Genomic DNA, 56,662 nt, shown 5'->3' on the forward strand with positions numbered 1-56,662 from the left:
GCCACACCACACGACGCGCCTGCCGTGCCAGACCCATGGCGAAGGGAATTTTCTGCAGATCATCCGACATCAGAATCACATCGGCTGTCTCAATGGCCACGTCGGTACCCGCACCTCCCATTGCAATCCCCAGGTCTGCCACAGCCAGAGAGGGCGCGTCATTGACTCCGTCACCTACCATGGCCACCAAGCCGTAGGTCTCGCGGAGTTCGCGCAAAACACGTACCTTATCCTGGGGCAGCAGGTTAGCATAATACGCATCCACGCCTGTGTAGGCAGCAATGCGCGCCGCTACACGCTCGTTATCTCCCGTCAGCATGACCACGCGTTCAATTCCCACCCGCTTAAGTGCCTGAACGATGTGGGTAGCTTCAGGTCGCAGGGCATCCGCAACGGTTAGCAGACCTGCAAAATACCCCCGTCTTGCCTTGGGACCGTCTAGTGCCTCCACATACGCCAATATTACGGTTTGGCCTTCATCTTCCAGTTGCCGAATCTGTGTCTGCAATGAATCGGGGAGGGGAAGATTGTGCTCAGCGAATAAGCGCGTGTTTCCAATCCGCCAGCGGCGCCCACTCACTTGCGCCTCAATTCCGCGCCCCGGATAGGCTCGAAACTCCAGCGCACTGGGAAGAGATAAGCCACGCTCCTGAGCAGCGCGCACGATGGCTGCCCCAATCGGATGCTCAGAACGCGCTTCTACGGCAGCCACCTGCTGCAAGAGAGTGGCTTCATCCAGGTCGGCCAGTGGATAAACGCCAGTTAATTGAGGCACTCCCAAGGTCAACGTACCGGTTTTATCAAAGGCTACCACCTTGAGAGCGGCAGCTTTCTCAAGATGCACCCCGCCTTTGAAGAGCACCCCATTGCGCGCCCCATTGGCAATGGCCGAAAGAATGCTGGCAGGGGTCGAAATGACCAACGCGCACGGAGAGGCCACCACCAACCATGTCATCGCACGGTAAAAGGTGGGGTAAAAGGGCTGCCCCAACACAAAATAGGGAACAATGATAAGCAAAACTGCCATTCCCAGGACAAAAAAGGCATAGTACCGTTCAAAAGTATCCAGCATACGCTGGGTTTTCGCCTTGTTGGCCTGGGCCTCCTCTACCATTTGAACGATCCGCGCCAGGGTCGTGTCTTTGGCCAGGCGCGTCACCCGCACCTCCAGACTGCCGTTCCCATTGACAGTGCCCGCAAAGACCGCATCGCCTACTTGTTTACTCACCGGCATGGATTCTCCGGTGATCGTGGCCTGATTAACCTCGGACGTTCCACTGATCACTTCACCATCAATTGGAAAACGCTCCCCCGGTCGCACGATAACGATATCCCCCGGAATTAACCTTTCCACAGGCACCGTCACCAGACGCGACCCGCGCCGCACCGTGGCTACCTTGGGGCGCAGATCAAGCAATTTTTCAATGGCCTTGCGACTCCGATCCATAGCATAGGCTTGCAGCGTGTTGGAAAGCGAGAACAAGAAGAGTAGCACTGCCCCTTCAGCCGGTGAACCAATAATCGCCGCCCCCAGTGCTGCCAAGATCATTAGTAGATCCACATTGAGGATTTTCTCACGCAAGGCTTCTAGGCTAGCAAGCAACCCAAACCAGCCGCCGGTAAGATAGGCCAACGCAAACAATCCTGCACCTATCATCGGCGGCGCCCCCCAACGTTCCAACAGCAACGCCGTTAGCGTGAAGAGGGCTGTGAGAACCGTGAAAAGAATCTGTATCTTTTGCTCATCAAACCGAGGGAGGGCGGGTGACGCTGCACTTGTCGGATGCGCTGGAATCTCTTCTACTTCAGCCACGGGCTGGGTGGTTTGCATCCCTCTTATTTGGAGCACGTCTCCCTGAAAGGTCACCCGCGAGGGATCTAGGGCTAATGCCTGCCCTAGTTGCAGAGCACAAATTGCACAGGCAACGCCCCCCATTTCACGGCGGGCAGCACACTCCATAGTTCGGCCAGCGGCCATCTTGCCAGCTTCGTTTACAAGCAAGAGAGCATGCGCAGGTGAGATAATTTCGGGATCATATACCAGACGCAATTGCCCCTCAGCGTAATCGTATTGAACGGCTTTAACCCCGGCGTATCCCCTGAGGACGTCAGCAAAGACATCGGTGCAACGTGAGCCTGAAGCCGGAAGAGAAGAGAAGGATCGTTCAGGCGTTGTTTCCACGGTCGTCATGGTCAGATCTCCTCCGTGCCATGGGTGTCTTCTGTTGACATTCAGGACAGAGACCGTAATACAGCACACGCGCCCCCAGGACGCGGTACCCCGAAGCAGCGCTGATTTCCTCATCTAGGAACTGCACATACTGGCTGGGAAAATCTACGATTTTATGACAGGAAACACAGGCCAAATTGATGTGAGGTTCCGTATCGGCATCGTAATGGGCCATTCCATCCCCCGCATTCCCCAGCACGTTCACCGCGCCCAACCGCACCAGCACTTCCAGGGTGTTGTACACTGTGGCCAGGCTCAGAGAAGGAAACCGTGACTTAAGAGTTTCATAAATCATCGTAGCCGTAGGGTGCTCATGGCTGGTCGCTAACAACTCACAAATAGCCTGTCGTTGTGGTGTAATTCGCAAGCCTGCCTTACGCAAGGAATCAAGAAGGATGGCTGTTTCTACCATTTTATTCTATGTCTCCTGTAATCATTCTAATATTAGATTGATTATAAACTTGTATTCATTATAAACAAAGTTAGTTGCTTGTCAACCCCTTAACCTCCCTTTGCGCCGCCAAGTACACGATCATGCTAAAATGAGTTAAATTTAGAACGTCAAAGGAGGTTTCAGATGATCAAACATAACTCTTCATGGGTTCTCTCTTTGCTCCTTGTCATCCTTTTATTACCCGCTCTGGCCTGTGGCCTACCCAGCCAGGCCGCGCCAACGCCCACCCCACAAGCAAAGATCCTTTTTCAGGATGACTTCTCCGATCCCAATAGTGGATGGGATCGCCGCCAAGATGACGACGGGGTTACTGACTACACCGGCGATGGGGCCTATCGCATTCGTGTGGATACCCCCAACTTGGAGGTATGGGCAAATCCGGGACAAAACTTCACAGATGTACGGATTGAGGTGGATGCCACCAAAGTTGCTGGACCCGATGATAATGATTTTGGCCTCCTCTGCCGGTATGTAGACACGCAGAATTTCTACTTCTTCCTCATCAGCAGTGATGGTTACTTTGGCATCGGCAAAAAGGTAAATGGTGAAGCGCAGGTGCTCGGCGCCAAGAACCTGGAGCCCCACACTGCCATTCGACAAGGAACTACTACGAATCACATACAGGCGGATTGCGTGGGCAATGCCTTGAGTCTCTATGTCAACGGCACCCTGTTGCGCACGGTCAAGGATGATACCTTTCAAGAGGGTGATGTCGGCCTGACGGCGGGCACTTATGACGAAGCCGGTGTTGAGATCCTTTTCGATAATTTTGTAGTCTACGCACCCTAATCAGGCTGTCCTTTACCCCCAAACCCTTTCGATTCACCCCCTATTGCGAATAGGGGGTATCTTTTTTAAGACCCCCTACTGAACGTGAGTTTCTCCGATAATCCTCGACACTTTGCCCACGCTATAAGGTATCTTCTTTCTCAAAGCCCCCATACTGAATTGTAAGAGGAGATGGCGCATGAGATAGAAAACAATGGCAATTTCTTCCCCAACGCCTTTGCGCTGCTTGAACCTGCTGATGAATCGGGTGGCGGAGTTTGCTCTCCTGATAGCCCGTAGCCTAACCACCCGCAATTGGATGGTGCGTTCTATTGAACGCCAAATCCATGAACAATTCGATAATGCCTCAGCGGTTATAATTAGAATAGAGATGCGGAAGGGGATGTGTAGCCTCACCCCCGTAATAAGATCGGCTTGCGGCTAAAGTCTCGTTCTACCCTGCCTGCATCGAAGGGAGAGGGGCCATGATCTGTGTGTGGACAGTCCTTGTTGGCTATCTGATCGGCTCGCTTTCCGCCGCCATTCCTATCAGCCGCTGGTGGAGTGGACAGGATATCCGCACCTTAGGAGATGCCAACGCTGGCACCGCCAATGTTGCGCGCCATCTCGGTCTCAAGCCAGCAGCTCTGGTGGCTATAGTAGATATCGCCAAAGGTGGGATTGCCATTCTGACTGCGCGGGCGTTTTCGGCACCCGAAGCCTGTGTTGTAATGGCGGGTGTGGCGGCAGTGCTGGGACATCGCTTTCCAATCTACTTTCGCTTTCGCGGGGGGCGCGGGCTGGCCACAACGCTAGGCGCCTTGCTGGCTCTGGTTCCGCGTCAAATGCTGATGACCCTCCCGCTCTACGGCATGATTTACCTGGGAAGTCGGGGAAGCGGCATTTTGGCAACCCTACTGGCTTTCCCCGTGTTGATGCTGCTCATTTACTGGGATGGCTACGATGCCTGGATCGTCACTGCACCTCTCATTCTGGCTTTCACCACCGCTGCATGTTCCCTGCCTGAAGTTTTGGCCCGTTGGCAAAAGACACGGGATGCCCGGCGTTTGCTTTATGATCTCCTTCACCCCCGGGTGACTGCAATCCCTGAGGTGACCACCGTGGTCATGACAGATAGCGTGGCCTCGTTACCCCCTGAATTGTGCCAGCGTGAAGGCATTCGCCTGCTCCCTATGGCTGTGATCCTGCCCCAGGGCGTAGTGCGGGATGGCGTGGATATTGATACTCACGAGTACTACCGGCGCTTGCGTAGCGACGGGCTTTTGCCCAAAACTTCGGCCCCTGCGCCGGGCGAATACTTGCAGGCCATCCGTCAATTTGTTACTCCCCATCAGGTAGCGCTGATTCTGACACCGCCCGCAGAACTGACCCAATGCTTCTTCAGTGCCAGCCTGGCTGCGCAAATGGCCGCCGAAGAAGGGCTACAAGCCCGTGTGGTAGATACCCGTCTAGCGGGGCCGGCGCAGGGGCTACTGGCACTGGCCGCGGCGCGTTTGGCGGCGAGCGGCGCCAGTGCCGAGCAAATCATTGAGGCACTTCCAGCATTAATCCCCCGCATTGGAATTGTAGGGGTACTAGACACACTTAGCTTCGTCGCTCAGAGCGGACGCGTTAGCGTTGTTAATTCGCTTGTGGAGTCCGCTTTGCGCCTCTACCCCGTTCTTTCACTTTATCAGGGTCATATCCGCCTGGAAGGCGTTGAACGCACGCGCCGAAAAGCCATTGAGCGCATGATTGAATGGTTACAAAAGCATCTGAGTGGAAAGATCACCGCGCTCATCTGCTTCCACGCTGACGCTCCCGATGAAGGTCAAGCGCTTTATCAACGCTTGGTGGAGTTGCTCCGGCCACGCGAACATTACCTGACCGAACTCACCCCCGTGATCGGTGCTCATGCCGGGCCGGGTGTAGTGGGTGCCGCCTGGTGGCAAAGCGACGAATGAATCAGATTCACGCTCATTTTATGGTACAAGCACACTTCTTGTGGCATACTCTGGGTGAAAATTCTGCCCCGCAGGTCATCTCCCATGTTTGAGTGGAAGCCTATTTATAGCATCGGTGTAGCACAATACGATGAACAACACAAGCGCCTGTTTACCATTGCTCAGACACTTTATGATGCCATGAGCGCAGGCCAGGGGCGAGTGGTGTTGAATGAAATTTTTGATGAACTAATCGACTATACTCGCACCCATTTTGCTTCGGAAGAAGCGCTCATGACGCGCTATGCCTACCCCGATTACGAAACCCACCGTTTGCAGCACGAAGACTTAACCCGACAAGTCGTCGAACTGCGCGATAAATACCGCAATGGACAAATCGCTCTTTCCATCACCGTGATGAACTTCCTCAAAGACTGGTTGCGCAATCACATTTACGAGAGCGACAAACGTTACGGCCAATTCCTCAATCAAAAAGGCGTGCGCTAAGAACCGCACGCCTTTCTATGTTTCGCTTGATTCAATTTGCCGGATAAAGATCAGAGCGTATTCCCCCGCTCGCGCTCTAGTAGCAGATGGGTCGCGCGCGTATTCTCCTCCACCGCAATCAAGAGATCTAAAACCTCCCCCGCCCCGTAGAGGAAAACGGCACTAATCACACCCCAAAGGAGTACCCACAAGCCGCTAAGCACTCCCAGACCACGCATCATAAAGCGCCAATCCCCTGGCCCCAACATGCGCGCGGCGCCCCCTACAAACATAGCCACCGTTGCAATTAATGCGCCGAAAAACACAATGACGCCCAACACTTTGAAGATAATGCCGATAACACGTAAAGCCCCAAAGCGTTTCTCCATGGGTTATGCACCTCCGTTTCTAAGGATAGACAGACTTCTAAGGAGTAACTATAATCCTTATTGCCACGGTTTGCCAAGAGTCTCAATGCACGTTTTCTACTCTGATCACTGTCCCTTTCCACTACCCGCAGGGCATCGCTTTCCGGCGGAGAAATACCGCCTCCTGCGCGAAGCCCTGCTGCAGCAGGGGGTGCTCACATCCCTTGAACTTCACCCAGCGGATCCCATCCCTCTTGAAGTGCTTGCCTTGGCGCACACGCGCACCTATATCCAGGCCGTTCTGGATGGGTATCTCTCTCCTCAAATCGAACGTCAGATTGGACTGCCGTGGAGCCCAGAACTGGCCTGGCGCTCCCTCTTGAGCGTAGGCGGCACCTGGCAAGCCGCCCAGGTGGCCTTGCAAGAAGGCATCGGCGGCAACCTGGCAGGCGGGACACATCATGCCTTGGCGGACCAAGGAATGGGCTTCTGTGTTTTCAACGACGTGGCGGTAACCGCGCTGGCGCTGCTTGAGGCCGGGTGGGTGCAACGGGTGGCCGTAGTGGATTTAGATGTACACCAAGGCAACGGCACCGCTGCTATCCTGGCAGGCCGCCCTGAAATTTTCACCCTCAGCCTACATGGCGAGAAAAACTACCCATTCCGCAAAATCCCTTCCACGCTCGACATTGGCTTGCCCGACCACTGCGATGATGAAACCTATCTGACCGCCCTACGAGAGGCGCTGGACACCGTTCTGGCCTTCCATCCCCAGATGGTGCTTTACCTTGCCGGTGCCGATCCCTTAGCAGCTGACCGCCTGGGACGTTTGGACCTGAGCCACGCAGGTCTGGAACAACGCGATCGCATGGTACTGGAGGCCTGTGCCGCTTATGGCATCCCCGTGACTCTGGTCATGGCCGGCGGTTACGCCAAACCGATTGATCTCACGGTAGCCGCTCATCTGCAGACCTATGTACTGGCACGCGAAATCATAGGGAACTAAGATTCATCCCAAGGACCGCAGCGTAGGACGCCGAAACGCCACCAATCCACTAAAAATCAACGACACAAAAGCGCCCCCTCCAATGGCTAGCGGGGCTCCCAACCAATCTGCCATCAAGCCGGCCTGCAAGCCGCCGATACGCATCATGCCCTGAACGGTCATCGAATATACGGCCATGACGCGTCCTCGAAAGGCATCCGGGGTATGTAATTGTAATAGCGTGTTCGCCAGCGCATTTTGCAACACAAAGAACCACCCCACCAGAAACATCAACCCTAGGGAGAGTAAGAACGAACGTGAAAACGAAAAGGCGATCAGTGTTGCTGGGAACCCCAAACTACCCAATGTCAACCATGCCCCGTGTCGTGTACGGGAAGGGAAAGACGATACCGTCAACGCCGCCAACACCGCACCCACCCCAACCGCAGTTAGAAGCAGCCCCAGCGGAAGCGCCTCAGGAGCGCGACACGAAAATGCCTCCAGAGGTCCTTCGCACAACGCTGCCACCACCGGACGCGCATCATTTAACAAGATATCCTGCGCAAATACCGGCATTAAGGTGGAATAGGGCATAGAAAGCAAAGCACTTAGAGCCACCAGGGCAATAAGAAGACGTGGGATCTCCTGCCCAAGGGCAAAACGTAGCCCCTGCCATAGATACGTCCCATCCTGGCCGTCCGTTGGGTCCACATGATGATGAGACAAATTGCGCATGGCAAGCAGACTAGCGATAACGGCCAGAAAAGTCAGCGCGTTGATGAAGAAAGCTACAGCCTCGCCAGCCGTTGCCACCACTCCCCCGGCCAGCGCTGGTCCCACAGCCCGCGCCAGGTTGAACATAGCGGAATTTAGGCCAATGGCATTGGTTAAGTCCTCTTTACCTTCCACCAGTTCAACCGTCATGGCCTGACGTGCGGGCATATCCACCGCATTGGCAGCTCCAAGGATAAAAGCGAGCGCATAGACATGTCCAATCCGCACCTGACCGCTCCAGGTCAACCCGGCCAGCGCAAACGCCTGGATCATCATCACCACCTGCGCCATCAATACCACGCGGCGTTTTGGCCAGCGATCCGCAACGGCCCCTCCCCAAAAAGAAAATGGCACCAGAGGGATGAGTGCCATAAAATTGACCATTCCTAACGCAGTTGCCGAGCCGGTTAAGCGATAGACCAACACCTGCTGAGCCACCGATTGCATCCAGGTGCCGATCAGGGAAACAGACTGACCCACGAACCAAAGCCGGTAATTCCGGTGATGTAGAGCGCGGAAAGTTCGATTCAAAAACCACCGCATATGATAGGCCTTTGCAAAGCCGTGATGGACATGGTGGTTCCCATATTGACGATTGAGTCTTTGCTCCCTCAGCGCACCCGGCGCTTCCACTCCTCCTTGAGTTGCAACTGGCGCGGACTCTCCCCAGAGGGAAGGGCTAGAAAGTCGTTCATCAGGCGGTTGAACTTACTGCTATCATCTAGCATCGGAAAGTGTCCCGCATCCTCAAAGTAAATCAGGTGCATGTTTTCAGGCATGCGGCTCACCTGCTCGGCAGAAGCTGGTTCGACTAAGGGATCATCCAGGCCATAGACCAGCAAGCAGGGCAGATCAAACGCTTGCCACAAGGTCACCAGATTTAACTCTCGCAGATCGTCCAGCGAGGCTAGTACAGCCTGAGGATCGGTTTTAATGGCATCCGTCAGCACTGGTTCCGTGAGCGGTGAACCACTGAGTAACCCATGAGCCAAATCGTCGGGGCTGGTGGTGCGCAGACGACTACTCACCTGCTCACGTCCCAGAGGCAGGCTCACTGCCATTAACCGATCTACCGCTTCGGGGTAGCGGGTAGCAAAACGCAACCCGACCAGAGCACCGAGCCCGTGTCCAATAAGGGCTATTCTGAGAATGCCAATTTTCTCCATAAAAGCGGCCAATAGGGCCACTTGATCATCCAGCCGATAGCGTCGATTCTTGGCCGTATCGCCAAACCCCCACAGATCTAGCGCATAAGCACGATAATTTAGCGAAATGGCCTGCATCATAGGAATCCAGTAGCGCCACGAACCCACCCAGCCATGCAAAAAGATGACCGGGCGTCCCCTTCCCAGCACTTCATAATGAACGATAGTTTCTTCCAGTAAAATCGCGCTCATGGTTCAGACGCTGAGTGGTGCTTCTCTAAAAGTTCACGCACACGCCGAGTAAGTTCATCCGGCGCAAACGGCTTGAGCAAATACTCAGTGGCTCCCGCCGCTAAACCGGCCTGGATTTCGGATTCCTGTCCCTTGGCCGAGAGAAAAACGACCGGAATATGCTTCAAGTCAGGGTTGGCTTTAAGAGTCTGGCAAGCCTGATAACCATCCATGCGCGGCATGCGCACATCCATCAGAATCAGCGCGGGGCGAATCTGTGCAGCCACTTGAACCGCCTCCTCGCCGTTACTCACCGTCGTGACTTCATAACCGGCAAAACGCAGGGTAAAAGCAATCAACTCACGGATATCACGTTCATCTTCAGCGACCAGAATATGAGCCATGGACCTCCTCAGCGCTCCGCAATGGGTAATGTGAATGAGAAAATGCTTCCTTCGCCAGGTACACCACTGCTCTTGAACCAGATACGCCCGCCCTGCATTTCCACCAGGATCTTGGCTAATGCCAAACCAAGCCCTGTGCCAGCCTTTGCCATTACCAGGGGATTGTTTCCACGATAAAAGCGCTCAAAAATGCGCGGCTGATCTTCCAAAGGAATGCCGATTCCAGTATCCTGGACATCCACTTGTACTTCACCCTCACCTGAGGAGTGCACGCTCAGGATGATACGCCCCTGATCGGGCGTGTAATGATAACTGTTCGAGAGCAGACTATCCACAATTTGCCGTACGCGCTCACGATCCCCATAAACCAGTGGCAGATCCGGCGCAAGTTCAAGCCGAAATTCCAAACGGCGAGCCTCCTCCCGTGCTCGCTCCTCCAGGCTCTTCATCCCCTCACGCGCCACTTCGGTCAGATCAAACGCCACGCGATTGAGTTCTACCCGCCCAGCCTCAATGCGAGAGACATCCAGCAGGTCGTTCACCAGGCGAATCAGGCGCTCCGCATTGTCCTTAACAATGCGTAGAAAACGTTGTTGGGGTTCGGTGATGGTGCCAGCAGCGCCCATCAGCATCACATCTACATACCCCTTGATCGCCGTGAGAGGAGTCCGCAATTCATGACTAACGTTCGCCAGGAATTCCGATTTCAAACGATCCACCTGCACCTGATAGGTCACATCGCGGAAAATAGAGACTGTGCCCAGGAAGTGATCGCGCCAGAAGACCGGGGCGACGTGAATGGCTACAACCCGCTGATCGTCCAGTACCATCTGACCAGCAAAGGTCTCACTGGCATCCATGGCCTCGGCCTGCTCCGACCAGCGTTGAATGGCCTGCACCCAGGCATGCCCGGCCTCGCCAAAGAGACCGCTGAAACGCTCCAGGGATTGATTGAGCACCCAATCGGCCTGCAAACCCAGGATTCGCTCTGCCGAGGCGTTGAACAAGGTAATACGGAGATCCGCATCTGTTACCATGACTCCCTCGGCAACCGCCTCAAGAATAGCCCGTGAACGACTGGCTTCAATTTGTTGCTCGCGTAACATCTGCCCCAGGCTCTCGGATTGATCGCGGATTAACCCAAAGAGCTCGGCGTTACTTAAGGTAATGCTCATCTGACGGGCAATGGCCTGAGACAGATTAACATGCATAGGCCCAAAGTGCCCCGGCTGGCGATGAATCAGCATCAACGATCCCAGAACCTCTTCCCCCAGAATCAGCGGCACCGCCAGAATCGTCCCCACACCAAGGGCCAACAGACCTTTTGTCTCTTCGCCCGCGTCATGCGCAACCGCCTCAACCATCATCGGAACACGTTGTGCCATGACGCGGCGATGAAGCGGCGTAGTCGCCTCGATCAGTGCCTTATCCTCTACCCCAAAGCCGGCAACAACGCGCAGATAACCCTCTCCCTTGGCCAAACGCACCAGACTGGCCTCCACATCGAGTGCCTGATTGAGTGCCTCCAGCGCACGCGTCAGCACCTGATGAAGATCCAGGCTGGCCGAAAGTTCCATGATCACCCGCAGGAGCGTTTGCGTCTCCAGGTTGGCCTGACGCAATTCAGCCGTGCGCAAGGCCACGCGCTGCTCCAGATCTTCTTTGAGAGCATGCGTTTCAGCATATAAACGTGCATTCTGAAGTGCCGTAGCCGCCTGGTTACAAATCGTGCGGGCCAGTTCAATCTCGGCCGGCGCCAGACGATGCTCATTAGCGTAAGCCAGTGTTACCCATCCCTGCACAGCTTGTGCGCTGGCCAGTGGAACTAGCAAAAGTGAGCGCATCGTCATCAGAAATGGCCAGGCTCGAAGTAGCGGAGCCACCTCGGCTTCGCTATGGAGATCACCCGCAATGTAAACGCCCCGTGTTACCTGCAAACGTTCCAGGAGGGGGAAATCCGATATCACTTGGGGTAGGCTCGCCTCTGCACCCGGCAAAACCTGCGCCAACTTGACTGTACCTTCCTCCCAAGTCAGCAAGGCCACGGCATCGCTCTTCAGGGCGTCTTGCAAGCGCTGCAAAGTCAGATCCAGGATGTGCTGGGCATCCAGCGAAGCCCCCAGTTCATTGGACAAGCTATACAGCAGGGCCAAGCGCTCCGAACGTTGATCAAGTTCAACAGCCCGTTGCTGACTATCTTCCAGCAGACGTGCTTTCTCTAACGCCAGGGCTGCCTGGCTGGCAAACGTAGCCACCACCTGCACATCCTCTGAGGTATAATACCCTGCTTCGGTTTTCTCCAGTGCCAGCACCCCGATTAAGTCCGTCTGGACTATTAGCGGTACTCCTAACCAGCATAAGCGCTCCGGCTCTAAAAAGGTGGGAAAACGCTCATCCTCGCGAACATCTGCAACCAGGATGGGCTGCCCGTGCTCCCGCATCGTCTGAAAGAGACGGCTGTCCTCCAGGCGCACCTCCAGGCCAACGCGCTGATCGTTATCAGCAAACCCCTGCGCGGCGATTAGACGCAGCGCTTCTCCTTCGCGCAACCAGAGCACGGCAGTATCAAACGGAACGATTTCGCCTAATGTTTGCATCAACACTGAGAGAACTTCCTCTCGCGTCAGGCTCGCTGCCAGACGCGCCGAAGCCCGGGTGAGGGCTTGCAATTTTTCCAAACGTTGTCCGGCTGCCTGGAACAAGCGAGCGTTCTCTAGGGCTAGCACCGTCTGCTGGGCCAGTGAATGAGCCAAGGTCTGATGCTCAAGGCTGAAGATACCGGTTTGGTTGAAGTTCTCAACCACCATTACCCCTAGGACTCGTTCACTCCCTCCCAAAGGTACAGCCAGCGCTGCTAATGGTAGCCGTCCCTGCTGCGCGCGGCGATAGTGAAGCAAATCCTCACCCACCAAACCATAGTCTTGCAAGAAGTTAACTTCGGCAACACATATCGCCTGCCCCTGGTGAAAGACCCGTGCCAGAAGGGAGCGCGCCTCCGGATCCACAGCAAAGTGGGTCGCTGCCAAAGATGCCTCATCGAAATATCCCTGTGCTGCACGTGGCACCAGCCTCCCCCGGCGTGGGTCGAGAAGAGCGACCCAAGCCGCTTCTGCCTCTGGAATGACCTCAAGTGCGGTTTCACACAGAGCACGCAATAAATCTGCCTCGCTCAGACTCCCCAACTTGCGGCTGTATTCTAGTAGCAGGTTGACCTCTCGCAGGCGGCGACGCGTTGCCTCCAACAACTCCAGATTTTGCAGACTGGTACTGATCTGGTGCGCGAGTTGAGTATAGAAAGCGAGATCTTCGGCCTCAAATGGGGGTAAGGGGTGATCCACCAGGATCAGGACCCCAACCCGCCGTCCCGCATCGCGCTCAAACACCAACGCCATGAACGCTTGGGCCTCCCAGACCTGCAAAAGGGGATTGTCCAGCCAAGTGAGTGCCTCTCGAAGATCGGCCACCGCTAGAGGCGTTCCCTCATTCAGAGCCTGTAGCAAGGGATTACGTTGTCCCAGCAAGGCTTGCGGACTGAGATCAGCCGGATGTACACCGATGACTTCAAGCAGGCGAGGCCCTTGCGGACTTTGCTCAGCGATAAGCGCCGCCCGCCCTCCTAACCGCTCCAGCCATTGCGTAGCTACGCTCCGCAACACTCCCATGACATCCTGCTGTTGCGAGGCCTGTTCTACAATAGCAAAGCCCTCACGTACGCGTTGCCAACGCAAGGCTTCACGTTGTTGCTTCGTCTCACTCTGCAGGGCCTCCAGTTGGGCCAAGCGCTGCTGTAAAGACTGCAGATGGCGGTGTCGGGCAATCGCCAAGGCAGCTTGAGCCGCAAAAAGCCCCAAGGCATCTAGAGTAGCCCGATCCGGACGGCGACCATCGCTCGGATCATCCACGCTAATCAGCCCAAGGGGCTGTCCAGAAGCATCGTAAAGGGGAGCCAGTAACAGATCATCGGGATGCCAGAGATCACCCTCAGTGGGTAATTCATCCTCCGACCGTAACACATTGACAGTGTGCAGGGACTCCGGCAATACAGGCGTGCGATCTGCCGGGATATAGTAAAGAGAATCCAACCGAAATTCGGGTAGCAATAATGCTTCTAGCGCTGCCCAGGGCAATGAACGCTGACGCAATTCTTCCCATTGTTCCGGCGTCAGGCCGCGGCTGACAGTCCGGAGCAGATGCTTAGTTTGTGGATCATACACACTGATTAGCACGGCCCGGAACGGGGTTGCCTGAGTAATCGCGCGGGCAATCGCTGCCAACGCCTCCTCAAGGGATTGATCGGGCCACAGAAAGGACGAAACCCGATAAAGTTCGGCAAACGTTTCGAGTTGCCGGCGTACCAGTTCACTGCGCTGAACCTGTTCCTCATATTGCAAAGCATTACCCAGCACCACACCGGCCTGCGCTGCCAGGGACTGCACAATTTCGATAACCGTTGATCCAAAGTGATTGGGGCGATTTGCATGCAGGTGAAGCAGTCCGGCCGGATATTGGCGGTAGAAAATGGGCACTATCAAAAGTGAACCCACCCCTTCGTGAACTACAGCCGCAAGATCTGCAGACACTTCAACTACATTTGCTGGCACACCGTTCTGTAGCACTTGTTGCTCCAGCGCCCCCAATTCGGCAGGCATCGGTTCGCCTAACACCAGCTGCACCGGCCACGTTCCAGTTTGGGATATATGCTGTAAATCGAAGAGCAACAAACTGCCGCACTCTGCACGAGTGATACGCAGTGCCTCCTCATACACGATTTGCATCAAGTGTTCAAGATCGAGGGAAGTGCTCAGTTCACGCGTGATCCGATTGAGTGCCGTCAATTGCTCCAACCGCTGACGCAAAGTTTCATCCGTCTGGGCAGCCAGGGAAGCCTGCTCGACCACTCCAGCTAGTTGTCCGGCGGCGGTGAATACCAATTGCAGATCAGCATGATCAAATTGGTCACTACGCCGACTACCCACCCAAATCTCGCCAATTCCCTCATTCCGTACCACCAGAGGCACTACGATGACCGATTCCACCCCCCAGGCCTGCCGTAATTGCTGGTAGAAAGGAATCAGCGTGGTCTCCAGAGATAATTGACCGCTGCGTAGGGCGTCCTGCCCACCTGTGACGGTAAAAGGAAACTGAGGATCATCCACCAGCAAACGCGGAGCAAAGTTGCCTCCCTGCACCGTCTCCCCAAAATAGGAGGGATAATGAAGTTCGAGAGCGGTGCGACTAGAGTTCAGTAGAAAAATAGCCGCACAATCGGCATGGAGAAGGCGCACCAATTCCTGCAATGAATATTTCAGAATCTCATCCAGCGTGGCCGCCGAACTAGCCAGACTGGCGATACGACGCAAGGCTTCTGCCCGCTGGGCACGTTGCCGGGTTTGCTGCACTAGGGTTGCGTTCTCAATAATCGGCGCTGCTTGATTAGCGATAATCATTAGCAGGCGAATTTCGTCCTGCGTGAACACACCACCGTTGACGCGATTGGAAACCTGCATATAACCCAACACCCGCCCAACCGAAGCCAGCGGCACCAGCACTGTCTCGCGCAGGCCGGCCGCAACCGCCAGGTTATGCAGGCCCAGTTCACGCCAGCGCGCGTCCTCGGCTGCATTTTCGGTGATCAGCACATCCTGTTCAAGTAGCGCCCGTTCCAGAGGAGAATTTGCCCCGACTGGCACCCGATACATTTCCAAAAACTCAGGAGGCAACCCAATGAACGGTGCTTGGGCTTCCAACCGGCGCGTATTCTCATTAAAGATAAGAAATCCCAGGACATTGACCTGGAGCAATGGCAATATGCTGTTGATCAGGCGGTCGTAAAGTTCACGTGGATCGCGCACTGAACTGAACGCCTGTGCAAGTTGAGCCAGGCCGGCTAGCTCTATGGCCCGCCTTTGCTCTTGGCGATAAAGCAGCGCATGATGGATAGCAATAGCGGCCTGGCCGGAAATCAAGCGCAGGAGTTCAAGATCAGAGGCCTGAAAGTGATCGGCTGTCAGCGAACCAAGTTCCAGCGTCCCGATCAATTCCTTGCCGACCACCAGCGGCACCCCCATATATGAGCGCAGGGGATACGTCTGCCGGTCAAGAGCCTGATGTAAGTCCGAACGCTCTTCCACGCGTGAAAGCAATAGAGGGCGCCGGGTACGCGCCAGATAGCCCGAGTAACCTTCGTCCAGCGCATATCCCCGTGGCACACGCTCCAGACGATGCCCTGCCAAGCGCCGATAGGGCCATAGCACCCCGGCCTCAGCATCCCAAATCGTCACCTCCCAGATATCCGCAGGTAACAAACGCTCCAGGCTATCCAGTACGGCCTGAAGGGTTTCGTTGAGGTCCAGACTGGCGGCTATGGCCTGAGTGAGTTGCAAGAGTGTTTGCAATGTTTGGGCCGGCAAAGCCGCCTCGCGGGCCAGTTCGCCGGTCAGATTGGCTTCGCGCAACCAGAGCACACGGTACGCCTGGCCATCCAAAGGCGCCGGAAACACGCGCGCCTCCACTGTGCGCCCTCCCAGAGTTAACAAATCCTGTCCTCCACTAGCACATAGGCTCAAGAAAAGCTCAGAGGGACGCACTTTGCGCGCCAACGCCTCCAGATTGGCAGAGGCCTCCGCCGAGAGTTCAAATAGTTCGCGTGCGCGCTCACTCAGCCAGATCACTCGTCCACCTGGATGAATGACGAGAACGGCCTCGGAATAGGCAGCTCCTTTTTCCTGCGCAAACACGGGGAATCCAGGTGCGTGGGATCGGGGGATCTTATGCAACAACCGGCGTGCCGCCATCCAGGCCACACCGCCTAGGAGGATGAAGAGCAAACCCCACAACAACGGCGCAAGCGACATAACTCGCCCAACCGCCTACTCAGCGGCAAGCAACGCATCACGACGACGCTCTTCAGCCGCGACTTCCGTGATCTCGCGAATATCTGTAAAAGGTTGCATGGTTGGGGTCACATACCCAATCGCCAGGCTCATAAACGGTGTTTTGACCATGTCTCCACCGCGCCCCGGCGCCAGAATGTAACCCTGCTGACGATCAATAAAATTGTAGTGACTGAGGACGGCCTCGGCAAAACGCTGCTTCAAGCGCTCCTTCAGGCGCGGCGCGGCTTGACTAGTGGTGAAGATGACGAAATTATCCCCACCCGCATGCCCAATAAAATCGGTAGGCGAACCCACCTCGTCCACAATCTCGCTCAGCAGCATGGCGGTAAACCGTACCACATCGTTCGCCGCAATCAAACCGTAAACATCGCGGAAAGCATCAAAATAATTAATCCGGATATCCATGAAAGCCCAATCTGATTGGCGGATGACCTTGCGCAGTTGATCCTCAATCAAACGCCCGGATGGCAGACCCGACTGGGGATCGGTCAGGCTCTCACGTTCGGCTCGCGCCAGGGCATTCTGAACGCGCAATTTAAGTTCTTCAATATCAAAGGGCTTGGTAATATAATCATCGGCCCCCAGTTCTAAGCCTTTGAGTTTATCACTACGCTCATCCTTTTGGGTCAGAAAGAGAATGGGAATGTGGCTAGTGCGGGTGTTGGTACGCAAGGCACGGCATACTTCATATCCGTCAATATCTGGCAGCATGATATCCAGCACCAGCAAGTGAGGCAGTCCCTGGCGGGTCTTTTCGAGTGCCTCGCTCCCGCGCATGGCTACCTCCACCTCATACCCCTGGCTCTTGAAAAACAATCGGAGCATGTTGGCAATATCCACGTCATCTTCCACAATCAGCAATCGGGCCTTGCTCATTCCGCCTCCTTATTCGGTGCATGCTCCCAGTCACGAGTGCGCCGTGGATCACGATTCCCACCTGCCCTCCGCAGCGCCTGAACCGGTTGCTTAAATCTTATGTGAAAGATGATATTCTGACAATAGCCAGCCCGCCGTTTTGCGCCGAATTTGAGTTTACAAAATGGTAAGCCCCCTTATGTTATAATGCTCATCACCCCGTAATCTCCTATCATTATGTGGCCTTGTTCTTGCAACTCGAGAGGTAAGTGATGCTGTCATCCGCAGGTGGCCCAATCCAAGGACTCAGGGGGGTGGCTCTAATTGTCTTTTTGCTCGGCGTTTTCCTGGCCGCACCGCTCGCACAACCCACACCTTCTCAAGCGCAAAGCGCCAGTGCCACTGCGCGCTTGTTTCTGCCTCTGGTGTACCGCGATTATCAACCCATACCGTTGTATGCCACGAGTTACTATATCCAAGATGAAGCACCCGCGCGCCTGTATGATCTGGGCTGTGCTTTGGGCATGCGTGACCGCCAGACTCCTGGTGCGCAAGACAGCCTGGTCGTGCTGAATTTTGGTCAGGGCTGGTTTAAGAATGGCAACCTCTCCCAACCTGGAGCCGGTGCGTTTAGCCCTTATTGGCACTACATCCCTATCAGCGCCATCGAAGCCGCGGTCCAATCTTATATTCAAGGGTACTGGGCCTGCAGTGCCGAGGATCAGGCATCGCAAGTTATGGTCGCGATCGGAACAAACAATTATGGCAGTTATGGCTCGAACACCACCAATCAGGACACACGGCGTACTTATGCTTATGCCCACGGCAAAGCCTGGGCACAAATGATTGTACGCCTTTGGCGGTGGGTGCGGACCAACGGCTACAACCGCCAAGTCAGCGTGGCAGGCGCCATTGATATCGAATGGGATGCCCAGGTGACGGGTTGGAATACCCCTTATGTGACCTACGGGTGGGTCAACGGGTTCAACGACTGGGACAATAATCAAGCCATTTACTACAACTTTGGCGCCTGTGTGGGTTGTCCAACCAGCGTCAAACCGGACTGGGTCTATTCCCGAAGCAACCCTTGGACGCAATTCGATGTTTATTACGTCTCCTACGGCGCCCCTCCCGCCTGGCCACTGCCAGAAATTTACGCTACTAGCGGTGTCAATGCCCGCCAATGGCAAGCCATCAGCCGTTACGGCGCTCTTTATTTGGGCCGGCCGATGGAGTTCGCCGGCGTGATGACCCAATACCAGGCCTGCCAACAACGCGGTGGTTGCAGCGGAATTAATAACACCCCCGAAGCCGGTTGGACGCAACTTCGCAATGCGCTGAACGCCGAGGCGCTTACTTACCAGCCGTTCCTGCGCTGGATCACCGATATTCGCTGGCAGATTCGGTAGACCTTAACGTGGCCTGGGGCTAAACAGCAATAAAAATTGCGTAAAATCCAACTAATTAAGGGTTGCACCCGCGGTTAAATTCACTATAATAAAAGCATGCGGGGAGTCTCACGCCACGTTTCCGCCTTGATCATTCTGCTCTGCCTGACTGTATTCATCCGCAGTGGGTATGCCCAGACCCCTACACCCACTTCTGAGTACCTCAACGGACATGAGGTACGGGGAGCGTTTCTGGAGCAATATCGTAGTGTGGCAGATCCCCTGCGCTTGTACGGATATCCCATAACCGGTGAATTCCAGACGCTCACCGAACACGGGTGGGTAACCGTGCAGTACTTCCAGCGCGCACGCTTCGACCTGATTACCGACCCCAGTGGGCGCGAGCGGATCGAGGTTGCTAAGCTGGGCAGCCTGCTCTACCCAGGCCCCGGACCACTGGCCCCTGTCCCTACCGACCCGCTGGCATGCCGCCGTTTTGAGAACGGCAAGTCTGTCTGCTACGCCTTCCGCCAATTCTATGAAGCCAATGACGGAGAGCGCAACTTCGGCCTGCCCATCTCAGATCTGGAGATTGCCGAACGGCGTTATGTGCAGTATTTTGAGCGAGCACGCTTCGAGTGGTGGCCAGAGAACCCACCGGGTGAGCGCGTGGTGCTGACAGACTTGGGCAAGCGCCATTTTGACCTAGTCGTGCGTGACCCTGAACTGACTCGTCCTCAGATACCCCCCAACGCTATCATCGCTCAAATTGTTCCTCAAGCCCAAGCCTTTGTCGCGCAGGCTCTCATCCCATCGGGTGATCAACAAACCTTGTATGTGATCGTGCGCGACCAATACGGTCGTCCCATTCCCAACGCCAGCGTCTCGGTTACATTGCTTGGGCCGGAAGGGGTGCGCCTTACCTATCGTGCGACCGAGACGAACACCGACGGAATCACTTGGCTGTCCTTCTTTGCCGGACGCTTTGCCCCCCAAACGGTCATTACCCTAAAAGTTAAAGTGCAGGTGCTGGGTCAGGAAACTGAAACCCAGACTTGGTACCGTATCTGGTATTGAATAAAATTGGGATATGCAAAATCCCCACCCACCGTTATGTGGCCAATGGGTGGGGATCGCGGCTCTTTGCCTCAATCGTTCAGTCGACAGCAACCTCAGCACGGATATCCGCAGCGCGTGCATGGGCCTCCAACCCCTCGGCGCGGGCCAGAGAGGCTGAGAGGCGCCCTACCTGCCGAGCCGTCTGTGGATCTAGGGCCACCAGGCTGACCAAGCGCACAAAATCCCACACGTTTAGCGGCGAAGCAAACCGCGCTGACCCACCCGTTGGCATAACATGGCTGGGACCGGCAGCATAATCGCCTAAAACCTCGTAAGAGTGTTCGCCCACAAAAATACCGCCCGCCGATTCAATCTTCTCAATCCAGCGCCAGGGATCGGCTACCACTAAGTTCAGGTGTTCCGGTGCATAGGCGTTAGAAAGTGCAATGGCTTCCTCCAAATCCCGGGTCAGCACAATTCCCGAGCGCTCAACCAGCGAGAGCGCCAAGACCTCGCGGCGCGGCAAGGTTTCCGCCTGCCGGGCTACCGTCTCCTGCACTTGGTGAGCCAAAATGGCGCTGGGGGTTAACAGAATGGCTGCCGCCAGCACATCGTGTTCTGCTTGGGCCAGCAGATCCGCTGCTACCCAATCTGGTCGAGCCGTTTCATCCGCGATGATCACCGTCTCGGTTGGGCCAGCCAATCCGTCAATGCCCACCACCCCATACACCTGCTGCTTAGCCAACGTCACAAATAGATTGCCCGGGCCCACGATTTTATCCACGCGGGGGATGCTCTCTGTGCCATATGCCAGTGCCGCAATCGCCTGCGCCCCACCCAGAACATAAACTTCGTTCACGCCCGCGATGGCCGCCGCAGCCAGGATCACATCCGCCGGGTAGCCACCCTCGCGCTGGGGGGGTGTCACCAGCGCAATCTCGCGCACACCGGCTACCCGGGCAGGAATCGCACTCATCAATACCGTTGAGGGCAAGGGTGCCGAACCCCCTGGCACATAAATCCCCACCCGGCGAATAGGACGCACCAACTGCCCAAGCGTGCCACCCAAGTCTTGAGTAATCCACGAAGTCAGGGGCTGGCGTCGGTGAAAGGCCTCAATGCGGTTGGCCGCCTCCTGAAGGGCGTGGCGAAGACTTGCGGGCAGGCGCTCGAGAGCTGCTTGCAGCGCTTCTGGGGGAAGCCGGAAGGTTTCGGCAGACCATCCATCCAACCGTTGGCTCCACTGGCGCAGTGCGGCGTCCCCATCGTCTCGCACCTCGGCAAGGATACGGGCCACTGCCTGCGCCGGGGTTAGCGGCTCTCCAAAAAGCGCCTGAATGCGTTCCTTGACAACTGGGGGAACGGTTTGCATATCTGGGGGCTGCCGGTGTAAAAGGGTCCGGCACGCCGAATTGGGATCATAAATTCGCAGGTTCATAGGTCCTCCAGTCAGGATAATAAAAAAACCCCGCGGGTTGCGGGGGCTAAGAACTGGATTGATCTTATCAGCCGTTCAGAGAATGCTTAGCACCGCCACCCGCGACTTACGGGCCAGTTCATGATGAGCATGATGGCAATGAAAGAGCATCCTGAACAGCATGGCTGCAAGTCTAGCACAGTCAATCCCGAACGTCAAGTTTTTGCTTACCCTGCGGTAAAATTCAGGCAGACTCACACCTTAAGCTTAGGAGAAAAGCATGCAAATCGAGATTGCTCATGCTGTCACTGAGGAAATCGTGGAAGCGTTTGCCCGTCTTATCCCCCAACTTTCCAGTTCCAGCCTGCCCCCCACGCATGAGGAACTGCAAGAGATGGTCAATTCCGATGCCAGTATCCTCTTTCTGGCACGTGACGATGAGGGACGGATTGTGGGCACCCTGACTCTGGTCGTCTTTCGCATCCCTACCGGGCGCCGTGCCTGGATTGAGGATGTGGTGGTGGATGAAGCGGCACGCGGGCGCGGCATTGGCGAAGCCCTGACACGCGCCGCCCTGGAGCATGCGGCTCGGCTAGGAGTCAAAACGGTAGATCTGACCTCACGCCCTTCGCGTGAAGCCGCCAACCGCCTTTACCAAAAAATTGGTTTTGTACGCCGCGAGACTAACCTGTACCGTTACACGCTCTGAGAGCCGTGCCTCACTCGCGAGCAGTGATTTTCCCAATGTAGCGAAATTGACCTGGTTCACGCGCTCCGGCTTCCGCTAATACAACCGAAAGTGCCTGAACCGGCAGAATCTCCACCAACGGCAAGGCGGCTTCCGGTACTGCTGGTAAGGGCAACCAAGGCAATCCCTCCGCGGGAGTAGGGCTGAGCCAGGTTACCTGCCCGCCGTAGTCTTGAATCTCCAGACCGAGCGCGCGATTCAACGCGTAGGTGACCTGTGAACCCCCAAACAACCACACTCCAATGCCCGGCTCAACAATCTCTAGCGGGCCGTGCCGAAACTGTGCCGCCCCCATCCCCTCCGCGGGGAACTTGGCGGCTTCCTTGAGCACTAGCGCCCCTTCCTGAGCGCTGGCGAGGGAAGGCCCACGCCCCAAGAGAAAGAGACGGTTCAATCGCCCCACCTGATCACGCAGCCCCGCCAAGTGCTGTGGCCAGGCTTTCAGGTAGGCTTCCATGGCCGCCTGTCCTTGCCAGAGGATCTCCTTCCAGGCCGAGAGGGATTCACCCAATAACGCTGCAGCCGCCAGTAGGGTCACCGCCAGAGTGTTAATATAGGTGCGGGTAGAAACTGTATGCTCAGTTCCCGCATGGAGGGGTAGAATGATATCAGCAGCGCGCGCCAGAGTACTGGATGGATGGTTGGTGACGCCGATCAGTAGCCCGGCGCGATGCGTAGCCAAACGCTCCAGAAGGCGGTGAACCTCTGCGCTTTCTCCCGACTGGGAGATCACCCAAAGCAAGGTGCGCGAACTCACTTGAGGCAACCCATAATGCAGCAATTCCGCCGTATCCCACAAAGCGACTGGCAGGCCCAGTCCACATAATTTCAACCAGGCCGGGTAAGCCCCGTAATAGGATGCCCCCATGCCGGTTAGAATCACCCGGTCGTAGTTACCCGCCTTGACAAAACGCGCTACCACCTCCAGGGACTGGGGATCAAATCCCTCCAGAGCATCCCTGAGGCTCTCTGCCTGCGCAAGAATATCGTCAATATACGGCACCGGCATTTGCGTCTCATCCTCCCTTGATAAGTTTTAAAGCCGCATAGGCCGCGCCCACAGCGCCTGCTTGAACGCCTAGGCGGGCTACCTCCAGTTGTACTGCGTCAAGCGGAACCACCACACTATGCCGTTTAATCATGGAGTGAAGGTAAGGGGCAAAAACAGGGTAAGCCCGCATTACTCCACCTCCTAGGATCACCACATCCGGAAGAAAGGCGATAAGCAAGTTCACCAGTCCCAATGCCAGGTAAGCGGCGGTTTCTTGGACCACCCGCTGAGCCAGTGCATCCCCCGCCTGGGCAGCCATTACGACAACCCGCGCATCAATTGATTCCAAGCGTCCTCCGGCCAGATCCAACATGATGGTTGGGGCCCCCTGGGCCAGGGCTTGAGCGCGCCGGGCAATCGCAGGACCGGCTGCTAGGCTCTCCCAGCAACCGCGCGCGCCGCAGTAGCACGGCGGGCCGTTCATATCCAGAACGAGATGTCCCGCTTCAGGGTGCGCACCCCCTACTCCACGGTACACCTCACCCCGGTAGATAAAGGCGCTTCCGATCCCTGTGCCCACTGTCACCATAAGCACGCGCTCACGATCACGTCCTGCCCCCACCCAGGCTTCCCCCAACGCCGCCGCGTCGGCATCGTTCTCCAAGGCAACCGGCACACCAAACCGCTCACGCAGGGGTTGCACAATTGGCACATCCTCCCAGGTCGGCAGCGTGTACGGATTCTGGATGCTCCCCCGCTGGCGATCAATGGGCCCGGTGGCTCCCATGCCAATTCCCATAAGAGCCCCACCCCTCGTTTCGGCCAACACCTGCTCGATTAACCCACTGATGCGTTGTAACCCGGCTTGCGGGCCACGCGAGGCTTCGATAGGGGCTTCTGCCCAGGCCAGCACCTCACCCTGGCGGCTTACTGCCCCCACACGCACATTGGTCCCTCCTAGATCAATACCGATCAACACGCTCGGGCTCATCCTTTGATTGCTCCCGCCGATAACCCGCTGACAATGTAGCGCTGGAACACCAGAGCGAGCAGAACAGGCGGCAGGGCGGCCAACACCCCACCCGTCATCATCGCGGTGATATCCACCGCGTAACGCCCAGTGAATTCTGCGATTGCCACCGGCACCGTTTTGGCAGCAATGGTACTGGTAAAGATTAGGGCAAAGAAAAACTCATCCCATGCGAGCAAAAAAGTGAACAAGGCGGTCGAAACAATCCCAGGCGCGGCAACCGGAAGCACGACCCGAAAGAGTGTCCCCAGGCGCGAACTGCCATCAATGAGCGCCGCATCCTCCAGCTCCCGCGGCACACTTTCAAAGAAAGTACTCAACATCCAGATGGCAAAAGGAAGCGCAAAAGACAGATAGGTAATAATAAGCACAATGGGTTTGTTGAGTAAGGCCAGGCGAGCCGCAATGATGTACAAAGGCACTACTAATGAAATCTCAGGCACCATGCGTACCCCCAAAATGCCCATGAACAGCGCGTTGCGGAACGGCAACCGCAAGCGTGCCAGCGCATACCCTGCCAGCGATCCGGTCACCAGGCAGATCAGCGTGGTTGAGCCGGCCACAATGAACGAGTTACGCAAGGTCACGCTGAAGGTTCGCGCGACCTCAGAAACGGCGGTCCCTGGGATCAGGATATCGCGATAGTTCTTGAGCGTGGGGTGCTCGGGAATCCAATGTGGCGGCACTGCTAGCAGTTCCGCCCGGGTAGAAATCGAGGAAAGCACCAGCCAGGCAATTGGCGCGTAAATGAAGAGCAAGACCGGTAGCATAAGTCCCAGCATGAGCAAGGTTGATAAATGACGTCGCCAGCGCTTCATCCTTGCACCTCCGGGCGGTAGAGCAAACGGACATACGCCAGCGCCATGAACAGGGTGAAGAGCGTGATGAGAAATGAGAGCGCTGCGCCGCTGCCCAGGCGACCATAGGAGAAGGATTCTAGGTAGGTAAGATAAGAGATAGTGACCGTGCCGAACGCCGGTCCCCCTTGGGTGATCACATAGATAATATCAAACACGCGGAATGCCTCTACCGTGCGGATGACCAGCGCCACCAGGATGGCCGGGCGGAGCAGCGGCAAGCGGATGAACCAGAAACGTTGCCAGGCATTTGCGCCATCTACTGCCGCCGCCTCATCCAGTTCCAGTGGCAGGGTAGCCAGGGCGGCCTGCAGGATCAACGCAATAAAGGGAACACTGTGCCAGATATCCGCCACAATAACTAGGTTGAGCGCGCGCATGGGTTCGGTGAGCCAGGGACGATATCTCTCAATCAGCCCCAGGCTATACAGCAGGCCGTTCAAGGCCCCATAATCCGCATTGTAAATCCAGCGCCACAGGGCGCCATTGACAATGGTGGGGACCGCCCAAGGAATGATCAGGCTGGTGCGCAAGAAAGCCCAGCCCGGCGGACGGGCGTGAATGAGTAGGGCAATCCCCAGCCCCAGCAGTAATTCCGCTCCCACTGAAACCACCGTAAAATAAAGGGTGCGCCAGATGGCCTGCCAGAATTGGGCACTGCGTAGAAACACCAGATAATTGCTTACCCCCACAAAATTCTGCGGCGACGGGTTAGAGAGTGGCGTATCGGTGAAACTCAGCACAAATGTGAATAGGATTGGGAATAAAGTGATGCCGAAGATGAGCACCACCGCTGGCAAGAGGAACAGCACCCCCTCGCGAATCTCAAATTGTAAGAGTGAAACCGTCTTAGGTGGGCGCACCGTGGCTTGAGCCATGGCAGACACACATCCTCATAAACCTGGCAGGGGGATTACCCCCTGCCAGGCCAGACTAGGTATAGACTTTTACTTGGATTGCAGTTCGATCCATTTAGCGGCAGCATCATTGAGGGCCTGTGCCGGCGTCTTCTGCTTGGTTAGGGCTTCCTGAAGGGCCAACTGGAGTGCCTTAGAACCCTCCAGATAATACGGCACCTTGGGACGCACGTGCGCATAGGGGAATTGTTCCTTGAACATCGGTACCGTCACCGGCGTGGCCGGGTTGAGCGCCTTTAGGGCTTCCAGCGCTTCGCCCTCGTAATTGGCGCTCCAGATCGGCAATAAGTGCGCCGCGTAGCGCTTCTGCACATCCTCGCTGGTCAGGTATTTGACGTATTCCCAAGCCGCCTCACGATTGGGTGACTTATCCACCACCGAGAAGCCCATCGAACCATTGATGGTCGCACTCTTCAACCCTTGCTTGGCCATGGATTCGAACACCGGTACCAGGCTCATCTTAACCTGACCCACTACCTGCGATTCTTGCTCGTTCAATGCGGCCAAGTCATACATGTAGAGCCAGTTGAGCGCAAAGGCGGCCTTCCCTTGGGAAAAGACATTGCGCACATCCTCTTCTACATAGGATACCGAGGCTGGATTGGAGATACCTTCGTCAATGGTTTTCACCATCCACTCCAAGACCTGAACGCCTTTCTCATCATTGAACGCCGGTTTGCCCTGCTCATCCACAAAACGGCCCCCGTTGCCATACAGCAAAGCCACAAAATCGCAGATGGCGGCTTCGGCTTGCGCCCATGACCAGGCAATGGGGTATTCTACCAACCCCTTCTCCTTGATCACACGCGCCTGCTCAACCAGCTCTTCCCAGGTAGCAGGCGGGCGATCAAAGCCGGCCTCTTTGAGGATTTTCTCGTTGTAGTAGAAGTACTTGGCATCCAATAGCCAGGGCATGCCGTAGATGCGCCCATTGACTGTTGTGATATCCCAGGCCGCGCCAAACACTTTCTCTTTGGTCTGAGCATCAATCTTATCGGTCACATCCCACAGATAACCCGCCTTGGCAAATTCGGCATACCAGATATCATCCACCAGGATCACGTCGTACGAAGGCGGGGTTGTGGCCATAGCGGTGACGATCTTGTCGTGCAAGGCGTCGTAGGAAACGTACTCGATTTCTACCTTGATATTGGGATTCTTCTCGTTGAACTCAGCCACAATGGCATTCATTTCTTCGGGCGTTGGACCAGCCTGCTGCATGGCCAACACCTTGACCACCTTTGGGCCAGCAGGCGCCTGCCCCCCACAACCAGCCAGCAGCACGGCTATCAGCACTATGAACACCAGCAAACGGCTTACGCTACGCATGGAACACCTCCTGGAACTGAAGTTTGAATTGGGTTAGCGAGTGGAGCACAGGATTAGCGTTCAATTACCAATGTACTGGCGACCCACATAGAAAGTGAAACGCTTTCCACAGTAGATGGATTTCACAAACTCAATCACTTCGAAACGCTCGGTGTAGGTCTGACGGTAAGCCGTCAGCACGGGCTCGCCAATTTTCATCCCTAAATGATGGGCAACCTCTGGCGAAGCCGCACTGGCCTCAATTTCTGCCTCTGCCCAGGTGGGGAAAATGCGATAATGCTCACGCAACACGGCATACAGCGAGGCAGTATTGAAATCAAAGCGATCCAAATCGGGGCATAACCGCACCGGAAGATAGGCAATTTCAAAGGCGACAGGCTGGTCGTTTGCCAGTCGCACCCGCTGAAGACAGTATACCGGTTCGCCCACTTCTACATTGAGGCGCTGCGCCACCCCCTCGTCCGCTGGTAGACGCGTGAATTCCACGACTTTTGAACTCGGCGTTAGACCGCGCGCGCGAATGTCATCGCTGAAAGAACGAAAGCCTGAAATCTCACGGATACGCGCTTGCGCCACAAAAGTACCTTTCCCTTGACGCGAATAGATGATCCCTTGCTGGCTCAAATCCTTGAGCGCGCGCCGGATGGTGATGCGGCTAACCCCAAAACGACGCGAAAGTTCAGGCTCCGATGGCAAACGGTCACCTGGTTTCAACCGGCCCTGATGAATCTCCTCAAGAATTTGCTGCTCGATCTGGTAATAAAGGGGAGTAAAGGGTTGCGGATGCGGAATGACCATCATCGCCCTCGACTTAAGAATCTTATAATCATTATAACAACATAACAAGTGAATGACAACACCCAGGCGCCGGCTTTTTGCCCACCGAAAGGTCTGAAAAAAGATATCCCCAACAGAATGCTACTTACTCGTGAAACTCCTCCACCTGGTAGGTAAACACCTCCAATGGCTTGGTGCGCCACAAGTTGCGCGGAGCCCCCATCTTCAGGCACAAGTTATCCAAAAAGCGCGCCGGCTCGGGGAGTTTCTCCCACACTTGAGGCAGAAAAGTGGCCCGCCGGAATCCGTCCCGAATAACCACCCCATCTACGCCTGGGCGCAGTTTGCGCAAGAGATCCTCCGGACTTGTATACTCGAGGGGCTGCAAAGGGGTAAGGTAAGAGATTTCAATCTTCAGTTCGGGTACTTCTTCAGGTCGCACAGGTGGAAAGCGATAATCTTCCAGTGCGGCGGCAATAGCGTGTTCACGCACATCTTCTGCCAAAGGCTGATAAGCCTCCAGCGCCCCAATGCAACCCCGCAGTTGCCCCCGCCGCGTTAGGGTAACAAATGTTGCCCCGGGCTCGCGCAGGCGCGGCGGCAATGCGCCCCAGTCCAGAGAAGGCAATGGGCGACGATTAACTGCCGCCTCAATGGCCTCGCGCGCCAGACGCAGCAGAATGCGCTTTTCCTCTTCACTCAACCTTGCATCGGTCATCGCATCAATTTGTGATACGTCCGATTATGATACACTAAAGGTTGACCCGGTTCACCTTGTTGAATGGCCAGCACCTCGGCGATATACACCACCGAATTTGGCAGGGGATGCGCATAGACCACCTGACAATCCAGCGCCACCAGCCCCTCCTTGAGCAAGGGTACGCCGGTGACCAGATGAAAGGTCTGCAGTCCTGCCAAGCGATCGATCACTTCGGTAGAACGACTGGCAAACCGTTCGGAGATGGCTTCTTGCCCCTCCCGTAATATTGTAACACCAAACACTCCTGATTTGGCCACCAGCGCCTGAGTGCGCGTATTTCGGTTCAGTGTCACAGTGACCAATGGGGGATCCAGTGAAACCGAGGTAAAGGAGTTGACGGTCATTCCATGGCACAAGCCCTCGGCACAGGTAGTCACTACACTCACGCCGGTCGTCCAATTTCGCATTGCCTGACGAAGCATTTCAGCTGAAACTGGCATCTTCGTTGCAACCTCCGCTGTTAGCTTATAGAGTAAGCCGAGCCGATCGGCAGACCCGGTTATAACGGTTTGCAGGGTCGGCGTCAAGACACACATCCAATCAGGTCTTGTACAATTGCACACCGTTAACGTCCATCCCGATCAGCAAACACGTTGTCCCTTTTGCGGATATAATCCTCTTAAGCTCTATAACTCTACAGAGGTTATCGGACCCAATTATGGATGAGAATGTATTTGATGAGACCCCCGAAACCCCGCCTGCTCCGTCATTGTCCGCCTCACTTTCGATGATCTGGACGGTGGTCAGTGTGGGCCTGGTCATGGCCACCTTGCTCACTCTGTTTACCCCCACCAGTCTATTTTCTAATCGCTCCCTCGAAGCCATGTTCCGCGCCCTCCAGTCCAATCCAGAATCGGCTTACCCAACTCCCACACCACGCCCCATGCCACGAGTGGGTATTGTCGCGGGGCATGCCGGCAATGATGCAGGAGCAGTTTGCCCAGATGGGCTCACTGAAGCCCAAGTCAATCTGGAAATTGCCCTGCGAGTGCAGCAGCGTCTGCTTGCGGCGGGTTACCAGGTGGATTTGCTGAATGAATTTGACGAGCGCCTGGCCGGCTATCAGGCGCAGGTGCTGGTTTCCATTCACAACGACTCGTGCAACTACATCAATGACGAGGCAACAGGATTTAAGGTGGCCGCCGCATCTTCCAGCCGTTTCCCCGAAAAGGCCGAACGCCTCACTGCCTGCTTGGTAGATCGTTATGCCAAAGCCACCGGGCTGCGCTATCACCCTAACACCATTACCCGCGACATGACCGAATACCACACCTTTAGTGAGATCAACAGTGAAACCACCGCGGCCATCATTGAAACCGGCTTTCTTAACCTCGATCGCCGTATCCTCACCGAGGAGCCAGAACGCGTTGCCCAGGGCGTTACGGATGGCATCTTGTGTTTCTTGCGGAATGAACCCATCGGCCAAAACGGAAATGCGCCATGACCTCGGCTGTCCAGGACCCTCCTCCTGATTGGTTGAGTCACATCCGCCGAGCCCTCCAGCAAGGGCACTTTGATGAGGCACGGCGCCTGGCCGAAGCCGCGGCACAAGAGCACCCCAATCAGGAAACCCCCTGGTTGATTCTGGCCGCCTTGGCAGAACCCCGGCAGAGTGTGGCTTACTTGGAGCGGGCCTTAGCCATCAATCCTCACAGCCGCGCCGCCCGCCGCGGGATGCATTGGGCCGTGCGTCGTTTGCGCCAGAGCCAGACCACCCCCAAAGCACCGCACGCGCTTAACCTGCAGATGGCCGAGGCACTTGCCCAGACACAGCCTGTGTCGATCCGTAGGTCGCGCGTTGCTACCCCAACTCTTTCTCCCAGCGCAGCAGCACCACCCCACCATACCCCTCAGCGTCCCATTTGGCTTTGGATACCGATCCTTTTTTTCCTGCTGGCGGGAATGGGCCTGACCATCTGGTTTTTGGTGCCCGAGTTAAGTATCGCCTTCGCTCGCAGCCCTTCGTTGGCACGCCCCGCAAATGCCCTGCTCAAACCCACCCTGACCCCTACCCCCACGGCTACAGCAACCCCCACAGCAACTCCCACGCCCACCATCACTGCCAGCCCAACCCCCACACCCACCGAGACCCCCACTCCCCTTCCGACCCATACGCCCACCTCCCTACCCCGCACAGATTCTCTCAACTGGCCCGCGATAGAAGGCGACGAGCGTTGGATTGACGTGGATCTGAGTGAACAGATGGTCTATGCCTATGAAGGACAGACGCTGGTGAATCAATTTCTAGTCTCCACCGGCACCTGGCGCTACCCAACGGTGACCGGCCAGTATCGGATTTATGTCAAATACCGCTATGCTGATATGCGCGGTCCGGGTTACTACCTGCCCGACGTGCCTTATGTGATGTACTTCTACAAAGGCTATGGCCTGCACGGCACGTACTGGCACAACAACTTCGGCACCCCAATGAGCCACGGCTGCATCAACTTGCGCACCGAGGATGCTGCTTGGTTATTTAACTGGGCCTCGGTGGGCACCCTGGTTAATATTCATGAATGAACCACACCCCCTATGCCCGCCCTCAACCTGCCCTCTCTCACGCGTCGCGAATTCTTACGCTGGTGCGCTGGCGGGTTCCTGGCGTTAATGGGGTGGCCCTGGTGGCGCTTACAGCCGCGCGCGGGGAAAGTCTTTGCCCCCCAGGACTTCAGTCTCTCCCTTGGTCGTATCATTCCCCCAAAGACCGAGGGCTTTGACCGACCCTCGTTCTCCGCCAATATCCGCAAAACTTACTGGCGTGACCTGGTGCTTCCCATCACGGGCGTCACCCTCGGAGATGACACCCCCGAACATAATCGCATCTGGTACCTGCTTAATGACGAAGCCTATGTGCATTCTGGGGAAGTTCAGCCCGTGGCAATAGCGACTCAACCGGTCGAAACAGAGATCCCACCCCAGGGGCGCTTGTTTGAGGTCAGCGTCCCTTATACAGATGCCCTGTGGAACCCCCGCCTGACCTGGAGCCTGGCTTACCGCCTGTATTACGGGTGCACCTTTTGGGTCACCCAGGTCATGCAGGATGAAAAAGGACATTGGTGGTATCGCGTTGCCGATGATAAATGGCCCGTTTCTTACTTTGTGCAGGCCACCCACCTGCGCGCCGTCCAACCTGAAACCGTGGCCCCGCTTTCACCTCAGATCCCGGCCGAGCAGAAGTGGATTGAGGTCCGCCTGAGCGATCAGGCGGTGATCGCCTGGGAAGAGGATTGGCCGGTTTTTGCTGCACGCGCCGCCACCGGCGCCCGTTTCCGCGATGGTGACTACCGCACCCCGCCAGGTCGCTATCAGACTCACCGTAAACGCCCCTCGCGGCACATGGCAGCTGGTGATCGCGCGGCCCCCAATTCCTACGACCTGCCCGGCGTCCCCTGGGTGAGTTATCTAATGGAAAATGGCATCTCTTTCCATGGCACCTATTGGCACAACGACTTTGGACGCCCCCGTAGCCATGGCTGCATCAACCTGAGCCCACAGGATGCTCTGTGGATCTATCGCTGGACCCATCCCCCCGTGCCCCTGGAAGCCAACTACGTTACAGCTGACAAAGGGACTCTTGTAATTGTTGTAGAATAGTACCCGAAGGAGATACTCATGGAACCTGCTTTCAGTTACCCCCACTACTTGCTCAAGCGCCAGGTGCTTGCCTTGACTGGCATCGTGCGCATCTACAACTCCCAAGGGGAGATGGTGCTCTATTCCCGTCAGCGCATGTTCCGTCTGAAGGAGGATATCCGCGTCTATCGCGATGAAGGCATGACCCAAGAAGTGCTGCACATCCGCGCCCGCCAGGTGCTAGATTTCTCCGCTGCATACGATGTTGTGGAAAGCACCAGCGGGATTAAAGTAGGGGCTTTGCGCCGCCGTGGGTGGCAATCCTTAGCGCGCGATGAGTGGCAAATCCTTAACCCCAACGATGAAGTGATAGGCACCTTACAAGAAGATTCGCTAGGGCGCGCCCTGTTGCGGCGCTTTTTGCTCGGCACCTGGCTACCCCAACACTACGTTGCCGCCCTTGGAACGCACCCTGTGGCCGAGTATCGCCAACGGTTTCACCTCTTCCGCTACGAGATGGAAATTGACTTTTCAGCCGACCCGGCGCAGCAGTTCGACCGCCGTCTGGGGTTGGCAGCCGCCATCCTGCTCGCCATTATCGAGGGCAAACAGAGCAGTTAGACCAGGAGAAGCGTGATGCGTCAACCTTTGTTTGCAGGTTTAGTTGTGGATGAAAACGACCAACCCGTTGAAGTGGCTTATGTGGGGGATGAACCCTGTTACGTGGTCAACGATCGCGGCTTTCGGCGGCACATCCCATCCGAACAAGTGGATCGCCAAGTGCTGGAAATGATGCGTCAGCAGATCGAAGGCCATGAGGATCTGCTTAGTGAGCAAACCGCCAAGATGCTGGGGCAGGAAGATCCCTTCTCGCGCGCTATGATTTATACTCAGTTGCGCAATCTAGATAAGCAATTCGAGCAATTGCTACAAACCGGCATTCCCGAGGAAGCCCGAGCCTATCTGGGCATGATGGGCTTTCGTATTGTCATTAATCTGCATGGTGAGGTGCTACACGTCGAACAACCCGGCATTGCCAGCGATGAAGGAGAGGACTAAGGTTAACCCCGGCGTTCCGACAAAAAATTAACAAAGGTTGGATACAATATAAGCAAACAAGAATGAACGTTAGACGTTAGGTGTTACTCACTGGGTAAATGAACAAGGAGTAGCCAATGATGAGCCCAGATTACATTGTGGACGTAAGCGAAGCCGATTTTGAGTATGAGGTCCTGGCCTATTCGCAGAATGTTCCGGTCGTGGTAGATTTTTGGGCCGAGTGGTGCCGTCCTTGCCGGGATCTGAAGATCCTATTGATGCGTTTAGCCGACGAAGCGCAGGGGCGTTTCCGCTTGGCGCGCGTCAATGTGGACGAAAACCCCAATCTGGCATTGCGCTATGGCGTGCGCAGTTTGCCCACCGTGAAGGCGTTTGTCAACGGCCAGGTGGTGGCCGAGTTTGTGGGTCTCATTCCAGAAACCCGCTTGCGCGAATTCCTGGAGCGTTTGCAGCCGCCCAGCCCCACCGCATTGAAATTGGAGAAAGCCGAGAGTCTGCTTGTCGAGGGGGAGTGGGCAGAGGCCGAGGACCTTTTCCGGGAAGTTCTCGAGGAAGATGGCGAAGACCCGCGGGCACTCCTCGGCTTAGCCAAAGCCCTGCTCGCTCAGGGCAAGGGCTACGAAGGGCTGGCCATTTTGGAGGCCTTCCCCTCCAGCCGTCAGTATGCCCAGGCCATGTTACTCAAGCCCTATGCACAGGCCCTGGTCGAACTGCGCCAGCGCCGAGAGATCGAGGATGAGAGCGACGAATTGGCCGCCGCCTACTGGAACGCCATCCGCTTGGCCAGCCGTGGTAACCTCCTGGCCGCGCTAGACGGGCTGCTGGATATCTTGCGCCAGGACAAACGCTATCGCGAGGATCAGGCGCGCCAAGTAGTCCTCAGCCTACTGGAAATCCTCGGCGAAGAAAACCCACTCACCCGCCAATATCGCAACGAACTAGCACTGATCCTGTTCTGATCCCGTCCTACACGCCCAAAAAACGCACCGGGAGGTTGGCTTAACCTCCCGGTGTGTTTTCATCAACGTGTCAGCGTCAGGATGCCCCAGGTTGTGGGATCGGTTAGGCGACGGAAGGGCGCACTGGAGACCATGCTTTGCTGCACCTTCTCGCCCGGCTTGTCATTATCTGAGACAGAAACGGCAAACCCATACTGTTGACCCGCAGCCGGCTTGACCCCAAACAGACTCCACGGCACCGCCACCTCCACTCGGTAAAGTCCATCCTGGGCAGCCACAGCAACCTTGACATCATCCCGCCCACCGGCTTTGCTGCGTGGGAACCACAGATAAACGTCCTTGGGCCCCTCCGGATCATAACGGCCTAGGGAGATGCCCAGCTGATAATCATCCCCACTGAGCACCTGGGAGTTCCAATCGCCGTAGAGATCGGCATCCAAGAGGATCTCCACGCTATCGCCTTTGTACAGGTCGGCACCGCTGGCTTCCTGGACATAGACATCGTCATAAATCTTATAGGCCACATAGAGGTAGTTGCCATCCCACCCCACGCGGAAAGAGCAGCCCAGATCCTCGCGGTTGCGGCGTTCTTTGGCCCCAAAGACAACGTTTTCACACGAGTACGCGCTGCCCGGCCATTCATCCCACACTCCATCCAGATTCGGCGGTTTGCTGAAATAAACCGCCTTGAAACTACCTCCGCTGCGCAGGAGCGGCGTGGCCGTGAGCGTGGGCAGCGGCAACGTTGCGGTCGGTGAGGCCGCTGCGGTAGTTGAGGTTGGCGGTATCGCCGTCGGTGGCAGCGCGGTCGGGCTGGCAACGACCGGGGGTGGCGTGGTTGCTACTGGGGTCAGCAACGCAAAAAGGGCAGTCAGGGTCGCATTTGGCGTGGGTTGCGCCGTAGGAACGCCCCTGCCCACAGGCAGATTACACGCCAGTGCCACCAACGCCAGCACACTCAACCCCACCCATAACGAGAATTTGTGCTTCATGGCTTTCTCCTCCTCCACTAGGGAATGGCAACCCAAGTTCGGGCTTGGGTGGCCTGAGATAAAGACGCCCAGCCTCCCCTCAAAGTTCCTCGCTTAGCAGTCCAGACAGGCACACCGTTGAACCGGCTAAAACCCAAGCACGACCCAGCCTCTGGATATATAATATCACAGGACACGAGGCACTCAACTGCGTAGGGGCTATCAAACCATGAGCACCGAGGTTCGTCTGGAAGTTTTGCTGGTCATCTTCACTCTCAAAGACGAGGCCCTGCAGGTCTGGCTACGCCCCTGGCATGAAACTGGCCCGGAGGGGCAGTGGGCGCTCCCCGCCATGCCGTTTGTAGGCCCATGTTCACTAGAGCAGACTGCCTACCAATGCCTAGAAGCCTGCTTGGGGTTACGCGAGGCGTATCTCGAGCAGTTATACACCTACGGCGAGCCTGGCCGTCATCCCGCTGGGTGCGTGATCTCGGTGGCTTATTTTGCCCTCATCGCCATGGATGCGCTGGCGCAGATGGCCCCTGCCGTTCAACAAGGCGCTTGGTTTCCCCTTAGCAATCTGCCACCCCTTGCGCTGGATCACGCTGACATCCTCGCTTACGCTCTGCGCCGTCTGCGCTACAAACTTGAGTACACCGCGGTGGGGTTTGAGTTGCTCCCCGAACGCTTCACCCTAAGTGAGATTCAGCACACTTACGAATTGATCCTGGGCGAACGTCTGGACAAACGCAACTTTCGCCGCCGCTTGCTCCAGGCCGGGGTAATTGAACCCACGCCGCAGGTGCGCAGCGGTGAGGGCCGCCCGGCCCGCCTCTACCGCTACCGTCCAGACGCCATCGCCGAGATCAAGGCACGGCGTTTATTCCCCTAAACCATTAGTCCCTGAGGAGCCATGATGAACGAGCCCCCGACCATGATCACGTGGGAGGACTTTGCCAAGGTGGATATGCGGGTGGGTCAAATCATCCGCGTTGAAGAGCACCCCAAAGCGCGCAAGCCGGCTTACAAACTGTGGATTGACTTCGGCCCGCTGGGGGTGAAGACCTCCAGCGCACAATTGACTCGACGCTACCGCAAGGAAGACCTGGAGGGGCGGCTGGTGGTGGCGGTGGTCAACTTTCCGCCGCGCCGCATCGCTGATTTTACCTCGGAAGTGCTGGTGTTGGGCGCCATGGGACCGGAGAACGACGTGGTGCTGCTGCAACCGGATCAGCCCGTGCCCCTCGGCTGGCCGATTGGGTAAGAGAGCAAACATGGTTCACGGGTGATTGTATTCCGAGCCCAGATGTGCTACAGTAATTGCAATAAAACCGGCGCGCTCCACGAGAGACTAAAGATGGCTTATTCTTTGGCTCAGACGTACCATCTAATCTGCCCGCAATGCGGCCACGACTTTTCGGCTTCAATCTGGCTGATTCTCGATGCTGACGAACACCCCGACCTCTTGGCACGCGTTGCCCAGGGCAACCTGCATCGCCTGTCCTGCCCACAGTGCGGCACCGCAATCACAGTGGATGCACCACTACTACTTGTGCACCGCCACGGCCCGCAAACCCGCCTCATCTTCAGCCCCGCAGAGAGCACCACCCGCGAGCAGGATCAAGAGCACCTCAACGACTTGATAGCCGCGTTGAAAGCGGCGCTGGGAGCGGACTGGCCGGTGGATTGGCCAGAAACCCCGCAAATTGTCCCCCAGGTATTTTTACCGCTGGCACTAGGTAGCGCCACTCCCGAGGTTCTCCAGGAACTGCAGGAACGCCTCCTGGACGCCCTGCTGCCAGAAATGCGCGAAGCCATGCGACTTATCCAGGAAAGTGATGAGACGATTCGTTCCGAAGAGGATCTGCGTAACTTGCTGGAACGCCGCCCTGACTTGCTTCAGCGCTTGGAAAAGGCCCTGCGCATATTGCAGCGGGCCGCAGAAGAAGCAGAACCACCCGCGCCCTCTGCCCAAACGCCTTCCTCCACCCCCGATCCTGCGGCCAGGGAACCCCAGGAACCCAACCCCAGTGTGAAGCGCCTGCTCGCCGAGGCGGGCGCGCTGGGGCAGACGTTGGTTGACTGCCTGCAGGTGCGTTCGCCAGAGGAGCACAGGGCCTTCCTACAGGCCCACCCCGAATTACTGACCGACGCGGGGTTGAGTTGGCTGGAGCGCCTGCTAGAATGGGAAAAGCACTCCCAAATGGCCCCAGGGCTGCGCTTCTTCTTGCAAGTGCACCGCCGCGCCCGCGAAGTGGGTGTGGAAACCGCCTTTGCGGAGCTGCAAGCAGGGGAGGATGAACTTGTTCAGCGCTTCCAGCGTATTCTCGCGCTGCAGGAGGAAACCGAAAACCGGCCTACCCTCTGGCGAGGGGTGCTGACCGAATGGCAAGCGTTGATTGCCGAGGCCGATCAAAAAGGGAAAAGCAGATTGGCGGCGCTTGCCCGCAGGAATCTGGCTAACATGTACCGGCAATTGTATGAGATGACGGGCAACCCCCAATGGGCAGATGCCGCCCAGGCACTGTTCGAAACCATCAGTCAGTTCTTCACTCCTGAGGAACATCCCCAAGAGTGGGCCACAACCCAGCACAACCTCGGCAGCCTGTTCCTTAGCCGCTTCGAGCGCTCCGGCGACGACGCCCACGCCCAACGCGCCGAACAGCACTTCCGATCTATTTTAGAACACCACGCCCATCACATCCTGCCCATCGATCTTCCCTTCAGAAGTAGCGCAGGCCTCAGCTATCTAGCCGCGCGACGCTGCCGTTGGGAAGACTGCCTAAAGTACTTTGAGAGCGGCCGTAGTTTCCTGCAGCATCTGCTTGGCGCACAGACCCACCGCAGCAGCAAAGAGGACTGGCTGGGCGAGGTCGGCGGGGTTTATCAAGCCGCCGCCTATGCCGCCTGGCGGAAGGGCGATCTGCGGCATGTCGTTGAGATTCTCGAAGAAGGGCGTGCCCAGGTCCTGCGCGAGAGTCTGGAACGCCGCCGCGCCGACCTCAAGGCGCTGCAGGGAACGCCCTACCACCGCTACTACGAGGATTACACTCAGGCCCTCGATCGAGTTGAAGCGCTGATTCAGATCGCTCCCATTGACTACCCCGCCAGTTGGGCGGCCCAGTATTCGCAAGCCCTGGAGCGCCGGAACGCGGCAGAAGAGGCCCTGCGTCAGTACGTCCCCGGCTTTGAGCACTTTCTGCGCCCCCTTTCTTATGCGGCGATCCAGGAGCAAGCCGTGGAAGCGCCGCTCGTTTATCTGGCTGACACGCCGCACGGCGGGTTGGCGTGCATTGTCTATGGCAAGAATGGTCTCCACCTCCAGGAATTTCCAGCGTTGACCACGGCAAACTTGGCTGAACGGGTGAACGCCCATCTCACTGCTTATTTTGCCTGGCGCTCTGCCCCAGCCGCTGATGCCAGGCGCACGGCCTGGATGAAAGCGCTGGATGATACCACCCACTGGCTAGGAGAAACCCTCATGATGCCTCTGAGTGACGCCCTGGCAAGCCTTGGGTGGCCCCCGGCCGGATGGGTTCAGCTGATTCCTGGCGGCGCATTGACGTTGCTACCGCTACACGCCGCGTGGGTGAGTGATAGCCGCTACCCCACAGGGCGACGTTATGCCCTGGATGATTACACCTTTACCTACCTGCCGAATGCCCACACGCGCTATCAAATGCAGCGCCATGCGGCCTCCGCCCGCCCGGCTGTTTCTCTATTGGTTATTGAGAATCCTCACCCCGAGGATGCCAACGCACTGCACTTTTCTGAGGAGGCGGTGGTCAGGGCCATGGAGGTATTTGAGGGTCACTATCATCACCTGCAGGGTAAGGACGCCACGTTGGCCGCCGTCAAAAGCCTACTCCCTGCTCACGCCGTGCTTTACTTCTTCACCCACGGGCAAGCCGATTTTAACGCCCCGGCGCGTTCTGGGTTAATGCTGGCTGGTGAGGATTGGTTGACCTTAGAAGATCTTTATGGCTTAGACCTAAGCCAGGTGCGGCTGGCGATCCTGGCCGCGTGTGAAAGCGGCGTGCCGACCAACCTGCGCGCCTTGAATGAGGCGGTCTCGCTCCCCATCGGCTGGCTGACGGCAGGCGTGCCGGGCGTGGTTGGCTCGCTGTGGGCGGTCAATGAACTCAGCACCGCCCTGCTGATGACACTGTTTTTCGACATCTGGCGCGATCCTGCGCATCCCGTCCCACCTTGGGAGGCTCTGCGCCGCGCCCAACAAACCCTGCGGGATGAGTCGGCTGCTGGGCATCTGAAAAAGCGGTTTATTTCAGAATTCACCGCGCAGCCCCTGCTACCTGAAGACCTCGCCCGACGCTTTTTCGATGCGGCGGCCATACAGGATCTCTCCCATCCCTATTTCTGGGCCGGCTTCGCCTACTACGGCCTCTAAAGTGGAAGGGGAAAAATGACCACCGACCAACCTCCACCCTCGTCCCGCGATGAATTGCTCTACGCAGCGCGCAAACTGGCGCCGTATCTCCCGCCGGACCTGCGCCGCGAGGTCAACCGGCTGTTGCGTCAGGCGCACCGAGGCCAGGCGGTGCGCGCCCGCCTGCTCGATGTGCTGACCGAGGATGCTTCTGCGCGCGCCTGGCTGCGTGAGGTGATCGCCCCTTTCACCCGGGAGAGCCTGCTGAGCGGCTTTACCCCGCTGCCCGGTGAGGTCGGCCCCATCAGCGCACGACGGCGGATCTGCCCTGAACCCGACTGCGATTTTGTCTTCACCGTCCGCCACGCCGGACAAAAGCCCACCTGCCCGCGCCATCATGTCCCGCTCATCCCCTGGGGGCAGAAGCACCCCGCCCAGAGGAATACTGCGTCGGGAGGGAAGGACTAGATGTTAAGTGCTTTCTGGGAGAGCCTGGGCAGTGAAGTCACTCGTCGCTGGGCACCTCACCTGCTCGGCCCAGGCATGCTCTTTTGGGGCGTGGGCGGGGTTGCTCTGGCCCAACGAGGGTATCTAGGGCCCCTATGGGCATGGGTGAATCAGCGCTCTGGCTTGGAACAGACCTTGCTGGCTGCCGCAGTGGTCTTGGGGCTGATCCTCTCGGCCACCCTAATGCAGCGCCTGCGCCTCGATTGGCTGCGCCTGCTGGAAGGCGCCTGGCCAGACGGGCTACGCGGCCTCTGCGAGGCCTTGACCCGGCGCTGGGCTGACCGCATCGCGCGCGAGGAAGCACGCTACCAAGACCTGAAACAGGCTGAGGCCACCCTGACGCCCCGCCAGCGGGAAGAATTGGCACGGCTGGAAATGCGTTTGCACTACGTTCCCGCCGACCCTGCTGACTATCGCCCTACCCGCCTGGGCAATATCTTGCGCACCGGCGAACGCGACGCGGCGTACAAATACGGCCTGGATGCCCTAGTGTGCTGGGCACGGTTATGGTTGCTGCTCCCGCCGGAAGCCCGCAATGATCTCGCCCTAGCACGTGAACGTCTGGAGGAGGATGTTGTTCTGTGGGGATGGGGTCTGCTTTCATTAATATGGGCCTTTTTCCTTGCCCCTCTGGCGCTCATCTCCCTGGTCTGGATGATTACAGCCTATAACCTAGCCCTGCGTTCGGCCAGCGTTTATGCCGACTTGATCATGGCTGCTTTCGATCTCTACCGGCATAAGCTTTACACCGCACTGGGATGGCCACTTCCCCCGGCGGGCGAAGCCGAGCGCGTGTATGGGGAAAAATTGAGCGAGTACCTCTGGCGCGGCACCTTACCCGAGTAGGGGTCAGGCTGCCGGCTGGGACACAGTGGCTCCGACATACGCTAGCAATGGTGCAAGTTCAGGCAGGTCAACCTCTTCAATGCGCCCCGCATCCCCCAGCATGGTCAGCTCAGGGCGGATGGGCAAGCGCACCACGACCTTGCACTCCGCCGCCTCGGCCACCTCGGCGGCATGGCTGGGGCCAAAAATCTCGTGCGGCTCACCTGTCTGCGGGCAGGGGTAATAGGCCAAATTCTCCACCACCCCCAGCACTGGCACATTGAGATTCTTAAGCAGATTGACCGCTTTGCGCACCACTAATGCCGTCAATTGCTGAGGAGAAGTGACCAACACGGCCCCCTTCAGAGGCATCTGACGCGCCACCGTAAGCAGCGGGTCAGAGGTCCCCGGGGGCAGATCCACCAGTAGGGTATCCAATTGCCCCCACAGCACCTGTCCCCAGAACTGTTGAATCAACCCAGTGATGAGCGGCCCCCGCCAAGCGACCGCGGCATCCTCTGTGGGAAGCATCAGGTTAGCGGAAACCACACGAATGCCAGTGCGGGTGATCGCGGGTAATATTCCCGTCTCATTACCGCGCAGCCCACCCGCCGGCAACCCAAACAACTTGGGGATGCTTGGCCCGGTGATATCGGCATCTAGGATGCCCACTTTCTGGCCCTGGCGACGAAGCGCAACGGCCAGCAGGGCGGTCAACGAGGACTTCCCCACGCCCCCCTTGCCGCTCACTACCGCAATCACCTGGCCAATACGGTTGAACCCGGTCAGTTTGGGCGGTTGTGGGGCAGCCGTACCCAGAGCGGCGCGCCGCTCTTCCTCACTCATCACTCCCAGTACCACCTCCACCTCGTTGACGCCCGGCAGGCGCAACAGGGCTGCCCGCGCCTCCTCGGCTAGGCGATGGCGCAACGGGCAGGTCGCAGTGGTCAGGGCCAGGGTGAAGCGCACGCGCCCCTCCTCCACTTCAATGCTCATATCACGTACCATGCCCAGATCAACGATGTTGCGCCCCAATTCAGGGTCTATGACCTGCCGCAACACCTCGCGCAAGATAGTCTCATCCATGGGCATGGCTCACTCCAGAATAGCGGGGGAATCTGCGCGCGAGGCCGCTACTGGCTGTGGTTGGCGTAGCAGAGTCGCCCGCACCACATAACGGTTGATCGCTCCAAAGCGATACTTATACGCTTCGTCCCCGCGCATAAAATCAAACTCTTTCCGCCCGTGTTGATTGGCCCATTGCAAGAGATAGGAAAGCAGCACCCAACCGGGAGAAAGTTCATTGAAGTGACGGTCAAAACCCGTATTATAGACGTAGATACGATCGCGATAGTCAAAATTAAGATAGGCAGCAGCCTTTGCGTTTCCGATCTCCATGAAGGCCAATTGCAAGTACCCACGGGCAGCGGCGGCCAGTGCCACCCGGCGTAGCGTCTGACGCATTAAGGGCGTTAGGAAGGCCGCTTTCTCCTCATCCTGAGCCATCAGGTCAAGGAAAGCCTCCACCTCTGCCTCCACGTTGTCCTGGGCGCAGTACCAGCACACCATGGAGGTGTGCCCCTCAGCCCGGCGCAACTTGCGCCGGATTTCGTGGCGCTGCTTCTTATCCAAGCTGGCCAGGTAGGCCTCCCAATCCCCCGGCAGCGGAACATACGGTGAGGGTTGCAAGCGCTCAGTGCGCAGGGGCACATGCTGCTCGGTGCTCCACGTGGTCAAAACCGAGAGGGTGGGAGAGGTCTCGATCAGGTTATAGAGATCCAAGGCTTGCCAGGCAAAAGGCAACGCCTGCGTTAGAAAAGGCCACAACCCATCCACAAAACGTCCCAGATCGGCTAGCCGCACGATGAAATCCAGATAATCTGAGATCTCAATACTGCCCAGAAACAGCAAAGCCGGCCGCCCCTGGTGTTCCGGGACAAAAAACAGAGGCGCCACTCCAACCAGGTAGTCATCTTCGTGCGCCGTTATCAGCGCTAGTTGAGCCTGTGGCCACTCGCCGCCTCCTCGCGTTTCCCACCAGGCGGCCAGGTATTCATGGCGCAGAAACGGCACGTTGGTGATAGCCTCGTCCAGGAGCGCATTCCAGGCGCCTTCGAGGTCATAAGGAAATTCAGTATGTAATCTCCACTCCATCGCTAATACCTCAATCCTGCGCATTATACCCCACAAGTCTGGGCTCGAGTGCTCTTTGTCCCATCCGTCCAACCTGGCACTGGAAACTTCAATATTTCTAAACAATACCTTTGAATTATTAAATAACCAATTGACAAAATTCAAATTTTCATTACAATAAAACTGAAAGTCAGACTTATCATCTCGACCTTTGCGGCTCGGATGTGCATGTGCAGGAGCGCCTTATGAATCCCGCTTTGGAACGCTGCCCGGTATGTCGCAGCGAATTGATTATCACCCGCCTGCATTGCCCCAATTGTCAAACCACCATCGAGGGGAATTTTTACCCCACCAGCAACCCCTTTGCCGCACTAACGCCTGAGCAGATTCAATTTCTGCTCACCTTCATCCGCTGCGAGGGACGCTTCACCCGCATGGAGGAAGAACTTAACCTCTCCTACCCCACCCTGCGCAATCGTCTTAACGAAGTGATTCGCGCGCTGGGTTTTGAACCGGGGCGCGAGGAACCGCCTCCCCGTCCTGGAAGCGAAGAACGCTTGCGCATCTTAGATGAACTGGCACAGGGGCTGATCACACCCGAGGAGGCTCGTCGCCGCCTGTTGGGCAAACGTGAAGAAACCGCTTAGGAGCAAACCTGTATGATCTCGCGGGAAGAACGGCTAAAAGTTTTAGAAATGCTGCAAGAAGGCAAAATCACGGCTGAGGAAGCCGCCCGTCTGCTGGAAGCACTAGAGGCCACCCCCAGCCCCAAGACCCCGCCCCCGCCACCCACCGCCCCACCGGGGGGCAGTGGGCGCTGGCTGCGTGTGCGGATCACCGACACCGATACCGGCAAGGTGCGCGCCAATATCCGCTTGCCCCTCAACCTGGTCTCGGCAGGCATCAAGATGGGGATGCGCTTTACCCCTGAAGTTGAGGGGCTGGATGTGAACCGTCTGATGGACTTCATCCGCTCAGGCGAGACCGGTACACTGGTGGATGTTTTCGACGAAGAAGACGGCGAACACGTTGAGGTCTTTATCGAGTAGCGCCTGATCTTCCTTGCTTTTTCATCCGATCTGAGAAACGCCCGGCTCACGCGAGCACGGGAGAGGAACCCTTTTGCCCTTTGGAGGCCATATGAATACCACTCCTCCATCCCTGAGCCCCACAGAAAATCCTCGTTGGCTACGCCGTTTTGCTCCCATCTGGATTGGACAGGTTTTCTCCCTATTCGGCAGCGGGTTAGTCCACTTCTCCCTTATCTGGTGGCTGACTCAAACCACCGGCTCGGCCGTGGTGCTGGCCACCGCTTCCTTCGTCGGCTTTCTTCCCCAAATCGTGCTGGGGCCGTTTGTCGGCGCCCTCGTTGATCGCTGGAATCGCCGCCGGGTGATGATGCTGGCCGATAGCGGAATCGCACTTGCCACCCTGGGGTTAGTACTTCTTTTCGCCCTAGGATTGGCCCAGCCCTGGCATATCTATGTCGTCCTCTTTTTGCGCAGCCTAGGCGGGGCTTTCCACTGGCCAGCCATGCAGGCTTCCACAACCCTGCTGGTGCCCGAACGCCATCTTGCGCGTGTCGCCGGTGCCAACCAAGCCCTTAACGGTTTGATTAATATCGTTGCACCGCCAAGCGGTGCCCTCCTGTTGGATGTACTCCCCCTCCAAGGCGTCCTCGCCATTGACGTTGTCACCGCCTTCATCGCGGTAGGGCTGTTGGGGCTGGTCCAAATTCCCCAGCCCGTACGCCTCGACGCACAAAGGGCGCTAACCCCCCGCGTAGTTCTCCGGGACGTGCACGAAGGATTGCGCTATCTGGCGGGCTGGCCGGGGATGCTGGCTCTCCTGCTTATGGCTACCTTGATAAACTTCTTACTCAACCCCGCCTTTGCCCTCTTACCCCTGCTCGTGACCCGTCACTTTAACGGCACCGCCATCCATCTGGGCTGGCTGGAGTCGGGTTATGGAATTGGCGTGGTACTGGGTGGGCTGATCCTGAGCGTTTGGGGCGGTTTCCGACGCAAGTTGTGGACTTCCATGAGTGGCCTGTTCATCCTGGGGGTGGGCGCCATTGGCATGGGGCTTTTACCCCCTTCCGCTTATCCCATTGCCTTGGGTCTGATGTTCTGGATGGGCATAGCTAACCCAATCACCAACGGCCCCCTGTTTGCTCTGGTGCAGGCGCGGGTGGCTCCCGAGATTCAGGGACGCGTTTTCACTGTTATCTCCAGCCTGGCCACCGCCATGACCCCTCTGGGAATGTTGATCGCCGGGCCAGTGGCCGAATGGCTGGGACTGCAGACCTGGTACATTGTCGGCGGTACAGGGTGTGCACTTATGAGTATCACTGCCCTGATCTGGCCGGTCACCGCCAACCTAGAAACCCAGCCTGGCCCCCACATGGCCTCCGCCGACTCGTCCGCCTAATTCCTGGGTTTGATTTCCGTTATCTAAACCCCCACCTCAGGTGAACACAGAATCATCCGGAGTGAGGCCAGAATCATGCTGGCATGAACCGCTTCATTCCGGTATAATCCCAATAGTCAATTTTGACTAATTCTACTGAAACTGAAACCGGAAAGTCTTACATGCCCTTACCCGAAGACGAAGCCCATGAATTGCTTTTACTGGGATTACTGCGCCGTGGTCCCATGCACGGCTACGCGCTCAACAAGTGGATCACCCACAATTGGGGGGCTTGTACGGCGTTGAAAAAGCCCACCGCCTATTATCTGCTGAGCAAGATGGCACATCGGGGCTGGATCACCTGGGATAAAGACTCTACGGGCCATGGCCCACAGCGGCGCGTTTATCGTCTGACTCCCACGGGTGAGGTAGCCTTCTGGAACTTGCTACGGAAAAACCTGGGCACTTACCAGCCCGTTTACTTTGCTGGTGATGTGGGCTTGAGTTTTCTGGATGTGCTCCCACCGGACGAAGCACGTTTCCTGCTCCAAAACCGCCAGCAACAGGTGCAGACTAGGCGTCAGGCCTTGGAAAAAGCCCCTACGCATACGGGGACGGCAGCGCTGGCGCTAGAGCATCAGCGTTACCATCTGGCCGCCGAGGAACGCTGGCTAGAACACCTACTAGAACACCTAACCGCCTATCTTTCTTCCGAGGAGGAACTCCATGGATAGCCTCAATTTGGTTCTACTGACGCTGCATAACCTGACCCGCTGGGCCGTGATCATCCTGGGAAGTGTGGCCTTTGTACGCGCGGCTCGCGGCTGGATTGGGCGGACTGATTTCACCCCCGCCGACACTCGCGCCGGAGCGCTTTTCACGATTGCGTTTGATTCGCAGATTTTGCTAGGATTAATTCTTTACATAACCCGCGGCTGGGGTGGGGTACTGATCGGGGATTTCGGTGCCGCCATGCGCGAAGCGGCGTTGCGCTTTTTCGCCGTTGAGCACATTTTGATCATGCTAATCGCGCTTGGCATCGCCCACATGGGACGCGCCCTGAGTCAGAAAGCCCCCACTGCGCTGCAAAAGCATCGCCGGGCTGCACTGGGGTTCGGACTAGCATTGCTGCTCAGCCTGGCTGCCATTCCATGGCCCTTCCTCGCCCAGGGTCGCCCGTGGTTGCGGCTGTTCGGCATCCAATTCTGACCTTCAAGCCGGGGTGATCAAAGTATAGCCCCCATCCACCGTGATCACCTGCCCACGTATCATCGCTGCCTCCGGTGAGCACAGGAAACCCACTACCCCAGCAACATCTTCGGGGGTCACCAGACGCCCAGCAGGCGTATTTGTAATGGCCCGCTCAATCACGTGTGGGTCGCTAAGTGCTGAAAAGTGCTTGAGCGCATCGGTCAGGACAATGCCGGGGGCTACAGCATTAACAATAATATTTTTGGGGGCCAATTCCACTGCCAAGTAGCGGGTGAGCGCCTCAAGGGCCGCTTTGCTCGCACCTACAGCGATGTACTCTGGGAGAACACGCTGAGAACCTGGGCTGGTGATTGCAACAATGTGTCCGCCCCCGCGCCTCTCCATCAGGGGCACGGCTTGCTGAGTCGCGAAAAGAAAAGCGCGTGCATTGACGTTCATCGTGTAGTCCCAACCACTCACTTTCTGCTGTAGGGCAGGCCGGTTGAAACCAGTAGCGGCATTGCTGACAAATATATCCAGGCCACCGAAAGTCTCAGCAATGCGCGCAAAGAGTTTTTCAATCTCCTCCGGATACCCCACGTTTGCCCGCACAAGCAACGCACGCCGCCCAAAGGATTCAACCTGGGCAGCCACTTCTTCAGCAGGGCCTTGGTTACGCACATAGTTGATCACCACATCAGCCCCGCGGGCGGCGAAATAAAGGGCAATCGCCCGCCCAATTCCACGCCCGGCCCCCGTCACCAGAACCACTTTGTCTGTAAAAAGCGCTTGTTCGGTCATCGTCAACTACCTCTCTAAGAACGAGAATAATAGGGAATGGGCTTTAGCCATGCCCGGTCGAACTCATGTAGGCGGGTTTCACCCAGAGCACGCACTAATTGCTCAACTCGCCGGGCATCCTCCCGTAATTGGGGTACATCAACACCCAAACAGGGGCGATCAAAAGGTTCCAGGTTTGCGTGGGCACGCGCCAACATTTTCAATGCCCCGCGGTAATTCCCATTCAAAATATGATAATACGCTACCCCCACCTGTAAAATCCCCTGGTAAAGCACCCGTTGCGGGCCTAGCGTTTCCCGCCAGGCTGTTTCTAAGGCTTCATGGGCTTCGAAATACTGCCCCGCGTCAAAGCGTTCTAGCCCTAGCCGGGCTTGGGGATGCATTTCCCCGCAACATGGGTCGGGTTCAGCTGGCAGAGAAAAAGACGAAAAGTCAAAACACATGGTCAATCTCACAAGACCTGCGATCGAGGCGATTATAGCACACCCCCTCCACGCCACGCGCAGGTTGATCCACGTTTTAGATCTCACAATATTAACAACCCTACAGCTAATGTTTACCTCCCCTTAACCAAAGGTTGACCCAGAATATCCGAATATAACCGCTTAATTTGGTATAAAATAAAAACATCCCTATTCCAAAATCCCCCAAAGGAGGAAAAGAATATGAAAGCCCTCACGTTGTCCCGCCTTTTCCGCTGGGTAAGCCTGCTCGTCTTGGTAGCTTTCCTGGCCGCCTGCGCAGGCACGCCGACCGCTGCGCCAACCCAGCCGCCAGCCACCGGTGGTGAGAGCGGTCCTCTGGCCGACCTAGTCGCTGCTGCGAAAAAAGAGGGTATGCTTACCACTATTGCTCTACCGCATGACTGGTGCAACTACGGTGAGGCCATTGAAACCTTTAAGAGCAAGTACGGCATTCAAGTGAACGAACTGAATCCCGACGCTAGTTCTGCCGAAGAAATCGAGGCCATCAAGGCCAATAAAGAGAGCAAAGGCCCTCAAGCTCCCGACGTCATTGATGTTGGTTATGCCTTTGGCCCCCAATTGGTGGAAGAGCAACTGGCCATGCCCTACAAGGTTTCAACCTGGGACACCATTCCCGAGAATCTGAAGCACCCGGATGGCTATTGGTACGGGGATTACTACGGCGTCATGGCCTTCGAAGTCAACAAAGATGTGGTCAAGAATGTGCCTCAGGATTGGGCTGATCTGCTCAAACCGGAATACAAAAATCAGGTGGCACTGGCAGGGGATCCACGTCTCTCGGCCCAGGCGCAGATGAGCGTCTACGCTGCTGCCTTGGCTAACGGGGGTTCGCTGGATAACGTCCAACCCGGTCTGGAATACTTCAAGAAGTTGAACGAAGTGGGCAACTTTGTGCCGGTGATCGCCAAGCAATCCACCATTGCCAAGGGTGAAACCCCTGTCGTTTTCCGTTGGGACTACAACGCGCTGGCTGATAAGAAAGCCCTGGAAGGCAACCCTGAAATTGAAGTGGTTATCCCTAAGAGCGGTGTCATCGCGGGCGTTTATATCCAGGCCATCAGCGCCTACGCTCCACACCCCAATGCTGCCAAATTGTGGATGGAATTCCTCTACTCAGATGAAGGCCAACTGATTTGGCTCAAAGGTGGTTGCCATCCTATCCGCTTTGATGACATGGTCAAGCGCAATGTCATCCCAGCGGATCTTCTGGCCGAGCTCCCACCCGCTGAGTTATATGCCAAGGCCGTATTCCCCACAATTGAGCAACTGAACGCCGCAAAGGCATATATTGCCGAGAATTGGGACAAAGTTGTGGGAGCCGAAGTGAAGTAAAATTAAACCACCATGAGTGGTAACTCCTCCGTACCCCCCGCTATTCCATCGTTTTCCGAAGGGAGGGCTGCCCCAGCGCAGCCCTCCCCAGAATCCCCTCCACACCGCGCCCGCCCTGGCGGTGGGTTGATGGTGTGGATAGGGGTGGCCCCTTTCTTTATCTTTGCAGCCTTGTTTATGCTATTGCCCTCGTTCTCGCTCCTGGTGGGTTCTTTCCGCGATACCCAGGGGCACTTCACCCTGGAGAACATCCGCAGCCTGTTTACCCCCTCCATTTTGAGCGCCTACTCCATCAGCATTCGTATTAGTCTGACCACCGCACTGGGAGGCGGGCTATTTGGTTTTCTGCTGGCCTATGCGGTTATCTTGGGCGGGCTACCTCGCTGGGCACGCGATGCGCTGCTCACCTTTTCCGGCGTGGCCTCGAACTTTGCGGGGGTGCCCCTGGCGTTTGCTTTTGTTGCCACACTGGGTCGTCTGGGTATGGTCACCGTATTATTGAAAACGCTGGGGGTGGATATCTACGAGATCGGTTTCAATTTGTATTCATTCTGGGGACTGAGCCTGACCTACATGTACTTTCAGTTCCCGCTGATGGTGCTCATCATTGCTCCGGCCTTGGAAGGGTTAAAGCGCGAATGGCGCGAAGCAGCGGAGAATCTAGGAGCCAGCACCTGGGACTACTGGCGCATGGTGGCCCTACCCATTCTAACCCCCTCCATCCTCGGAGCCATTATCCTGCTCTTCGGCAATGCTTTCGGCGCTTATGCCACCGCCCTTTCGCTAACTGGTGGTCTGATCAATTTGATCACCATCCTCATTGGTGCCCAAATCATGGGAGATGTCCTTTATAACCCCGGCTTAGGATATGCCCTTTCGTTTGGCATGATCGTTATCATGGCACTCAACATGGCCATTTACTACATCTTACGGCGGCGCAGTGAGCGCTGGCTGCGCCGTTGAGGGAATGGAGGCCTCTATGGATCAGAATCAACGTGCCCCCTTGCGCCAGCGCCTGGTCTCATGGTTGATCCTCCTCCTGGGCGGGCTTTACTTTTTTGTGCCACTCATTGCCACCATTGATTTCTCCCTTCGAGCGCGCAAGGGTGTCCTCAGTGTTCTGGCTTACCAGCGCGTGCTTAGTGACCCCCGCTTTGCCAGCGCGTTCACCTTTTCGCTGGAGATGGCATTACTCACCGTTGTGGTCGGCGTGATCCTGGTGGTGCCTACGGCGTATTGGATTCGCTTACGTCTGCCTCAACTCCGTCCAGTTGTGGAATTCGTCACGCTAATGCCGTTCGTGGTACCGGCAATCGTGCTTGTCTTTGGGTTAATCCGTGTTTTCAGCCGCCCCCCACTTTTGCTCACCAACTCCTTCACTGGCACGCAGATCCTACTGGTAGCCGGGTACGTGGTGCTGGTGCTGCCCTATCTGTACCGAGCCGTAGACACCGGACTGCAGGCCATTGATATCCGCACCCTGACCGAAGCTGCACAAAGTTTGGGCGCCGGCTGGTGGGTGATTATCACCCAGATCATTTTCCCCAACCTGCGTAGCGCCATCCTCAGTGGAGCCTTTTTGACCATCACCATTGTGATGGGCGAGTTAACCATGGCAAGTTTCCTGGTTGGATTGAAAGCCTTTGGACCCTATATGTCCCAAGTAGGGCAAAATCGCGCCTATGAAGGCGCCGCGCTGGCCGTGATCAGTTTTGCCCTCACCTGGGCCTTTACCATGCTCTTCCAGTTTGTAGGCCGGCGTGCTCTGGGTGGTGACCAGGCCTTTGGCGCACGCTAAATCCTTTTGCGGTGAAGGGATATGGCATATCTGAGCATTCGCAATCTCTCCAAACGTTTTGGTCAAACCCTAGCCGTCCGAGATTTTAATCTGGAGGTCGAGCGGGGGGAGTTTGTCTCATTCCTCGGCCCCAGCGGTTGCGGCAAGACAACCACCTTGCGCATGATCGCCGGCTTTGAAATCCCAACCAGCGGGAATATCATCCTGGATGGCGCGGATATCACTTTCTTACCCCCCAACCGCCGCCACATTGGCATGGTTTTTCAATCGTATGCACTGTTTCCCAACCTTACAGTGGCGGATAACATCGCCTTTGGGCTTAAGGTGGCCAAACGCCCACCCGAGGAAATCCGCAAAACAGTGGGTGAGATGCTCGACCTGATCCGCCTGAGTGGTTTTGAGAATCGTTATCCTTATCAACTCTCAGGTGGACAACAGCAACGGGTGGCGCTAGCTCGGGCTTTGGCCATCCATCCCCGGGTACTACTGCTGGACGAGCCCCTTTCGGCCCTGGATGCCAAAATCCGGGTTGAGTTGCGCGCGGAGATCCGCCGTATTCAGCAGACCCTAGGAATCACCGCTATCTACGTAACTCACGATCAAGAAGAGGCCCTCTCGCTTTCCGACCGCGTTGTGGTGATGTACGAGGGCAAAATTGAACAAGTGGGAACGCCCTTTGAGGTCTATAACTACCCTCAAACCCGTTTTGTAGCCTCCTTTATCGGGCAGCTCAACCTTATTCCGGTAATCGTCGAAGACCCTCAACATGGGTTGGTACGTTTTGGAAACTTCCTCTTCCAGGTTGACCCAGCCCCTCACTTGAATCGCGGGCAAGCCGTGACCCTGGCATTGCGCCCGGAGGAGATGAACTTGGGGCGAGTCGAGGGGCGTAATCATGTTGAGGGTCGGGTGCTGGACGTCATGTTCCTGGGTGCTATCGTGCGGGTACGCGTAGACTTGCAAGGGCGTGAGGTTCTGGCAGATTTGTTCAACGAGCGTCAACTGGCATTGCCCCGCCCGGGCGACCAAGTAATCATCAATTTCCCCCCCCATGCTTGCTGGATCATCAGTGAAGGCTGATCCTCCAAACCAACAAATTCGGCAGGTCCAACCAACCCACCGCCCGGAGGTGCTTCCGGGCGTTTTTATTTACAGACGATTCATATAGAACGCTTATCTTTCATTAGCCAAATTCCAACACAACTCTTCTATGATCAAAGCGTAACTGGGCATAGGAATGCCTAGTAAGCCGACGAGAAATAATCACTGGAGGTAGATCATGATGATGTACATGCGTATGCCCTATGGTCGCTGGATGATGCGGCGCTGGCTGGATCGTGCGCTGAACGAAGAGTGGCCCGAGGAATCCCCGACAGTATGGGTACCGGTGAACGTGCGCGCTGATGATAACGGCTATGAGATCACCGCTCTACTGCCCGGCGTGAAAGCCGAGGATATCCAGATCCAGATTCAGGATAACACGGTCACGTTGCAGGGCGAACTCAAGGCTGAAGCGGATGAAAAGGCCACTTACATTCTACGAGAACGCCCCGAAGGTCGTTTCATGCGAGTGGTGCACCTACCCGATGAACTGGATGCTGCCTCTGCAGAAGCCAGTCTCAAAGATGGCGTACTAACACTACGCGTGCCCAAAGCCGCGGCCGCCCGTCCTCGCACCATAAAAGTGGTAAGCCGATAACTTTATCGTTTTCCCCTCCTAACTCCCACAGATGGCTGTGGGAGTTTTTATCTTTGCAATTGGGCTCATCGGCGGCGTACACAGCCTAGCGGCAATAGTAGGTATAATTGTTGTACATGGAATTGCCATTCCTTGAATCTATCCTGAAAGATCTAAGCCTCCCCGCTTGGCAGTACTACGAGGAAGTAGGGTCTACTAACGATGTGGCGCTGACCTGGTTGAAAAGCGGTGCGCCGGATGGCGCGGTAGTGATCGCAGGGCATCAGACGCGGGGACGCGGCCGGTTGGGGCGTACCTGGATCACCGTACCCGAAGCGGGTCTGGCATTTACCCTGATCGTACGACCGGATGAGGGGGCTCCCCTGCCCCCAGAGCGTCTAACTGCCCTGGGGGCACTGGCCGTAGCCCAGGCTTTTGAAGCCGGGTTTGGCCTCAACGCTCAGATCAAGTGGCCTAATGATGTATTGATTAGTGGGCGCAAAGTGTGCGGGATTCTGGTTGAACTCGCCTGGACTGATAATTACCTGCAGGGAGCTGTTCTGGGAATCGGGATCAATGTGGGACGCGCAGCCGTTCCACCCGCTTCTCACCTCAACTACCCCGCTATCAGCATGGAAGAGGTGCTGGGGCATCCAGTTTCACGCTGGGAGGTACTGCACCAGGTGCTCAGAGCCTACCTTGCCTGGCGCCCGCATCTGGTCGCCCCCGAATTCATCGCTGCTTGGGAAAGCCGGTTGGCGTTCCGAGGTGAGTGGGTACGGGCCGAAGATGGGCTTAACCCACCACTGATTGGGCGCGTGGAGGGATTAAGCCCAGCAGGGCACCTCCACTTGCGCCTTAAAGACGGCCGCGACCACTGGTTGACCGCTGGCGAGATTCGTCCTATTAAGCCATTGTTCGCCGAATCCTCAGGAGGTGAGGATGCTTGACGATTTACGCAGTTCCATTGATGTGTCGTTCACAGACGAGGAGCCGACTTCTTCCCCAATGCGCCGCCGCAGGCGCAAGCGCCAATTCCTAGGAATGACGGCTGCCCAGCGTTTTGTCCTTTCGTTACTGCTGTTCCTGATGACCGTGGTGCTAGGAATGCTGTGCCTGGTGGTCACCGGACGCATGATGTTGTTTTGATCATCCGCCTGTGCGCAAGTCGGCGGCCGCAATTCGGGCCAGCGACGCTACAGTATCGCCCTTGTCCAACTCCATTAGACGCACCCCACGGGCAGCGCGTGTCATGCGGCGGATGTCCTTGACCTTGAGCCGCAACAGCACCCCTCCGGCTGAGATGAGCGTTACCTCATCCTCGTCCTGGACAACCCGTGCCGCCGCTACTGGGCCACTGGTCTTCATGGAAGCCGAGGGCAATGCCGCCACTCCCGACTTAGCCCGTGAGTGACGTGGAAAGTCTTTGAGCGCCGTGCGCTTCCCATAGCCCTTTTCAGTCACAATAAGCAGATCGGCATCCGGTCGTACCACGTCCATGGAAGCCACCCGATCACCCGGCTGCAACTTAATCGCAATTACTCCTGACGCCGGACGACCCATGGGGCGCACTTCTTCTTCTTTGAAGCGCAGAGCCTGACCCTGAGCCGTGAGAATGATCAACTCATCCTTTCCACTGGTCAGGTGCACCCACCCTAACTCGTCCCCCTCTTCCAGCGTGATTGCGATCAAGCCGGAGGTTCTCACATTAGCAAACTCTTCTAAAACTACGCGCTTGATCTTGCCACGTACCGTGGTCATCGTGCAGTACTGTGCGGCCGAGAAATCCGGCACGGCCACAGCGGCGGTGATGCGTTCGCCGCTCTCGAGTGAGAGCACGTTGGTAATCGGCAAGCCCCGGTCAGTACGCCCGGCATCCGGAATCTGATACACTTTTTCGGCATACACCTTGCCCCGATCGGAGAAGAAAAGCACGGTGTGCAAGGTGCGCGCCGCCAAAAGCATCAGGGTTTCATCTTCTTCCTTTAGGGCCTGGCCAGTAACACCACGCCCGCCCCGATTCTGGGTGCGGAAGGCCGAGGGGGATACGCGCTTGATGTAGTTCTTCTGCGTCAGGATGATCAACACCGGCTCATCCTGCACCAGATCTTCCTCTTCAAAATCTTCCTTCTCGCCCACGACAATGCGCGTGCGGCGTTGGTCGCCGTACTTTTCTGTCAATTCCTGTAAATCGGCCTTGATCGCTTTGAGTACCTTCTTGGGCGAAGCCAGCAAGTCTTCCAGAGCCGCAATCTGCTTGAGTAAGGCTTTATGCTCGTCCTCAATCTTTTTGCGTTCCAAGGCGGCCAGGCGACGCAAAGGCATTTCTAGGATGGCCTGCGCCTGAGCTTCGCTGAGTTTAAAACGCGCTATCAGGCGTTTGCGCGCCACCTCCGCATCCGAAGATTGGCGGATAAGTTGAATCACCTCATCGAGGTTGGCCAGCGCAATCAGCAAGCCTTCCAAGATATGCGCACGCTGACGTGCCTTCTCCAGTTCGAAACGCGAACGGCGGACAATAACCTCACGTCGGTGCTCAATGTAGATCTGCAAAGCACGCTTTAGCGAGAGCACGCGCGGTTCATTCTCCACCAATGCCAGCAGATGCGCCCCAAAAGTGATCTGTAGGGGGGTGAATTTATATAACTGATTGAGCACCTTGCGCGGTTGCGCGCCGCGCTTCAGTTCGATCACTATACTCATCCCACGCCGATCCGACTCATCTCGCAGATCCGCAATGGTGTCAATGCGCCCTTCACGTACCAGTTCGGCAATGCGCTCGATCAGACTCGCCTTATTGACCTGGAAAGGAATCTCGGTAATGACGATGGCATAGCGCCCACCGCGAATCTCTTCGATGTGCGCTTGCCCGCGCACGGTTAGGCGCGCCCGTCCAGTTGAGTACATCTGGCGGATGGCTTCCTGCCCCACAATCACCCCGCCGGTGGGGAAATCCGGGCCAGGCAGGAATTTCATCAAATCGTCCACGGTGATTTCGTCAATTTGATCGTAGTGATCGATGGTATAGGCGATTGCCGCGCTCAATTCATTCAGGTTATGCGGCGGTATATTGGTCGCCATGCCAACCGCAATTCCCGAAGCGCCATTGAGCAACAAATTGGGCAGGCGCGCCGGCAGAACCACCGGCTCTTTGAGTGAACCGTCAAAGTTATCGGTGAAATCCACCGTATCTTTATCAATGTCCGCCAACATCTCCTCGGCCAACGCATTGAGACGGGCTTCCGTGTAACGCATGGCGGCAGGTGCATCTCCATCCACCGAGCCAAAGTTGCCTTGTCCGTCCACCAGTGGGTAACGCATGGAAAAGTCTTGCGCCATGCGCGCCATAGCATCATAGACGGCCATATCGCCGTGAGGGTGATACTTCCCCAGCACTTCCCCCACAATACGCGCGGATTTCTTATAGGGGGCGTTCGAACGCAATCCCAATTCATGCATGGCATACAGAATGCGCCGGTGCACCGGTTTGAGGCCATCGCGCGCATCGGGCAATGCCCGCGCTACAATCACGCTCATGGCATAGTCAAGATAGGCTGAGCGCATTTGTTCATCGATATCTACCGGGAAGACCGTCCCTACTTCCATACGTTTCTCTCATCCATCCTAAAAATAAACCTGAGATTGGGCAACATTAGGATTATACCGCACCCATTGTCCGGATAGAAAAATCTCTCGCAGGGGCCCCCTGCGAGAGATACGTTCCTCATCACCTAAAGAATTA

At 56.7% G+C, this 56,662-nt stretch carries 53 protein-coding genes (1 of these 53 running past the window's edge); 30 read left to right on the plus strand and 23 right to left on the minus strand.

Annotated features, from left to right (window positions below):
* Together Q0721_RS03340 and Q0721_RS03345 are read right to left on the minus strand one after the other, a co-directional pair.
* Positions 1-2,191, minus strand: the 5' portion of a protein-coding gene (locus Q0721_RS03340) for a heavy metal translocating P-type ATPase (RefSeq protein ID WP_299025282.1). Its footprint begins 212 nt before the window's first position; only the first 2,191 of its 2,403 coding nucleotides appear in the window; its start codon is at positions 2,189-2,191; the stop codon falls past the left edge of the window.
* Positions 2,166-2,642 carry a Fur family transcriptional regulator gene (locus tag Q0721_RS03345; protein ID WP_299025283.1) on the minus strand — a complete coding sequence of 159 codons (477 nt, stop codon included), beginning with the start codon at positions 2,640-2,642 and terminating at the stop codon, positions 2,166-2,168. Before Q0721_RS03345 ends, Q0721_RS03340 begins: the two co-directional genes overlap by 26 nt.
* Before the next feature lie 165 nt (positions 2,643-2,807).
* Between Q0721_RS03345 and Q0721_RS03350 the strand changes: the two genes are divergently transcribed.
* The 3 genes from Q0721_RS03350 (at position 2,808) to Q0721_RS03360 (ending at position 5,902) form a co-directional block, all read left to right on the plus strand.
* Positions 2,808-3,473 carry a hypothetical protein gene (locus Q0721_RS03350; protein WP_299025285.1) on the plus strand — a complete coding sequence of 222 codons (666 nt, stop codon included), beginning with the start codon at positions 2,808-2,810 and terminating at the stop codon, positions 3,471-3,473.
* 464 nt (positions 3,474-3,937) lie between these two features.
* Positions 3,938-5,416, plus strand: coding sequence for a glycerol-3-phosphate acyltransferase (locus tag Q0721_RS03355; protein WP_299025287.1), 1,479 nt, complete (start codon positions 3,938-3,940; stop codon positions 5,414-5,416).
* A gap of 84 nt (positions 5,417-5,500) precedes the next feature.
* Positions 5,501-5,902 (plus strand): bacteriohemerythrin, encoded by a 402-nt coding sequence (locus Q0721_RS03360; protein ID WP_299025289.1) that lies wholly within the window; start codon positions 5,501-5,503, stop codon positions 5,900-5,902.
* Between the two features lie 50 nt (positions 5,903-5,952).
* Here Q0721_RS03360 and Q0721_RS03365 read toward each other — a convergent pair whose 3' ends face one another.
* Positions 5,953-6,270: a hypothetical protein gene (locus Q0721_RS03365; protein ID WP_299025293.1), complete on the minus strand. Its 318-nt coding sequence runs from the start codon at positions 6,268-6,270 to the stop codon at positions 5,953-5,955.
* A gap of 85 nt (positions 6,271-6,355) precedes the next feature.
* Between Q0721_RS03365 and Q0721_RS03370 the strand changes: the two genes are divergently transcribed.
* Entirely contained in the window at positions 6,356-7,255 is a 900-nt protein-coding gene (locus Q0721_RS03370; protein WP_299025296.1) for a histone deacetylase, read from the plus strand.
* Positions 7,256-7,258: 3 nt separating this feature from the next.
* Here the strand turns inward: Q0721_RS03370 and Q0721_RS03375 are convergent, their stop codons facing one another.
* The 5 genes from Q0721_RS03375 to Q0721_RS03395 form a co-directional block, all read right to left on the minus strand.
* Complete coding sequence (locus Q0721_RS03375; protein ID WP_299025299.1) at positions 7,259-8,551, minus strand: MFS transporter; 1,293 nt, start codon at positions 8,549-8,551, stop codon at positions 7,259-7,261.
* Between the two features lie 68 nt (positions 8,552-8,619).
* The gene (locus Q0721_RS03380; RefSeq protein WP_299025302.1) at positions 8,620-9,405 is read right to left on the minus strand and encodes an alpha/beta hydrolase; all 786 of its coding nucleotides are present in this window, start codon (positions 9,403-9,405) and stop codon (positions 8,620-8,622) included.
* Positions 9,402-9,788, minus strand: coding sequence for a response regulator (locus Q0721_RS03385; protein ID WP_299025306.1), 387 nt, complete (start codon positions 9,786-9,788; stop codon positions 9,402-9,404). Before Q0721_RS03385 ends, Q0721_RS03380 begins: the two co-directional genes overlap by 4 nt.
* Before the next feature lie 8 nt (positions 9,789-9,796).
* Entirely contained in the window at positions 9,797-16,642 is a 6,846-nt protein-coding gene (locus tag Q0721_RS03390; protein WP_299025310.1) for a GAF domain-containing protein, read from the minus strand.
* 15 nt (positions 16,643-16,657) lie between these two features.
* Positions 16,658-17,560, minus strand: a complete 903-nt coding sequence (locus Q0721_RS03395; protein WP_299025313.1) for a response regulator — start codon at positions 17,558-17,560, stop codon at positions 16,658-16,660.
* 251 nt (positions 17,561-17,811) lie between these two features.
* Between Q0721_RS03395 and Q0721_RS03400 the strand changes: the two genes are divergently transcribed.
* Both Q0721_RS03400 and Q0721_RS03405 read left to right on the plus strand, forming a co-directional pair.
* Complete coding sequence (locus Q0721_RS03400) at positions 17,812-18,948, plus strand: hypothetical protein (RefSeq protein WP_299025319.1); 1,137 nt, start codon at positions 17,812-17,814, stop codon at positions 18,946-18,948.
* A gap of 96 nt (positions 18,949-19,044) precedes the next feature.
* The gene (locus tag Q0721_RS03405; protein WP_299025322.1) at positions 19,045-20,004 is read left to right on the plus strand and encodes a hypothetical protein; all 960 of its coding nucleotides are present in this window, start codon (positions 19,045-19,047) and stop codon (positions 20,002-20,004) included.
* Positions 20,005-20,083: 79 nt separating this feature from the next.
* Here the strand turns inward: Q0721_RS03405 and hisD are convergent, their stop codons facing one another.
* Entirely contained in the window at positions 20,084-21,424 is a 1,341-nt protein-coding gene (hisD, locus tag Q0721_RS03410; RefSeq protein WP_299025324.1) for a histidinol dehydrogenase, read from the minus strand.
* 259 nt (positions 21,425-21,683) lie between these two features.
* On the opposite strand from hisD, the gene Q0721_RS03415 reads away from it, so the two are divergent.
* The gene (locus Q0721_RS03415) at positions 21,684-22,112 is read left to right on the plus strand and encodes a GNAT family N-acetyltransferase (RefSeq protein ID WP_299025327.1); all 429 of its coding nucleotides are present in this window, start codon (positions 21,684-21,686) and stop codon (positions 22,110-22,112) included.
* 10 nt (positions 22,113-22,122) lie between these two features.
* Here Q0721_RS03415 and Q0721_RS03420 read toward each other — a convergent pair whose 3' ends face one another.
* The 8 genes from Q0721_RS03420 to Q0721_RS03455 form a co-directional block, all read right to left on the minus strand.
* Positions 22,123-23,160: an SIS domain-containing protein gene (locus tag Q0721_RS03420; protein WP_299025330.1), complete on the minus strand. Its 1,038-nt coding sequence runs from the start codon at positions 23,158-23,160 to the stop codon at positions 22,123-22,125.
* Between the two features lie 7 nt (positions 23,161-23,167).
* The gene (locus Q0721_RS03425) at positions 23,168-24,133 is read right to left on the minus strand and encodes an ROK family protein (RefSeq protein ID WP_299025333.1); all 966 of its coding nucleotides are present in this window, start codon (positions 24,131-24,133) and stop codon (positions 23,168-23,170) included.
* On the minus strand, positions 24,130-24,990 hold the full coding sequence (locus tag Q0721_RS03430) for a carbohydrate ABC transporter permease (protein WP_299025336.1): 861 nt from the start codon (positions 24,988-24,990) through the stop codon (positions 24,130-24,132). Before Q0721_RS03430 ends, Q0721_RS03425 begins: the two co-directional genes overlap by 4 nt.
* Positions 24,987-25,907, minus strand: coding sequence for a sugar ABC transporter permease (locus tag Q0721_RS03435; RefSeq protein ID WP_299025339.1), 921 nt, complete (start codon positions 25,905-25,907; stop codon positions 24,987-24,989). The genes Q0721_RS03430 and Q0721_RS03435 overlap by 4 nt, the downstream gene beginning before the upstream one ends.
* Before the next feature lie 69 nt (positions 25,908-25,976).
* A complete protein-coding gene (locus Q0721_RS03440; RefSeq protein ID WP_299025342.1) occupies positions 25,977-27,275 on the minus strand; it encodes an ABC transporter substrate-binding protein in 1,299 nt (432 codons plus the stop codon).
* A 60-nt stretch (positions 27,276-27,335) separates the two neighbouring features.
* Positions 27,336-28,076, minus strand: a complete 741-nt coding sequence (locus tag Q0721_RS03445; RefSeq protein ID WP_299025345.1) for a GntR family transcriptional regulator — start codon at positions 28,074-28,076, stop codon at positions 27,336-27,338.
* A 121-nt stretch (positions 28,077-28,197) separates the two neighbouring features.
* Entirely contained in the window at positions 28,198-28,770 is a 573-nt protein-coding gene (gene amrA / locus Q0721_RS03450) for an AmmeMemoRadiSam system protein A (protein ID WP_299025348.1), read from the minus strand.
* Complete coding sequence (locus Q0721_RS03455) at positions 28,767-29,252, minus strand: flavin reductase family protein (protein WP_299025351.1); 486 nt, start codon at positions 29,250-29,252, stop codon at positions 28,767-28,769. Before Q0721_RS03455 ends, amrA begins: the two co-directional genes overlap by 4 nt.
* A 218-nt stretch (positions 29,253-29,470) precedes the next feature.
* On the opposite strand from Q0721_RS03455, the gene Q0721_RS03460 reads away from it, so the two are divergent.
* The 6 genes from Q0721_RS03460 to Q0721_RS03485 all read left to right on the plus strand — a co-directional run bounded on the left by Q0721_RS03460 (position 29,471) and on the right by Q0721_RS03485 (position 34,403).
* Complete coding sequence (locus Q0721_RS03460; RefSeq protein WP_299025353.1) at positions 29,471-30,256, plus strand: N-acetylmuramoyl-L-alanine amidase; 786 nt, start codon at positions 29,471-29,473, stop codon at positions 30,254-30,256.
* Positions 30,253-31,332, plus strand: coding sequence for a L,D-transpeptidase (locus tag Q0721_RS03465; RefSeq protein WP_299025356.1), 1,080 nt, complete (start codon positions 30,253-30,255; stop codon positions 31,330-31,332). The genes Q0721_RS03460 and Q0721_RS03465 overlap by 4 nt, the downstream gene beginning before the upstream one ends.
* A gap of 12 nt (positions 31,333-31,344) precedes the next feature.
* Positions 31,345-32,406 (plus strand): L,D-transpeptidase, encoded by a 1,062-nt coding sequence (locus Q0721_RS03470; RefSeq protein ID WP_299025359.1) that lies wholly within the window; start codon positions 31,345-31,347, stop codon positions 32,404-32,406.
* Positions 32,407-32,424: 18 nt separating this feature from the next.
* On the plus strand, positions 32,425-33,006 hold the full coding sequence (locus Q0721_RS03475) for a hypothetical protein (RefSeq protein ID WP_299025362.1): 582 nt from the start codon (positions 32,425-32,427) through the stop codon (positions 33,004-33,006).
* Between the two features lie 15 nt (positions 33,007-33,021).
* Entirely contained in the window at positions 33,022-33,444 is a 423-nt protein-coding gene (locus Q0721_RS03480; protein WP_299025365.1) for a hypothetical protein, read from the plus strand.
* Positions 33,445-33,560: 116 nt separating this feature from the next.
* Entirely contained in the window at positions 33,561-34,403 is an 843-nt protein-coding gene (locus Q0721_RS03485) for a tetratricopeptide repeat protein (protein ID WP_299025368.1), read from the plus strand.
* Between the two features lie 62 nt (positions 34,404-34,465).
* Here the strand turns inward: Q0721_RS03485 and Q0721_RS03490 are convergent, their stop codons facing one another.
* Entirely contained in the window at positions 34,466-35,395 is a 930-nt protein-coding gene (locus Q0721_RS03490; RefSeq protein ID WP_299025371.1) for a sugar-binding protein, read from the minus strand.
* 208 nt (positions 35,396-35,603) lie between these two features.
* Between Q0721_RS03490 and Q0721_RS03495 the strand changes: the two genes are divergently transcribed.
* The 5 genes from Q0721_RS03495 to Q0721_RS03515 all read left to right on the plus strand — a co-directional run bounded on the left by Q0721_RS03495 (position 35,604) and on the right by Q0721_RS03515 (position 41,114).
* Complete coding sequence (locus Q0721_RS03495) at positions 35,604-36,266, plus strand: hypothetical protein (RefSeq protein WP_299025374.1); 663 nt, start codon at positions 35,604-35,606, stop codon at positions 36,264-36,266.
* A 42-nt stretch (positions 36,267-36,308) separates the two neighbouring features.
* Complete coding sequence (locus Q0721_RS03500) at positions 36,309-36,638, plus strand: tRNA-binding protein (RefSeq protein ID WP_366519167.1); 330 nt, start codon at positions 36,309-36,311, stop codon at positions 36,636-36,638.
* A gap of 93 nt (positions 36,639-36,731) precedes the next feature.
* On the plus strand, positions 36,732-39,782 hold the full coding sequence (locus Q0721_RS03505) for a CHAT domain-containing protein (protein WP_299025380.1): 3,051 nt from the start codon (positions 36,732-36,734) through the stop codon (positions 39,780-39,782).
* Positions 39,783-39,797: 15 nt separating this feature from the next.
* Positions 39,798-40,229 carry a hypothetical protein gene (locus Q0721_RS03510; RefSeq protein WP_299025383.1) on the plus strand — a complete coding sequence of 144 codons (432 nt, stop codon included), beginning with the start codon at positions 39,798-39,800 and terminating at the stop codon, positions 40,227-40,229.
* Entirely contained in the window at positions 40,230-41,114 is an 885-nt protein-coding gene (locus Q0721_RS03515) for a hypothetical protein (protein WP_299025385.1), read from the plus strand. It abuts the gene before it with no gap.
* A 3-nt stretch (positions 41,115-41,117) separates the two neighbouring features.
* Here Q0721_RS03515 and Q0721_RS03520 read toward each other — a convergent pair whose 3' ends face one another.
* Together Q0721_RS03520 and Q0721_RS03525 are read right to left on the minus strand one after the other, a co-directional pair.
* Positions 41,118-42,185, minus strand: coding sequence for an Mrp/NBP35 family ATP-binding protein (locus Q0721_RS03520; RefSeq protein ID WP_299025388.1), 1,068 nt, complete (start codon positions 42,183-42,185; stop codon positions 41,118-41,120).
* A 3-nt stretch (positions 42,186-42,188) separates the two neighbouring features.
* A complete protein-coding gene (locus Q0721_RS03525) occupies positions 42,189-43,247 on the minus strand; it encodes a GNAT family N-acetyltransferase (RefSeq protein WP_299025391.1) in 1,059 nt (352 codons plus the stop codon).
* Between the two features lie 224 nt (positions 43,248-43,471).
* Between Q0721_RS03525 and Q0721_RS03530 the strand changes: the two genes are divergently transcribed.
* From Q0721_RS03530 to Q0721_RS03550, 5 genes are all read left to right on the plus strand, one after another.
* Positions 43,472-43,873 carry a DUF2089 domain-containing protein gene (locus Q0721_RS03530; RefSeq protein ID WP_299025394.1) on the plus strand — a complete coding sequence of 134 codons (402 nt, stop codon included), beginning with the start codon at positions 43,472-43,474 and terminating at the stop codon, positions 43,871-43,873.
* Positions 43,874-43,885: 12 nt separating this feature from the next.
* Positions 43,886-44,275: a hypothetical protein gene (locus tag Q0721_RS03535; protein WP_299025397.1), complete on the plus strand. Its 390-nt coding sequence runs from the start codon at positions 43,886-43,888 to the stop codon at positions 44,273-44,275.
* Positions 44,276-44,366: 91 nt separating this feature from the next.
* Entirely contained in the window at positions 44,367-45,656 is a 1,290-nt protein-coding gene (locus Q0721_RS03540; protein WP_299025399.1) for an MFS transporter, read from the plus strand.
* A gap of 161 nt (positions 45,657-45,817) precedes the next feature.
* On the plus strand, positions 45,818-46,369 hold the full coding sequence (locus tag Q0721_RS03545; protein ID WP_299025402.1) for a helix-turn-helix transcriptional regulator: 552 nt from the start codon (positions 45,818-45,820) through the stop codon (positions 46,367-46,369).
* Entirely contained in the window at positions 46,362-46,844 is a 483-nt protein-coding gene (locus Q0721_RS03550) for a hypothetical protein (RefSeq protein WP_299025408.1), read from the plus strand. Before Q0721_RS03545 ends, Q0721_RS03550 begins: the two co-directional genes overlap by 8 nt.
* A gap of 3 nt (positions 46,845-46,847) precedes the next feature.
* Here the strand turns inward: Q0721_RS03550 and fabL are convergent, their stop codons facing one another.
* Entirely contained in the window at positions 46,848-47,627 is a 780-nt protein-coding gene (gene fabL, locus Q0721_RS03555) for an enoyl-[acyl-carrier-protein] reductase FabL (RefSeq protein ID WP_299025411.1), read from the minus strand.
* Positions 47,628-47,641: 14 nt separating this feature from the next.
* Entirely contained in the window at positions 47,642-48,010 is a 369-nt protein-coding gene (locus tag Q0721_RS03560) for a DUF309 domain-containing protein (RefSeq protein WP_299025413.1), read from the minus strand.
* Between the two features lie 282 nt (positions 48,011-48,292).
* Here Q0721_RS03560 and Q0721_RS03565 point away from each other — a divergent pair, with 282 nt between their 5' ends.
* The 7 genes from Q0721_RS03565 to Q0721_RS03595 all read left to right on the plus strand — a co-directional run bounded on the left by Q0721_RS03565 (position 48,293) and on the right by Q0721_RS03595 (position 54,069).
* A complete protein-coding gene (locus tag Q0721_RS03565) occupies positions 48,293-49,444 on the plus strand; it encodes an extracellular solute-binding protein (RefSeq protein WP_299025416.1) in 1,152 nt (383 codons plus the stop codon).
* A gap of 129 nt (positions 49,445-49,573) precedes the next feature.
* The gene (locus tag Q0721_RS03570) at positions 49,574-50,407 is read left to right on the plus strand and encodes an ABC transporter permease subunit (protein ID WP_366519168.1); all 834 of its coding nucleotides are present in this window, start codon (positions 49,574-49,576) and stop codon (positions 50,405-50,407) included.
* Positions 50,408-50,423: 16 nt separating this feature from the next.
* Positions 50,424-51,242 carry an ABC transporter permease subunit gene (locus Q0721_RS03575; RefSeq protein WP_299025420.1) on the plus strand — a complete coding sequence of 273 codons (819 nt, stop codon included), beginning with the start codon at positions 50,424-50,426 and terminating at the stop codon, positions 51,240-51,242.
* Between the two features lie 21 nt (positions 51,243-51,263).
* The gene (locus tag Q0721_RS03580; protein ID WP_299025423.1) at positions 51,264-52,322 is read left to right on the plus strand and encodes an ABC transporter ATP-binding protein; all 1,059 of its coding nucleotides are present in this window, start codon (positions 51,264-51,266) and stop codon (positions 52,320-52,322) included.
* Positions 52,323-52,521: 199 nt separating this feature from the next.
* The gene (locus Q0721_RS03585) at positions 52,522-52,941 is read left to right on the plus strand and encodes an Hsp20/alpha crystallin family protein (protein WP_299025425.1); all 420 of its coding nucleotides are present in this window, start codon (positions 52,522-52,524) and stop codon (positions 52,939-52,941) included.
* 116 nt (positions 52,942-53,057) lie between these two features.
* Entirely contained in the window at positions 53,058-53,870 is an 813-nt protein-coding gene (locus Q0721_RS03590) for a biotin--[acetyl-CoA-carboxylase] ligase (protein ID WP_299025429.1), read from the plus strand.
* Positions 53,863-54,069 carry a hypothetical protein gene (locus tag Q0721_RS03595; protein WP_299025432.1) on the plus strand — a complete coding sequence of 69 codons (207 nt, stop codon included), beginning with the start codon at positions 53,863-53,865 and terminating at the stop codon, positions 54,067-54,069. The genes Q0721_RS03590 and Q0721_RS03595 overlap by 8 nt, the downstream gene beginning before the upstream one ends.
* Here Q0721_RS03595 and gyrA read toward each other — a convergent pair whose 3' ends face one another.
* Positions 54,070-56,526, minus strand: a complete 2,457-nt coding sequence (gene gyrA, locus Q0721_RS03600) for a DNA gyrase subunit A (RefSeq protein WP_299025435.1) — start codon at positions 56,524-56,526, stop codon at positions 54,070-54,072.
* Positions 56,527-56,662: the final 136 nt, after the last annotated feature.

It is taken from the genome of uncultured Thermanaerothrix sp. (assembly GCF_938028735.1).
Classification (GTDB): Bacteria; Chloroflexota; Anaerolineae; order Anaerolineales; family Anaerolineaceae; genus Thermanaerothrix.

Bases quoted from the DNA above. Each gene is read 5' to 3' on its own strand.
- Q0721_RS03550 (WP_299025408.1), top strand. From the start codon at position 46,362: ATGGATAGCCTCAATTTGGTTCTACTGACGCTGCATAACCTGACCCGC.
- Q0721_RS03440 (WP_299025342.1), bottom strand. From the start codon at position 27,275: ATGCGTAGCGTAAGCCGTTTGCTGGTGTTCATAGTGCTGATAGCCGTG.
- Q0721_RS03445 (WP_299025345.1), bottom strand. From the start codon at position 28,076: ATGATGGTCATTCCGCATCCGCAACCCTTTACTCCCCTTTATTACCAG.
- Q0721_RS03385 (WP_299025306.1), bottom strand. From the start codon at position 9,788: ATGGCTCATATTCTGGTCGCTGAAGATGAACGTGATATCCGTGAGTTG.
- Q0721_RS03510 (WP_299025383.1), top strand. From the start codon at position 39,798: ATGACCACCGACCAACCTCCACCCTCGTCCCGCGATGAATTGCTCTAC.
- Q0721_RS03560 (WP_299025413.1), bottom strand. From the start codon at position 48,010: ATGCATCCCCAAGCCCGGCTAGGGCTAGAACGCTTTGACGCGGGGCAG.
- Q0721_RS03345 (WP_299025283.1), bottom strand. From the start codon at position 2,642: ATGGTAGAAACAGCCATCCTTCTTGATTCCTTGCGTAAGGCAGGCTTG.
- Q0721_RS03530 (WP_299025394.1), top strand. From the start codon at position 43,472: ATGAATCCCGCTTTGGAACGCTGCCCGGTATGTCGCAGCGAATTGATT.
- Q0721_RS03595 (WP_299025432.1), top strand. From the start codon at position 53,863: ATGCTTGACGATTTACGCAGTTCCATTGATGTGTCGTTCACAGACGAG.
- Q0721_RS03500 (WP_366519167.1), top strand. From the start codon at position 36,309: ATGATCACGTGGGAGGACTTTGCCAAGGTGGATATGCGGGTGGGTCAA.
- Q0721_RS03455 (WP_299025351.1), bottom strand. From the start codon at position 29,252: ATGCCAGTTTCAGCTGAAATGCTTCGTCAGGCAATGCGAAATTGGACG.
- Q0721_RS03485 (WP_299025368.1), top strand. From the start codon at position 33,561: ATGATGAGCCCAGATTACATTGTGGACGTAAGCGAAGCCGATTTTGAG.
- Q0721_RS03575 (WP_299025420.1), top strand. From the start codon at position 50,424: ATGGATCAGAATCAACGTGCCCCCTTGCGCCAGCGCCTGGTCTCATGG.
- Q0721_RS03505 (WP_299025380.1), top strand. From the start codon at position 36,732: ATGGCTTATTCTTTGGCTCAGACGTACCATCTAATCTGCCCGCAATGC.
- Q0721_RS03515 (WP_299025385.1), top strand. From the start codon at position 40,230: ATGTTAAGTGCTTTCTGGGAGAGCCTGGGCAGTGAAGTCACTCGTCGC.
- gyrA (WP_299025435.1), bottom strand. From the start codon at position 56,526: ATGGAAGTAGGGACGGTCTTCCCGGTAGATATCGATGAACAAATGCGC.
- Q0721_RS03400 (WP_299025319.1), top strand. From the start codon at position 17,812: ATGCTGTCATCCGCAGGTGGCCCAATCCAAGGACTCAGGGGGGTGGCT.
- Q0721_RS03490 (WP_299025371.1), bottom strand. From the start codon at position 35,395: ATGAAGCACAAATTCTCGTTATGGGTGGGGTTGAGTGTGCTGGCGTTG.
- Q0721_RS03405 (WP_299025322.1), top strand. From the start codon at position 19,045: ATGCGGGGAGTCTCACGCCACGTTTCCGCCTTGATCATTCTGCTCTGC.
- Q0721_RS03580 (WP_299025423.1), top strand. From the start codon at position 51,264: ATGGCATATCTGAGCATTCGCAATCTCTCCAAACGTTTTGGTCAAACC.
- Q0721_RS03545 (WP_299025402.1), top strand. From the start codon at position 45,818: ATGCCCTTACCCGAAGACGAAGCCCATGAATTGCTTTTACTGGGATTA.
- Q0721_RS03520 (WP_299025388.1), bottom strand. From the start codon at position 42,185: ATGCCCATGGATGAGACTATCTTGCGCGAGGTGTTGCGGCAGGTCATA.
- Q0721_RS03590 (WP_299025429.1), top strand. From the start codon at position 53,058: ATGGAATTGCCATTCCTTGAATCTATCCTGAAAGATCTAAGCCTCCCC.
- Q0721_RS03540 (WP_299025399.1), top strand. From the start codon at position 44,367: ATGAATACCACTCCTCCATCCCTGAGCCCCACAGAAAATCCTCGTTGG.
- Q0721_RS03420 (WP_299025330.1), bottom strand. From the start codon at position 23,160: ATGCCGGTGCCGTATATTGACGATATTCTTGCGCAGGCAGAGAGCCTC.
- Q0721_RS03570 (WP_366519168.1), top strand. From the start codon at position 49,574: ATGGTGTGGATAGGGGTGGCCCCTTTCTTTATCTTTGCAGCCTTGTTT.
- Q0721_RS03425 (WP_299025333.1), bottom strand. From the start codon at position 24,133: ATGAGCCCGAGCGTGTTGATCGGTATTGATCTAGGAGGGACCAATGTG.
- Q0721_RS03535 (WP_299025397.1), top strand. From the start codon at position 43,886: ATGATCTCGCGGGAAGAACGGCTAAAAGTTTTAGAAATGCTGCAAGAA.
- Q0721_RS03435 (WP_299025339.1), bottom strand. From the start codon at position 25,907: ATGGCTCAAGCCACGGTGCGCCCACCTAAGACGGTTTCACTCTTACAA.
- Q0721_RS03350 (WP_299025285.1), top strand. From the start codon at position 2,808: ATGATCAAACATAACTCTTCATGGGTTCTCTCTTTGCTCCTTGTCATC.
- Q0721_RS03375 (WP_299025299.1), bottom strand. From the start codon at position 8,551: ATGCGGTGGTTTTTGAATCGAACTTTCCGCGCTCTACATCACCGGAAT.
- Q0721_RS03365 (WP_299025293.1), bottom strand. From the start codon at position 6,270: ATGGAGAAACGCTTTGGGGCTTTACGTGTTATCGGCATTATCTTCAAA.
- Q0721_RS03475 (WP_299025362.1), top strand. From the start codon at position 32,425: ATGGAACCTGCTTTCAGTTACCCCCACTACTTGCTCAAGCGCCAGGTG.
- fabL (WP_299025411.1), bottom strand. From the start codon at position 47,627: ATGACCGAACAAGCGCTTTTTACAGACAAAGTGGTTCTGGTGACGGGG.
- Q0721_RS03360 (WP_299025289.1), top strand. From the start codon at position 5,501: ATGTTTGAGTGGAAGCCTATTTATAGCATCGGTGTAGCACAATACGAT.
- Q0721_RS03525 (WP_299025391.1), bottom strand. From the start codon at position 43,247: ATGGAGTGGAGATTACATACTGAATTTCCTTATGACCTCGAAGGCGCC.
- Q0721_RS03465 (WP_299025356.1), top strand. From the start codon at position 30,253: ATGACCTCGGCTGTCCAGGACCCTCCTCCTGATTGGTTGAGTCACATC.
- Q0721_RS03380 (WP_299025302.1), bottom strand. From the start codon at position 9,405: ATGAGCGCGATTTTACTGGAAGAAACTATCGTTCATTATGAAGTGCTG.
- Q0721_RS03565 (WP_299025416.1), top strand. From the start codon at position 48,293: ATGAAAGCCCTCACGTTGTCCCGCCTTTTCCGCTGGGTAAGCCTGCTC.
- Q0721_RS03370 (WP_299025296.1), top strand. From the start codon at position 6,356: ATGCACGTTTTCTACTCTGATCACTGTCCCTTTCCACTACCCGCAGGG.
- hisD (WP_299025324.1), bottom strand. From the start codon at position 21,424: ATGAACCTGCGAATTTATGATCCCAATTCGGCGTGCCGGACCCTTTTA.
- Q0721_RS03390 (WP_299025310.1), bottom strand. From the start codon at position 16,642: ATGTCGCTTGCGCCGTTGTTGTGGGGTTTGCTCTTCATCCTCCTAGGC.
- Q0721_RS03470 (WP_299025359.1), top strand. From the start codon at position 31,345: ATGCCCGCCCTCAACCTGCCCTCTCTCACGCGTCGCGAATTCTTACGC.
- Q0721_RS03495 (WP_299025374.1), top strand. From the start codon at position 35,604: ATGAGCACCGAGGTTCGTCTGGAAGTTTTGCTGGTCATCTTCACTCTC.
- Q0721_RS03355 (WP_299025287.1), top strand. From the start codon at position 3,938: ATGATCTGTGTGTGGACAGTCCTTGTTGGCTATCTGATCGGCTCGCTT.
- Q0721_RS03415 (WP_299025327.1), top strand. From the start codon at position 21,684: ATGCAAATCGAGATTGCTCATGCTGTCACTGAGGAAATCGTGGAAGCG.
- Q0721_RS03480 (WP_299025365.1), top strand. From the start codon at position 33,022: ATGCGTCAACCTTTGTTTGCAGGTTTAGTTGTGGATGAAAACGACCAA.
- Q0721_RS03395 (WP_299025313.1), bottom strand. From the start codon at position 17,560: ATGAGCAAGGCCCGATTGCTGATTGTGGAAGATGACGTGGATATTGCC.
- Q0721_RS03430 (WP_299025336.1), bottom strand. From the start codon at position 24,990: ATGAAGCGCTGGCGACGTCATTTATCAACCTTGCTCATGCTGGGACTT.
- Q0721_RS03585 (WP_299025425.1), top strand. From the start codon at position 52,522: ATGATGATGTACATGCGTATGCCCTATGGTCGCTGGATGATGCGGCGC.
- Q0721_RS03460 (WP_299025353.1), top strand. From the start codon at position 29,471: ATGGATGAGAATGTATTTGATGAGACCCCCGAAACCCCGCCTGCTCCG.
- amrA (WP_299025348.1), bottom strand. From the start codon at position 28,770: ATGACCGATGCAAGGTTGAGTGAAGAGGAAAAGCGCATTCTGCTGCGT.